Origin of the sequence: Microbacterium sp. Gd 4-13, from assembly GCF_003095395.1 — a bacterium.
In the GTDB taxonomy this organism is placed as follows: domain Bacteria; phylum Actinomycetota; class Actinomycetes; order Actinomycetales; family Microbacteriaceae; genus Microbacterium.
Genome location: NZ_QEIJ01000008.1, coordinates 57672 through 115342, shown reverse-complemented (window position 1 = coordinate 115342; position 57671 = coordinate 57672). Strand labels below are relative to the sequence as shown.

General features: G+C 69.4%; 50 protein-coding genes and 2 tRNA genes (2 of these 52 cut by a window edge). 20 read left to right on the top strand and 32 right to left on the bottom strand.

All coding sequences use genetic code 11. The features are described from left to right. The 7 genes from alr to coaA all read right to left on the bottom strand — a co-directional run. Nucleotides 1-708, bottom strand: partial view of an alanine racemase gene (gene alr, locus DEA06_RS14130; RefSeq protein WP_116648645.1) — the 5' portion only. 417 nt of this gene lie to the left of the window's left edge; the window shows 708 of its 1125 coding nt (coding positions 1-708); its start codon is at nucleotides 706-708; its stop codon lies off the left edge, out of view. Beyond that, nucleotides 705-1070: a holo-ACP synthase gene (locus DEA06_RS14125; protein WP_116648644.1), complete on the bottom strand. Its 366-nt coding sequence runs from the start codon at nucleotides 1068-1070 to the stop codon at nucleotides 705-707. The genes alr and DEA06_RS14125 overlap by 4 nt, the downstream gene beginning before the upstream one ends. A gap of 32 nt (nucleotides 1071-1102) precedes the next feature. Continuing rightward, entirely contained in the window at nucleotides 1103-2953 is a 1851-nt protein-coding gene (gene glmS / locus DEA06_RS14120) for a glutamine--fructose-6-phosphate transaminase (isomerizing) (RefSeq protein WP_116648643.1), read from the bottom strand. Nucleotides 2954-3107: 154 nt separating this feature from the next. Beyond that, a complete protein-coding gene (locus DEA06_RS14115) occupies nucleotides 3108-4262 on the bottom strand; it encodes an HTTM domain-containing protein (protein WP_116648642.1) in 1155 nt (384 codons plus the stop codon). Further along, the gene (locus tag DEA06_RS14110) at nucleotides 4259-5146 is read right to left on the bottom strand and encodes a DUF5819 family protein (RefSeq protein ID WP_133241784.1); all 888 of its coding nucleotides are present in this window, start codon (nucleotides 5144-5146) and stop codon (nucleotides 4259-4261) included. Before DEA06_RS14110 ends, DEA06_RS14115 begins: the two co-directional genes overlap by 4 nt. Before the next feature lie 25 nt (nucleotides 5147-5171). Then, nucleotides 5172-9920, bottom strand: a complete 4749-nt coding sequence (locus tag DEA06_RS14105) for a choice-of-anchor G family protein (protein ID WP_165818026.1) — start codon at nucleotides 9918-9920, stop codon at nucleotides 5172-5174. Nucleotides 9921-10283: 363 nt separating this feature from the next. Then, nucleotides 10284-11237: a type I pantothenate kinase gene (gene coaA, locus DEA06_RS14100; protein WP_116648639.1), complete on the bottom strand. Its 954-nt coding sequence runs from the start codon at nucleotides 11235-11237 to the stop codon at nucleotides 10284-10286. Between the two features lie 74 nt (nucleotides 11238-11311). Between coaA and DEA06_RS14095 the strand changes: the two genes are divergently transcribed. Beyond that, nucleotides 11312-12244: a Ppx/GppA phosphatase family protein gene (locus tag DEA06_RS14095; RefSeq protein WP_116648638.1), complete on the top strand. Its 933-nt coding sequence runs from the start codon at nucleotides 11312-11314 to the stop codon at nucleotides 12242-12244. Nucleotides 12245-12256: 12 nt separating this feature from the next. Here the strand turns inward: DEA06_RS14095 and DEA06_RS14090 are convergent, their stop codons facing one another. Further along, nucleotides 12257-12772, bottom strand: coding sequence for a flavin reductase family protein (locus tag DEA06_RS14090; RefSeq protein ID WP_116648637.1), 516 nt, complete (start codon nucleotides 12770-12772; stop codon nucleotides 12257-12259). Continuing rightward, nucleotides 12769-13311 (bottom strand): NAD(P)H-dependent oxidoreductase, encoded by a 543-nt coding sequence (locus DEA06_RS14085; protein WP_116648682.1) that lies wholly within the window; start codon nucleotides 13309-13311, stop codon nucleotides 12769-12771. Before DEA06_RS14085 ends, DEA06_RS14090 begins: the two co-directional genes overlap by 4 nt. Nucleotides 13312-13773: 462 nt before the next feature. On the opposite strand from DEA06_RS14085, the gene DEA06_RS14080 reads away from it, so the two are divergent. Continuing rightward, nucleotides 13774-14469, top strand: coding sequence for a hypothetical protein (locus DEA06_RS14080; protein WP_116648636.1), 696 nt, complete (start codon nucleotides 13774-13776; stop codon nucleotides 14467-14469). Between the two features lie 72 nt (nucleotides 14470-14541). Here the strand turns inward: DEA06_RS14080 and glmM are convergent, their stop codons facing one another. From glmM to DEA06_RS14060, 4 genes are all read right to left on the bottom strand, one after another. Beyond that, nucleotides 14542-15900, bottom strand: coding sequence for a phosphoglucosamine mutase (gene glmM / locus DEA06_RS14075; protein WP_116648635.1), 1359 nt, complete (start codon nucleotides 15898-15900; stop codon nucleotides 14542-14544). 14 nt (nucleotides 15901-15914) lie between these two features. Next, nucleotides 15915-16385: a 30S ribosomal protein S9 gene (gene rpsI / locus DEA06_RS14070; RefSeq protein WP_183042348.1), complete on the bottom strand. Its 471-nt coding sequence runs from the start codon at nucleotides 16383-16385 to the stop codon at nucleotides 15915-15917. A gap of 27 nt (nucleotides 16386-16412) precedes the next feature. Beyond that, nucleotides 16413-16859 carry a 50S ribosomal protein L13 gene (gene rplM / locus DEA06_RS14065; protein WP_116648633.1) on the bottom strand — a complete coding sequence of 149 codons (447 nt, stop codon included), beginning with the start codon at nucleotides 16857-16859 and terminating at the stop codon, nucleotides 16413-16415. A gap of 350 nt (nucleotides 16860-17209) precedes the next feature. Next, nucleotides 17210-18382, bottom strand: coding sequence for an alcohol dehydrogenase catalytic domain-containing protein (locus DEA06_RS14060; protein WP_116648632.1), 1173 nt, complete (start codon nucleotides 18380-18382; stop codon nucleotides 17210-17212). 146 nt (nucleotides 18383-18528) lie between these two features. Between DEA06_RS14060 and DEA06_RS16620 the strand changes: the two genes are divergently transcribed. Continuing rightward, nucleotides 18529-18690, top strand: coding sequence for a hypothetical protein (locus tag DEA06_RS16620; RefSeq protein ID WP_165818025.1), 162 nt, complete (start codon nucleotides 18529-18531; stop codon nucleotides 18688-18690). Between the two features lie 15 nt (nucleotides 18691-18705). Here the strand turns inward: DEA06_RS16620 and DEA06_RS14055 are convergent, their stop codons facing one another. After that, on the bottom strand, nucleotides 18706-19596 hold the full coding sequence (locus tag DEA06_RS14055; protein ID WP_165818024.1) for an aldo/keto reductase: 891 nt from the start codon (nucleotides 19594-19596) through the stop codon (nucleotides 18706-18708). A 127-nt stretch (nucleotides 19597-19723) separates the two neighbouring features. Here DEA06_RS14055 and DEA06_RS14050 point away from each other — a divergent pair, with 127 nt between their 5' ends. Next, nucleotides 19724-20677 carry a manganese catalase family protein gene (locus DEA06_RS14050; protein WP_116648631.1) on the top strand — a complete coding sequence of 318 codons (954 nt, stop codon included), beginning with the start codon at nucleotides 19724-19726 and terminating at the stop codon, nucleotides 20675-20677. A 70-nt stretch (nucleotides 20678-20747) separates the two neighbouring features. Here the strand turns inward: DEA06_RS14050 and DEA06_RS14045 are convergent, their stop codons facing one another. Next, nucleotides 20748-21083 carry a hypothetical protein gene (locus DEA06_RS14045; RefSeq protein ID WP_116648630.1) on the bottom strand — a complete coding sequence of 112 codons (336 nt, stop codon included), beginning with the start codon at nucleotides 21081-21083 and terminating at the stop codon, nucleotides 20748-20750. Then, complete coding sequence (locus tag DEA06_RS14040; RefSeq protein ID WP_116648629.1) at nucleotides 21083-21436, bottom strand: hypothetical protein; 354 nt, start codon at nucleotides 21434-21436, stop codon at nucleotides 21083-21085. Before DEA06_RS14040 ends, DEA06_RS14045 begins: the two co-directional genes overlap by 1 nt. 100 nt (nucleotides 21437-21536) lie before the next feature. On the opposite strand from DEA06_RS14040, the gene DEA06_RS14035 reads away from it, so the two are divergent. From DEA06_RS14035 to DEA06_RS13985, 11 genes are all read left to right on the top strand, one after another. Further along, nucleotides 21537-22037, top strand: a complete 501-nt coding sequence (locus DEA06_RS14035) for a MarR family transcriptional regulator (protein ID WP_116648628.1) — start codon at nucleotides 21537-21539, stop codon at nucleotides 22035-22037. A 98-nt stretch (nucleotides 22038-22135) separates the two neighbouring features. Beyond that, nucleotides 22136-23473 (top strand): D-alanyl-D-alanine carboxypeptidase, encoded by a 1338-nt coding sequence (locus DEA06_RS14030; protein ID WP_116648627.1) that lies wholly within the window; start codon nucleotides 22136-22138, stop codon nucleotides 23471-23473. A 160-nt stretch (nucleotides 23474-23633) separates the two neighbouring features. Next, entirely contained in the window at nucleotides 23634-24404 is a 771-nt protein-coding gene (locus DEA06_RS14025) for an IclR family transcriptional regulator (protein ID WP_116648626.1), read from the top strand. Between the two features lie 128 nt (nucleotides 24405-24532). Further along, on the top strand, nucleotides 24533-25600 hold the full coding sequence (locus DEA06_RS14020; protein WP_116648625.1) for an amidohydrolase family protein: 1068 nt from the start codon (nucleotides 24533-24535) through the stop codon (nucleotides 25598-25600). Next, entirely contained in the window at nucleotides 25597-26613 is a 1017-nt protein-coding gene (locus tag DEA06_RS14015; RefSeq protein WP_116648624.1) for an ABC transporter substrate-binding protein, read from the top strand. The genes DEA06_RS14020 and DEA06_RS14015 overlap by 4 nt, the downstream gene beginning before the upstream one ends. A 46-nt stretch (nucleotides 26614-26659) precedes the next feature. Continuing rightward, entirely contained in the window at nucleotides 26660-27472 is an 813-nt protein-coding gene (locus tag DEA06_RS14010; RefSeq protein ID WP_116648623.1) for an ABC transporter permease, read from the top strand. Beyond that, nucleotides 27469-28299, top strand: coding sequence for an ABC transporter permease (locus tag DEA06_RS14005; protein ID WP_116648622.1), 831 nt, complete (start codon nucleotides 27469-27471; stop codon nucleotides 28297-28299). The genes DEA06_RS14010 and DEA06_RS14005 overlap by 4 nt, the downstream gene beginning before the upstream one ends. 8 nt (nucleotides 28300-28307) lie before the next feature. Beyond that, a complete protein-coding gene (locus DEA06_RS14000) occupies nucleotides 28308-29114 on the top strand; it encodes an ABC transporter ATP-binding protein (RefSeq protein WP_116648621.1) in 807 nt (268 codons plus the stop codon). A gap of 35 nt (nucleotides 29115-29149) precedes the next feature. After that, nucleotides 29150-30634 (top strand): aldehyde dehydrogenase family protein, encoded by a 1485-nt coding sequence (locus DEA06_RS13995; RefSeq protein WP_165818023.1) that lies wholly within the window; start codon nucleotides 29150-29152, stop codon nucleotides 30632-30634. Then, nucleotides 30631-32424: a thiamine pyrophosphate-requiring protein gene (locus tag DEA06_RS13990; RefSeq protein WP_165818022.1), complete on the top strand. Its 1794-nt coding sequence runs from the start codon at nucleotides 30631-30633 to the stop codon at nucleotides 32422-32424. The genes DEA06_RS13995 and DEA06_RS13990 overlap by 4 nt, the downstream gene beginning before the upstream one ends. Further along, nucleotides 32421-33470, top strand: coding sequence for an amidohydrolase family protein (locus tag DEA06_RS13985; protein ID WP_116648618.1), 1050 nt, complete (start codon nucleotides 32421-32423; stop codon nucleotides 33468-33470). Before DEA06_RS13990 ends, DEA06_RS13985 begins: the two co-directional genes overlap by 4 nt. A 10-nt stretch (nucleotides 33471-33480) precedes the next feature. Here the strand turns inward: DEA06_RS13985 and DEA06_RS13980 are convergent, their stop codons facing one another. Then, complete coding sequence (locus tag DEA06_RS13980; RefSeq protein WP_165818021.1) at nucleotides 33481-34419, bottom strand: helix-turn-helix domain-containing protein; 939 nt, start codon at nucleotides 34417-34419, stop codon at nucleotides 33481-33483. Between the two features lie 305 nt (nucleotides 34420-34724). On the opposite strand from DEA06_RS13980, the gene DEA06_RS13975 reads away from it, so the two are divergent. Further along, nucleotides 34725-36242 (top strand): amidase, encoded by a 1518-nt coding sequence (locus tag DEA06_RS13975; RefSeq protein ID WP_165818020.1) that lies wholly within the window; start codon nucleotides 34725-34727, stop codon nucleotides 36240-36242. 118 nt (nucleotides 36243-36360) lie between these two features. Here the strand turns inward: DEA06_RS13975 and DEA06_RS13970 are convergent, their stop codons facing one another. The 10 genes from DEA06_RS13970 to DEA06_RS13925 all read right to left on the bottom strand — a co-directional run bounded on the left by DEA06_RS13970 (nucleotide 36361) and on the right by DEA06_RS13925 (nucleotide 47418). Next, complete coding sequence (locus DEA06_RS13970; RefSeq protein ID WP_116648615.1) at nucleotides 36361-38943, bottom strand: alpha-L-rhamnosidase; 2583 nt, start codon at nucleotides 38941-38943, stop codon at nucleotides 36361-36363. After that, complete coding sequence (locus DEA06_RS13965; protein ID WP_116648614.1) at nucleotides 38940-39974, bottom strand: NAD(P)-dependent alcohol dehydrogenase; 1035 nt, start codon at nucleotides 39972-39974, stop codon at nucleotides 38940-38942. Before DEA06_RS13965 ends, DEA06_RS13970 begins: the two co-directional genes overlap by 4 nt. Next, complete coding sequence (locus tag DEA06_RS13960; RefSeq protein ID WP_116648613.1) at nucleotides 39971-40876, bottom strand: carbohydrate ABC transporter permease; 906 nt, start codon at nucleotides 40874-40876, stop codon at nucleotides 39971-39973. Before DEA06_RS13960 ends, DEA06_RS13965 begins: the two co-directional genes overlap by 4 nt. Before the next feature lie 4 nt (nucleotides 40877-40880). Next, complete coding sequence (locus tag DEA06_RS13955) at nucleotides 40881-41765, bottom strand: sugar ABC transporter permease (RefSeq protein ID WP_116648612.1); 885 nt, start codon at nucleotides 41763-41765, stop codon at nucleotides 40881-40883. Between the two features lie 75 nt (nucleotides 41766-41840). Further along, a complete protein-coding gene (locus tag DEA06_RS13950) occupies nucleotides 41841-43145 on the bottom strand; it encodes an extracellular solute-binding protein (RefSeq protein ID WP_240606963.1) in 1305 nt (434 codons plus the stop codon). A 104-nt stretch (nucleotides 43146-43249) separates the two neighbouring features. After that, entirely contained in the window at nucleotides 43250-44299 is a 1050-nt protein-coding gene (locus tag DEA06_RS13945; protein WP_205781291.1) for a LacI family DNA-binding transcriptional regulator, read from the bottom strand. Nucleotides 44300-44850: 551 nt separating this feature from the next. Then, a tRNA-Met gene (locus DEA06_RS13940) sits at nucleotides 44851-44927 on the bottom strand. Between the two features lie 34 nt (nucleotides 44928-44961). Further along, nucleotides 44962-45033: transfer RNA gene (locus DEA06_RS13935), tRNA-Thr, on the bottom strand. 64 nt (nucleotides 45034-45097) lie between these two features. Continuing rightward, nucleotides 45098-46372 carry a M23 family metallopeptidase gene (locus tag DEA06_RS13930; protein ID WP_116648609.1) on the bottom strand — a complete coding sequence of 425 codons (1275 nt, stop codon included), beginning with the start codon at nucleotides 46370-46372 and terminating at the stop codon, nucleotides 45098-45100. A 236-nt stretch (nucleotides 46373-46608) separates the two neighbouring features. Beyond that, a complete protein-coding gene (locus DEA06_RS13925) occupies nucleotides 46609-47418 on the bottom strand; it encodes an inositol monophosphatase family protein (protein ID WP_116648608.1) in 810 nt (269 codons plus the stop codon). A gap of 637 nt (nucleotides 47419-48055) precedes the next feature. Between DEA06_RS13925 and DEA06_RS13920 the strand changes: the two genes are divergently transcribed. Next, a complete protein-coding gene (locus tag DEA06_RS13920) occupies nucleotides 48056-49666 on the top strand; it encodes an NAD(P)/FAD-dependent oxidoreductase (protein WP_116648607.1) in 1611 nt (536 codons plus the stop codon). A 76-nt stretch (nucleotides 49667-49742) separates the two neighbouring features. On the opposite strand, the gene DEA06_RS13915 is transcribed toward DEA06_RS13920, so the two are convergent. The 5 genes from DEA06_RS13915 to aztB form a co-directional block, all read right to left on the bottom strand. Further along, on the bottom strand, nucleotides 49743-50726 hold the full coding sequence (locus DEA06_RS13915) for a hypothetical protein (RefSeq protein WP_116648606.1): 984 nt from the start codon (nucleotides 50724-50726) through the stop codon (nucleotides 49743-49745). Nucleotides 50727-51001: 275 nt separating this feature from the next. Further along, nucleotides 51002-52204: a zinc metallochaperone AztD gene (gene aztD / locus DEA06_RS13910; protein ID WP_116648605.1), complete on the bottom strand. Its 1203-nt coding sequence runs from the start codon at nucleotides 52202-52204 to the stop codon at nucleotides 51002-51004. Between the two features lie 32 nt (nucleotides 52205-52236). Then, on the bottom strand, nucleotides 52237-53145 hold the full coding sequence (gene aztC / locus DEA06_RS13905; RefSeq protein WP_116648680.1) for a zinc ABC transporter substrate-binding protein AztC: 909 nt from the start codon (nucleotides 53143-53145) through the stop codon (nucleotides 52237-52239). 2 nt (nucleotides 53146-53147) lie between these two features. Next, the gene (locus tag DEA06_RS13900; protein ID WP_240606962.1) at nucleotides 53148-54389 is read right to left on the bottom strand and encodes an ABC transporter; all 1242 of its coding nucleotides are present in this window, start codon (nucleotides 54387-54389) and stop codon (nucleotides 53148-53150) included. After that, nucleotides 54386-55279, bottom strand: a complete 894-nt coding sequence (gene aztB / locus DEA06_RS13895) for a zinc ABC transporter permease AztB (protein WP_116648604.1) — start codon at nucleotides 55277-55279, stop codon at nucleotides 54386-54388. The genes DEA06_RS13900 and aztB overlap by 4 nt, the downstream gene beginning before the upstream one ends. Nucleotides 55280-55333: 54 nt before the next feature. Here aztB and aztA point away from each other — a divergent pair, with 54 nt between their 5' ends. From aztA to DEA06_RS13880, 3 genes are all read left to right on the top strand, one after another. After that, nucleotides 55334-55978, top strand: a complete 645-nt coding sequence (gene aztA, locus DEA06_RS13890; protein ID WP_116648603.1) for a zinc ABC transporter ATP-binding protein AztA — start codon at nucleotides 55334-55336, stop codon at nucleotides 55976-55978. Between the two features lie 253 nt (nucleotides 55979-56231). Continuing rightward, a complete protein-coding gene (locus tag DEA06_RS13885) occupies nucleotides 56232-57269 on the top strand; it encodes an FUSC family protein (RefSeq protein WP_165818019.1) in 1038 nt (345 codons plus the stop codon). A gap of 34 nt (nucleotides 57270-57303) precedes the next feature. After that, nucleotides 57304-57671 carry the 5' portion of a hypothetical protein gene (locus DEA06_RS13880; RefSeq protein ID WP_116648601.1) on the top strand. 385 nt of this gene lie beyond the right edge of the window, so the window shows 368 of its 753 coding nt (coding positions 1-368); it begins with the start codon at nucleotides 57304-57306; its stop codon lies beyond the right edge, outside the window.

Sequence of the window (57671 nt, the reverse complement as noted above, 5' to 3'; positions counted from 1 at the left end):
CGAGCGGTCGTCGAACGGCGAGAGTCCGTAGATGCCGATGCCGATGCGGACGCACCCCATCCGCGACTCCGGGAGGGCGATGGCGGCGTGGGTCGCGGCGATGTGGCGCAGCGGCGGGTGCAGTCCCGCCGCCGCCGCGAGCACGACGCCCTCCTGGAACGCGGCGAGCGCGGCCCGATCGTCTTCGGGAGACGTGTTCGACAGGTGCGAAAAGAGGCCGACGACGGTCAGCTTGCCGATGCGCTCGAGGCGCGCGGCCTCAGCGAAGACGACGCGGTAGTCGGCGGGGGCGATCCCGTTGCGCGACAGGCCGGTCTCGATCTTGAGGTGCACCGAGACGGGGCGCGACGTGGATGCGGCGGCCGCGACCTGCAGCAGCTGATCGAGCCCGGAGATGCCGAGCTCGATGTCGGCGGCGATCGCGTCGTCGAACGTCTCGCCGGGCGCGTGCAGCCAGGCGAGGATGGGTGCGCGGATCCCCGCGCGGCGCAGGGCCAGCGCCTCCGTGACATCGGCGACACCGATGCGGGTGGCCCCGCCCTGGAGAGCGGCGACCGCAGAGCGGAACGCGCCGTGCCCGTACCCGTCGGCCTTGACGACGGCGATGACCTCGGAATCGGTCAGCCGACGGAGGTGTCGCACGTTGTCGGCGATCGCCTCGACGTCGATGCGCGCCTCGCGCAGGCGCCCGGTGGGGAGTCGGTTCATGCCGCACCCTTCTCTGCTTCGGCCACCACGTAAGCCGTCGCGATTCCCGCGTCGTGGCTCATCGACAGGTGCACGGCGGTGATGCCGCGCTCCGTGAGGACGGCCGCCGTCGACCCTGAGAGACGGAAGAGAGGCCTCCCGGATGCTTCGGAAGCGATCTCGATCTCACTCCAGTGCACGCCGTCGGAGCCGCCCAGAGCCTTGATCAGGGCCTCCTTCGCAGCATAGCGAGCGGCGAGCGACCGGGGCTTCAGCATCCGCTCGTCCGGAGAAAACAACCGCGTGAGCAGCCGAGGGGTGCGCGCGATAGACCTCTCGAACCGCGCGATGTCGACCAGGTCGACGCCGATGCCGACGATCACCGAGTGCTCCTTCTGCGCCCTGCGGGCGGTGCCTATTCGACCGTGACGGACTTCGCGAGGTTGCGCGGCTGGTCGACGTCGAGACCCTTCGCCGTCGCCAGCCCCATCGCGAAGATGTGCAGCGGCACGACGGCGAGCAGCGGCTCGAACAGGGGACCTGCGAGCGGGATGCGCAGAACCTCGTCGGCCTGCGGGAGCACCGCAGCGTCGCCCTCCTCGGCGATCGCGATGACCCGGGCGCCGCGGGCGCTGATCTCCTCGATGCTCGAGATCACCTTGCGGTGCAGCTCGCCCGAGCCGCGCGGCGACGGGACGATCACGAACACGGGCTGACCGGCTTCGATGAGGGCGATCGGGCCGTGCTTCAGCTCACCGGCGGCGAACCCCTCCGCGTGGATATAGGCGAGCTCCTTCAGCTTGAGCGCGCCCTCCATCGCGATGGGGAACCCGACGTGACGACCGAGGAAGAGCACCGAGCGCGTGTCGGCCATCCAGTGCGCGAACTGCTCGATGCGGGGCTGCTCGCGCTCGAGGATCTGCGCGATCTTGCCGGGCACCGACTCGAGCTCGACCACGTGGTCGGCGATCTCGGCGGCCGAGAGCGACCCGCGCAGTCGCGCGACGTGCAGGCCGAAGAGGTAGAGCGCGGTGATCTGCGCGACGAAGGCCTTGGTCGAGGCCACGGCGACCTCGGGACCGGCGTGGGTGTAGACGACCGCGTCGGACTCGCGCGGGATGGTGGCGCCCTGCGTGTTGCAGATCGACAGGGTCTTCGCGCCGCGCTCGCGGGCGTACTTGACCGCCATGAGGGTGTCCATGGTCTCGCCCGACTGGCTGATCGAGACGACGAGGGTGTCGGGTCCGAGCACCGGGTCGCGGTAGCGGAACTCGTGGGCGAGCTCGACGTCGACCGGCACGCGGGTCCACTGCTCGAGCGCGTACTTGCCGACCTGGCCGGCATACGCCGCCGTGCCGCAGGCGATGACGATGACGCGCGAGACGTCGCGGAACAGGTCGTCGAGTCCCTCGAGTTCGGGGATGACCACCGCACCGTCGTGGAGGCGACCGCGCAGCGTGTTGGAGACGGCGTCGGGCTCTTCCGACACCTCCTTGGCCATGAACGACGACCATCCACCCTTTTCGGCCGCCGAGGCGTCCCAGGTCACCTCGAACGGCTCGACCTCGACGGGGGCGCCGTCGAAGTCGGTGACCTCGACGCCCGACGGAGTGATCGCGACGATCTCGTCCTGACCGATGGCCAGGGCGTGACGGGTGTGTTCGACGAAAGCGGCGACGTCGGAGCCGAGGAAGTTCTCGCCGTCGCCCAGACCGATCACCAGCGGCGAGTTGCGGCGCGCGCCGACGACGAGTCCCGGGTGGTCCTGGTGCATCGCGAGGAGCGTGTACGCGCCCTCCAGTCGGGAGACGACGGCACGGAAGGCGGCGACGAGGTCGCCCGTCTTGCGGTACTCCCGACCGATGAGCACGGCTGCGACCTCGGTGTCGGTCTGGCTGAGGAAGGTGTAGCCGTCGCTGACCAGCTCGGCCTTCAGCTCGGAGAAGTTCTCGATGATGCCGTTGTGGATGACGGCGAGCTTGTCGTCGTCGGCCAGGTGCGGGTGCGCGTTGGAGTCGGTCGGTCCACCGTGCGTCGCCCATCGGGTGTGCCCGATACCGGTGGTGCCGTCGCTCAGCGGGTGCTCGACGAGGTCGTCGCGGAGCACGGCGAGCTTGCCCGCGCGCTTGCGCATGCCGAGGCCGCCATCGGCGTCGATCACGGCGACACCCGCCGAGTCGTATCCGCGGTATTCCAGTCGGGCGAGGCCCGCGAGAAGGATGCTCTGACTCTGCCGGGGGCCGACGTATCCGATGATTCCGCACATAGGGATTCATCCTAGGCGCGGCGACCTGTCCGTCGGCTTCGAACGCGCGCCCGCGCGGCGAGCGCGGTGCGGGATCGGGGCGCGTTCTTCCGGTTGGGGCGCGGAATTCCTCGCCCCGAGGCGAGGAACGCGCCCCGAACCGGCCCGCGACAGGTCAGAGGGCGCGACCGTCGGGTATCGGCTGGGGCTCGTGCGTGGGACGCCGTGGCCCTCGAGCCACGCGGGTGCGCCCCCGCGCGGAGCGCCCGCTCCCCCGCCCGGATCCGCCGTCGTCCGCCCATGCGTCGTCGACCACGCGCCTCATGGCTCGACCGACTCGCCGCGCCCCACCCCACGCGCGCGTCCATGAACGATCGCGCACGAGCAGGAGATCCAGCGCGATCATCGTCAGCGAGAAGGGCCAGAGGCCCAAGAGGACGGCGATGCCGAGGTGCATGCCGGTGATGAGCACGAGGGCGACGTAGCGCGTCGGGCGCCAGAGAATCAACACGGGGAAGAGGAGCTGCACCCACAGCGCCGTCCAGGTGGCCAGCATCACGCCGGGGGTGAACTGCCACGCCAGGTCGCTGAGCCCCGGCAGCACACGGAACTGGTCGATGCTGAGCGCGTAGTAGATCGCCGTCCCCTGCAGCCACTCCTCACCGGCCAGTTTCAGCACGGACGAGACGAGATACACCAGAAGGATCTGGTAGACGCAGAGGATCAGCACGGTGTTGTGCGCCCAGTTCGACGCCCACACCGGCACGGCTCGGAGCCACCGCGGGCGGGGCGCCGCCGCACCTCCTCGACGACGCCGCAGCCACGCGTCCACCGAGAAGTGCGAGCTGAGGTCGGCGAAGACCGCGAACAGCAGCACGATCCGCATGAGCGTGTCGCCGCCGTTCGTGAGCAGCGTGCTGTTCGTGGACAACCCGACCCAGAGCAGAAGCAGCACCGGGGTGACCCAGCGCGTCTTCCAGCCGACGAGGAACACCAGCACCAGCACCAGCAGCGCCCCGTAGACAATGTCGAACAGAAGGATGCTGTCCTTGGAGAAGAGCAGACGCAGCGGCTCCCACCACCCGCGGCGACTTGCCTCGGGCTCGACCCACCACGACCCCGGGCCCCACAGGTAGTGCCGGTCGGGGATGCTGGGCACGAGCACCGCCAGCATGGCCGCCGAGAGCAGAATCCGCATCAGCGAGAAGCTGATCGTGGAGTGCTTGCGTTCGGTGAGCCATCGCGAGAGACCGGTCCACAGCAGCGCAGGTCTCGCGATGCGACTCAGACGTGTCGGAGGAGACTGTTGCGGCGTGCGTGTGACGGTCATCGTCCGGTGTACCTCTCCACGACGTCGTCGAAGATGGCGAGCACCTCGGGGTCGACGTCACGCCCGGGCTGACGCCATCCGAAGGTGACGACCGAGGCGTCCGACTGCGGTTCGTCGTCGAACCGGTGCAGGAAGTCGTTGGTGCGCTGTGTCTCGACCCTCCAACGGACGCGTTCCACGTCCTGGTCGAAGTACGCGGAGCCGAACGCGGACGCGAAGCGCACCAGCATGTAGTCGTAACGGAGAAACCGCACCACGGCCGAACGGTTTCCGCTCGCCTCGGCCGCGGCGCTCTCGTCGACGACGTCGGCATCGGTGACCGGCTCGAACTCCTCGTCGCCGCCGGCGGATCCGGCTGCGTCGATCTCGTCGAGCAGCCGGGAGTCCTGGATCGGTGCGAACTCTCCGCCCCCGACCGCTTCGATGAAGGTATCGCGCACCCTCGTCTTCTGCGGGCTCGACAGTGCGTTGTAGCGCGACATGTAGGCCTGCGCCGCGTTGAACGAGCTCTTCGAGATACGAGAAGGAAGAGGGATGCCGCGGGCCGCCGCGAACTCGGTCTCGGTCACGTCGATCCACTCGCTGTGAACGAGCTCCCCGTCCTCCCGCCACTGCACCTGCACCTGGAGCTCGCGATTCGACCGCATGATGTTCGGGGCGAACACGTTCCATTGCTGCGAGAAGTACGGCGCGAAGGTCTGGCGCACGGCAGCCTGGGCCGCTGTCGGCGGCAGGGTGAACGAGGCGCTGACGAACACGTATCCGGCGACGATCGCCAGCGTCAGTGCCGTCGCGACCGCCACGACCGGCCCTCCGCGGGGAGGGGCCGCCGCCGGCGACGGAGTGGTTCCGTCGCCGGCGGCGTTGGTTGCGACGGTGGGCAAGCCCGCCCGAGGCCTACCCACCCCCCTACCTCTCTTCAGCGGTGTTCCGTCGGCGGAGCGTCAGTGCCGCAGCACCGGCGATCAGCATCGCCATTCCGAGACCTCCCAGCGCGAGACCGTTCATCTCTCCACCCGTCGCCGGGAGCGACCCGGGAACGGCCGGGGCCGCCACCACCGTGAACGCGGTGCGCTCACGATCGGTGGGCAGCTCTCCCGATACCGAGCCCCGCACCTCGACGCGGTGTGCACCGAGTTCGAAGGTGGACCCGACCGGGAAGGTGAACCGCACGTTGCCGGCGGCGTCGGCGACCACGGGGGTCAACTCGAACGGTGTCGAGAGGACGGTGGCCGAAACGGTCTCGCCGGGCTGGAACCCGGTTCCGATGACCACCTGAGTGACCCCGGTACCGCGCACGATCCGCGTCTGCGTCACGGCCGCTTCAGGAACCGTGGTCTGGCCACCGTCCGTCGCGTCCGCGTCGGTACCGTCGGCGTCGGCGTCGGCGTCGGCGTCGGCGTCGGCGTCTGCACCGTCGGCATCGGTATCCGCGTCTGCGTCAGCGCCATCCGCATCCGCGTCGGCGTCTGCGTCTGCGTCTGCGTCTCCGTCTGCGTCTGCGTCCATGCCGTCAGCATCCGCATCCGCGTCCGCATCTGCGTCCACGCCATCAGCATCCGCATCTGCATCTGCGTCCACGCCATCAGCATCCGCATCCGCGTCGGCGTCCGCGTCCGCGTCCACGCCATCAGCATCCGCGTCCGCATCTGCGTCTGCGTCCACACCGTCAGCATCCGCGTCAGCGTCCGCGTCAGCATCCACGCCGTCAGCGTCCATGCCGTCAGCATCCATGCCGTCAGCGTCCACACCGTCGGCATCCATGCCATCGGCATCCGCATCAGCATCCACGCCGTCAGCGTCCATGCCGTCAGCGTCCACGCCGTCAGCATCCGCGTCAGCGTCCGCGTCAGCATCCACGCCGTCAGCGTCCATGCCGTCAGCGTCCATGCCGTCAGCATCCACACCGTCGGCATCCATGCCATCGGCGTCCATGCCGTCAGCATCCACACCGTCGGCATCCATGCCATCGGCGTCCACACCGTCGGCGTCCATACCGTCGGCGTCCACACCGTCGGCGTCCACACCGTCGGCATCCATACCGTCAGCGTCGGCGTCGATCGCGTCGACCGCTCCCTCGGCGACGACCGAGAAGTCGACCTCGGCCTTCGAGTCGTCCACGTCCTGCGTGGCAACGACGGTGTAGTCACCGACCTCGACATCGTCGAACGTGACGGTCCAGGTGCCGTTCTCGAGCACGACCGCGACCTCTTCGAGATCGGTGCCCTCGAGCGCGACGGTGACCGTCGCTCCCGGCTGCCCGGTTCCGGTGACCACGACGTCCGTCGTGTCGTCGACACCGTCGACGGTGAACTCCTCACCGGGATCGGGCGACGTGATGGTGACGTCGTCCGCGGCCTCGACCGAGACGGTCACCGTCGTCGACGACCCATCGTCCTGGGTCGCGGTGATGACCTGCTCGCCCTCGGGGACGTTCGGCACATCGACCGTCCACGTGCCGTCTTCTCCCACCTCGGTGTCCACCGGGTCGAGACCCGGGATCGTCACGGTGACGGTGGAGCCGGGGTTGCCCGTTCCTGTCACGGTGATGGTGGTGGTATCGCCCGCGTCCGGCACCAGGATCACGTCGCCGTCATCCGGATCGATGATCGTCACGTCGGCGCGGTCGTCGATCTCGAAGGTCACCGTGTCGGTCGACCCGTCGATGTCCTGTGTCGCGGTGACCGTGTATTCGCCGAGCCCGAGAGCCGGCAGTGTCGCCGTCCATACCCCTTGCTCGTTCACGGTCGCGGTCTGCGTCGGGATGTCGCCGGTGAGGGTGATGACCGCACCCGGCTGCCCGATGCCCGAGACCTCGACGACCGCCGTGTCGGCCGGTCCGTCGACGAGGATCGTCTCGCCGTCCGCCGGCTCCTCGATCACCACGTCGTCGGCCTCCTCGATCGAGAAGTCCACGCTGTCGGTCGATCCATCGACGTCCTGGGTCGCGACCGCGGTATGTCCGCCCTCGCCCACGTCGTCGAAGAGGACACTCCAGTTGCCGTCGCCATCGACCTCGTCGGTGAGAGACTCGCCACCGTCGAGGACGACGGTGATGGTCGCCCCCGGCTGTCCGGTTCCCGAGACGAGCACGTCGGTGGTGTCACCCGCGTCGGGCACCACGATCACCTGGCCGGGGGTCGGCGTGGCGATGGCCACGTCGTCTTCGGGCGCGATCGCGAACGAGGTCGTGTCGGTCGATCCGTCGCTCTGGGTCGCCGTGGCGGTGTAGTCGCCCACGGGGAGATTCGGGAAGGTCACCGACCACGTTCCGTCTGCCAGCACGGTCACCGCTGCGGGCGTCGCCTGATCGGGGATGGTCACGGTGACCGTCTCGCCGGGCTGGCCCGTACCCGAGACCGTCACGTCGATGGTGTCGCCGTCGTCGTCCACGAAGATGCTCGTGCCGTCGACCGGAGCGAGGATCGTCACGTCGATGGCCGCGATGACCTCGAACGTCACCGAATCGGTCGAGTCGTCGACATCCTGCACGGCGGTCGCGGTGTACTCGGCGACAGGAAGGTCTTCGAAGACCACCTCCCACTCGCCGTCCTGGTCGACCTCGGCCGTCTCCGTTCCGATACCGGGGATCGTCACCTCGATCGACGCTCCCGGGGCACCGATGCCCGACACGGTCACGTCGGTCACGTCACCGGGGCCGTCGACGACGAACTCCGCGCCGTCGACCGGCTGCTGGATCTGCACGTCGGCCGCTTCGACGACGGAGAAGTCGACCGTGTCGGTCGAGCCGTCGATCTCTTGGGTGGCGGTGGCGGTGTAAGCCCCGACCGGGAGGCCTTCGAAGGTCACCGTCCAGGTGCCGTCCGGACCCACGGTGACGGGCTCGCTGTCGCCGTTGCTGAGCTCGACCTCGACGATGGAGTCGACCGCGCCGGTGCCCAAGACGACCACGTCGGTCGTGTCGAGGGGGCCGGCGACGGAAAACTGGTCTCCGTCGACCGGAGCGGTGATGACGACGTCGGGAGCCGCAGCCACCGAGAAGGAGACGGATGCGACGGAACCGTCGACGTCCTGCGTCGCCGTAGCGGTGTAGGTGCCGACCGGCAGGTCGGGGAAGGTCGCCGTCCAGACGCCGTCGACGACGTCGGCGGGCTGCGTCGTCTGGCCGGGGATCGCGACGCTGATGGTCGCGCCGTCCGCTCCCGTACCCGTGACGGTCACGTCCGCCGTGTCGTCCGCGTCGGGAACCGTGAAGACCTGACCGGGGGTGGGCGCGGTGATCGTGACGTCGGGGTTGGCGTCGATCGCGTTCGGGCCGACCGTGGCATTCGCGAGGTCGATCGTGAGCACGCCGCCGCCGGCCGCCGGCAGCACCGTCAGGATCAGCGCGGTGATGGAGTACTCGCCCGCCGCCTCCGACTGGTTGTTCGCCGTCAGGCTGATGACTCCGGGGAGGACGAGATCGATCACCTCGAGCAGCACGTCGTTGACGGGTTGGAGCGCTGCGGTGGCCACTCCTGCGACGGAGTCGATGACGGCGTCCAGTGGCGCGGTGAGAACGCCGACCACAGCGCCGATCAGCCCCGGGGCGGGTACGGGAAGACCGAGCAGGGTGATGCCGGCCGTGCTGCCGTCGGCGAGGGCGCCGACCGTCGTGTTCACCGCGAGCGCGTCCAGCGTGCCGAGGAAGCCGAGATCGATGTCGACGCCGCCGGTGACGGTCAAGCCGCGGATCGCCTCCACGAGGGTCTGGGTGACGTCGGCGAGCGTGCCGTCGATCGCATCCAAGACCGCTTCCTCGATGTACTGGACGGTTGCGCCGCTGAGGATCTCCTGCCCGACACCCAGGTTGTTGAGATCGACGATCTGCTCGAGATCGATCGAGATGACCCCGGTCGAGAGGTTGACGACCACCCCGGGGTAGTCGGGGCTCGTGATCGGGCCGGTCAACAGGCTCGAGACGGCGCCGGTGAGGCTCGCGGTATTGACCGTGAGGTCCGAAGAGAGAGCGAACCCGGCAACCCCGTTCACGAGATCGTTGATCGTGGCCTGCAGCCCGTCGACGGTCGTCTGCACCGGCGTAATGGCCGAGTTGACGGTGCCCGCGAGGCCGGAGACGGTGTTGCTCTGGAGCGTGAGCGTCGTGTCGGCGATCGTGTAGTCGCGGGTGACGCCCGTGGCGCCGACGAGCTCGGCCTGGGCCGACACGACGCCGACGGACAGGTCGACGTCGGCGACATCGTTGACGAGCGCGGGCGGCAGCCCCAGCGCACCGGCCGCTGCGGTCAGGTCGAGCGTCAGGGGCCCGGGAGGCGAGCCTGGCACCGGGCCGGCGCCGACGACACCGTCGGAGCCGACGGCGCCGGACGAACCGTATGACGAACCGTCCGAGTCGGCGCTGGCGTACTGCCCGAGAACACCCGCGTCGGCGAAGCTGATCGGGATCTGGATCCCGCCCTCCGCCGTCACGTTCACCACGCCCAGGGCACCGAGATCGAGCGTGTTGACGTCGACCACCTCGGGAGGCGTGCCGTCGTTGCTCGCCTGCGCGCCTTCGAGGTTGACCAGAGCGTCGAGATCGATGAGGTCGAGGATCGAGCCGCCGAGGAAGGTGCCGCTGGCGTTCGACGAATCGCCCGGCGCGGCCTGCGCCGCGGTGGCTCCACCGAACACGGCCAGCGCGCTGACGCCGACCATCGCGGTCGCCCGCAGAGCGAGGCTCCGAGTGCGGGCGCGGACTTTCTGCCTGATTTTGGGGACGCGTGTGCGATCGAGACTCATGTGTGCTGCTCCCGGCTCCGGTCGTCATCGACGGTCTCCGCGCATCTGTGTGGGCGAGCGCGCGGCGTTAGCCCCGAACGTAGGTGAAGCTGTGAGCGACCTGAACAGCAGCCGGGGCAGGCCCGTAGGTAATCCCGAGTCCCGGTACTACTGAGGCGCGCCGCATCCGTCATCCCCGTAGTGACTACTGGGTCGCGGCGAAATCCCGCGGGCGCGCGGGCTCTCGACGGGCGTTGCAGCCTCGCGCGCGCCGCTGTCTGTCGAGCGGATGCTGCGCCGTCAGACCTTGCGCAGAAGCACGCGCTCGACCGAGTGGTCGGCCGATTTCTGCAGCACCAGGGTCGCCCGATGACGAGTCGGCAGAACGTTCTCCTCCAGGTTGGGGAGGTTGATCTCGTTCCAGTACTTCAGGGCCGTCTGCACGGCCTCGTCATCGCTGAGTTCGGCGAAGACACGGAAATAGGACGTGGGATCGGCGAAAGCTCCCTGACGCAGTGCGAGGAACCGGCTGACGTACCAGGCTTCGATGTCGGCCGCCTGCGCGTCGACGTAGATGGAGAAGTCGAACAGGTCGCTCACGGCCACCTCGTTCGGGGAGGGCGGCGGCTGCAGCACGTTCAGCCCCTCCACGATGACCACATCGGGTCGGTTCACCGTCACGTGCGCGTCGGGCATGATGTCGTACCGCATGTGCGAGTAGAACGGCGCCTGCACCACGGGATCGCCGCTCTTGACGCGACGGACGAAGTCGACGAGGGAGCGGCGGTCGTACGACTCGGGGAACCCCTTTCGGTGCATGATGCCGCGGCGCTCGAGCTCATCGTTGGAGTAGAGGAAGCCGTCGGTGGTGACGAGCTCCACCCGCGGCGTGTCCGACCATCGGCTCATGAGCTCGCGCAGCAGGCGCGCGATCGTGGACTTGCCGACGGCGACCGAGCCGGCGACGCCGATGACGAAGGGGGTGGTGGCATCGGGCTCGCCGAGGAAGTCGCTCGTCGCCGCGCCGAGCCGTCGGGTGGCGGTGGCGTAGAGGCTGAGCAGTCGGCTGAGGGGCAGGTACACCTCGCGCACCTCGCGCAGGTCGAGCCGGTCTCCGATTCCGCGCAGCTGCACGACCTCGGTCTCGGTGAGCGGCTGCGGCATGCCGGCGGCCATCCGTGCCCACTCGGCGCGGGCGATGTCGCGATACGGGCTCAGCGACGGCGCGGGTGCAGCGGTCTCGGCGGCGGACACCCTCCGACCCTACCTCCGGCCGGCCGGCCGACGCGCTGCGCGGCGAGCCGACGCGGCGCCGGTAAGGTCGGAGGGTGCGTCTCGGGGTTCTCGACATCGGTTCGAACACCGTCCATCTGCTCGTCGCGACGGCCCGGGCCGGAGGGCGCCCGACCGCTCGGACGAGCGACCGCACGGTCCTGCGCCTGATGCGATACCTCACTCCCGACGGCGCGATCTCCGAAGAGGGCGTGAGCGCCCTCGTCGAAGCCGTGACCCGGGCACGTCTTCGCGCCGAGACCGAGGGCGTCGACGAGCTGCTGGCCACGGCGACCTCCGCCGTCCGCGACGCCGTCAACGGCGCCGAGGTGATCGCGCGCATCGAGGCCGCGCTGGGACAGCCTCTGCAGGTGCTCGGCGGCGAGACCGAGGCGCGCTTCACCTTCCTCGCCGTGCGTCGGTGGTTCGGGTGGTCGGCCGGTCAGATCCTGCTCTTCGACATCGGCGGAGGCTCGCTCGAGATCGCCGGCGGCGCCGACGAGCTGCCCGACCTCGCGGAGTCCGTCGCCCTGGGCGCCGGGCGGATGACGGTGCAGTTCCTCCCCGACGACCCGCCTCGCGACGGCGAGATCGAGGCGCTGCGCAACCACGCCGCATCCGTCCTGGCCCCCGTCGCCGAGAGGTTCGCCGCACTCCCCCGCCCCGACCATGTCGTCGGCTCGTCGAAGGCCATCCGTTCGCTCGCGAAGCTCGCCGGATTCCCCGTGCCGGGCTGGTCGGGCATCGAACGCATGGTGCTGCCGCGCACGGCGCTGAAGGACTGGATCCCCCGTCTCGCGCGCATCCCCGCCGAGGCGCGCCAAGAGCTTCCCGGGATCACCCCCGACCGCACGTTCCAGATCGTCGCCGGCGCGGTCGTGCTGCACCAGGCGATGAAGGCCATGGACGTCGACGAGCTCGAGGTGTCGCCCTGGGCGCTTCGAGAGGGAGTGCTGCTGCGCTACATCGAATCGCTCGCCCAGGGCTGAGCGAAACCGGTCTCAGCTGGCGAGGCCGCGCAGATGCCGGTACGCGCCCTTGAAGTACAGCAGGGGCTCGTGCCGATGCCATTCGGCGGGGCTCGTCTCGACCACCCGGCCGATCACGATGAGGTGATCGCCGGCCTCGTGCTCGGCCCAGATCTCGCAGTCCAGCCACATCGACGAGTCGTCGATGACCGGGTTGCCCGCGGCGGTCGGACGCCACGAGACCCCGGCCCACTTGTCAGTCCCCTTGCGCGCGAACTGCGACGAGATCCCGTGCTGGTGGTCGGAGAGCACGTTGACGGCGAAGGCGCCCGTCTCGCGGATGCGCGGGTAGGTGGTGGACGTCTTCATGACGCTGAAGGACACCAGAGGCGGGTCCATCGAGACGCTGTAGAACGACTGGCAGGTGAAGCCGATGGGTCCGGCGTCGTCGATCCCGCTGATGATCGTGACGCCCGACGCGAAGTGCCCGAGCGTGTCGCGGAGAGTCCGCTGATCGATGGCGGCGGACGGATGCGGCGAAATCGTCATCGTGCCACCTCCTCCTTCCGAGATGCCGACGTCGCGAGAGCGGCGACGCGGCCGAAATTGGATCGGTACTCCTCGGCGGCGGCCTCCACCAGCTCGTCGAGCCGGTCCATCTGGCTCGAGACGAAGTAGAAGCCCCGGCCGGGAACGACGGCTCCGAGCTCGGCGAGGAGCGGAGCGAACGTGTACGTCGGCCCCATCGAGTGGGTCTGGTCGGCCCCCGTCAGGACGGGAATCGCCACGACGCCGCGAAGGCCGTTGGCCGGGTAGCGGTCGAGGAACGACTTCAACAGGCCCGTGAAGGTGGCCTTGTAGGTGGGAGACGCGAACACGACGAGGTCGCTCTCGGCGACCAGGGTGTTCAGCCGCGCGAGCTCGTCGCTCGGCCACGCGAAGATCTCGGCCTGGTGATCGACGAGGTCGATCACCGTCAGGTCGAACGACCCGGGCTCGAGCAGGCGGTCCACCAGGGTGGTCGCCACTTTCAGTGTTCTGGACTGCGGCTTCGGGTTGCCCACGACCACCGCTACTTTTACCGTCATTCGAATCTCGCACTTCCGCCGGAGGAACAGGAAAGGAGACGACGAGAAGATCGAAGCCGAGGACCATGCGGACTCGACGACGTCGACGTCTCTCACATTCCACCGAGATCTTTTGGCCCGGTGGCCCACAACGGCTTACGTTGCCCCTCCACTATAAGCACGTCGGGGCGACGACGGGCGAGACGCGAAACACGACGTCATCCTCGGGTCTCTCGGGCGCACCCGCACGTGCCCGGGAGTCGCGTCTTCCGCGAGCTTCCCGGGCACGCGGTGCGAACACCGACGCCCCCCCGGTGCGATGCGATTTCGTGTGCGGAGCACGGTGCGCATCCCGTCGGTAGTCTCGACGATATGGGAGAGAGCGCGACAAGACAAGACTCAGGACTCACAGTCCAGAACTGGCGCTCCCGACGTCTCCCCCGGGCCGAGCTCCGGTCGCGCGTGCTTCGCGCGGGGAGCGCGATGCTGTCGGAGGGCGGCGTCACGGTGAGCCTCCATCACCTCAACATGGAGGAACTCATCCGGCAGGTCGGGGTGCCTCGCAGCTCTGCTTTCGCCGCATTCGGCGGCAAAGAAGAGTTGCTCACGAGTCTGATGGTGCAGCTGCTGAGCGAGAGCGACGGATCGGAGGGGATCTTCGAAGCCACGCTCGATGTCGTCGAGCGCACCATCGCCGAGCACGGGCATCGGATGCTGCGCCCCGACGGGTCGCGTGACCGCGACGGATCGTATGCGGTGCTCCGTGAGACGGTCCGGCTGACACTGCGTCAGAACGTCGAGGACACCGCGGGTTCTGCCCGCTGGCAGACCTGCCAGGCCCTGGCCGCGACGCTTCCGAGCCTCCCCCCGGGGCGTAGAGAGCGCGTCGCGGAGGCCCTGCGCGAGTCGGACCGCGCCTTCCGCGAGACGATGACCGAGTTCTACGCCGACGCGTGCGAGCGCCTCGGTCGCCAGACGCGACCCGGGGTGCACTGGCAGCACCTCGCCACCGCGGGAGGTGCGATCGTCGAGGGTATCGTCACGCACCGCCGGATGGGCGCTCCGTCGGCGTCGGAGGTCCTCATCGCGCCGGGTATGGATGGCGAGCCCGTCGAGTGGACGCTGGCCGCTCTCGCCTACTTGGCCATGATCGAGGGGCTCACCGAGCCGGTCGACTAGCGACAGGCGCCGAAACGCGCAGAACCGCCGGAGCCCGACGGTCGTCGGGTGCCGGCGGATCTGGTGCGGGACTCAGAGAGCCAGTCGGTCGCTGACGACGGCCGCGAGACGGTCGGCGTACTCGCGAGCGGACTTCTCGTCGGCGGCCTCGACCATCACGCGCACGAGCGGTTCGGTGCCCGAGGCGCGCAGCAGCACGCGCCCGGTGTCGCCGAGTTCGGCGCGCACCTCTTCGACCGAGCGCTGCAGCTCCTCATCCGTAGCCACGCGGGTGCGATCGACACCGCGGACATTCACGAGCACCTGCGGATACACGGTCATGATCGACGCGAGCTCCGCCATCGTCTTGTTCTGACGCGCCATCTCGGCCACGATGTGCAGGCCGGTCAGCAGACCGTCACCGGTCGTCGCGTGCTCGCTCATGATGACGTGTCCCGACTGCTCGCCTCCGAGCGAGTACGACCCCTCGGTCATCGCCTCGAGGACGTAGCGGTCGCCCACCGCGGTCTGCAAGACGCGGATGCCGTGATCCTCCATCGCGCGGTGGAGGCCGAGGTTGCTCATGACCGTCGCGACGAGCGTGTCGGATGCGAGGACGCCGCGTTCTTTCATCGAGACCGCGAGGATCGCCATGAGTTGATCGCCGTCGATGTGCTTGCCCTGCGCGTCGACGGCGAGGCAGCGGTCGGCGTCGCCGTCGTGCGCGATGCCGACGTCGGCGCCGAGGCGCACGACGGTCTCAGCGAGGTGGTCGAGGTAGGTCGAGCCGACGCCGTCGTTGATGTTCAAGCCGTCGGGGTCGGCACCGATCACTGTCACCGTCGCGCCGGCATCCTTGAACGTCTCGGGCGAGACCCCCGAGGCCGCTCCGTGCGCACAGTCGAGCACGACGTGGATGCCGTCGAGCCTGTGCGGAAGCGAACCGAGCAGGTGCACGACGTAGCGGTCTTCCGCGTCGGCGAAGACGCGGATACGGCCCACACCCGCACCTGTGGGCTGCAGCTTCTCGGCGTCGAGCGCGGCCTCGATGCGCTGCTCGACGAGATCGGGGAGCTTCACTCCCCCGCGCGCGAAGATCTTGATGCCGTTGTCGGGCGCAGGGTTGTGCGACGCCGAGACCATGACGCCGAAGTCGGCATCGATGTCGGCGATGAGGTAGGCGGCAGCCGGTGTCGGAAGCACACCGGCGTCGAGGACGTCGACACCTGACGATGCGAGGCCGGCCGCCACGGCGGCGGAGAGGAACTCCCCCGAGACCCGCGGATCGCGTGCGACCACGGCGGTGAGCCGGCGGCCTTCGGCGCGGCGCGCCTCGGCAGAACGGCCCTGGCCCAGGACGACGGCAGTCGCCTGGGCCAGGTGAAGTGCGAGATCGGCGGTGAGGGGGCCGTTGGCCAGCCCCCGCACCCCGTCCGTGCCGAACAGCGGCATACGGGCAGCCGGACTCAGCGCTTCGAGTACTGAGGCGCCTTACGGGCCTTCTTGAGACCAGCCTTCTTGCGCTCCTTGACGCGAGCGTCGCGCGACAGGAAGCCGGCCTTCTTCAGAGCCGGGCGGTTGTTCTCGAGGTCGATCTCGTTCAGCGAGCGAGCGATGCCCAGACGCACGGCACCGGCCTGGCCCGAGGGGCCACCGCCGGAGACGCGCACGATGACGTCGTAGGCGTCGGTGAGGTTCAGCACCGTGAACGGGTCGTTGATCAGCTGCTGGTGGAGCTTGTTCGGGAAGTAATCCTCGAACGAGCGGCCGTTGACCGTGATCGTTCCCGATCCGGGCACGATGCGCACGCGGGCGATGGCCTGCTTGCGGCGACCGACGGCCGCGCCGGGGACGGAGAGCACGGGGCGCGGGGCCTCGGCTGCCGCCTGGTCGAGCGGCGTCTCGGTGGAGTAGTTGGTGGGGTCGATGTCCGACACGATAGTTATCCTCTAAGTCTCTCGCGCCTACTGGGCGACCTGGTCGAAGGTGTAGGTCTTGGGCTGCTGTGCACCGTGGGGGTGCTCGGCGCCGCGGTAGACCTTGAGCTTGCGGAGCTGCTGCGCACCCAGGCTGTTCTTGGGGAGCATGCCGCGGATGGCCTTCTCGACCGCGCGCTCGGGGTTCTTCTCGATCAGCTCGCCGTAGGTGACGGACTTGAGGCCGCCCGGGTAGCCGGAGTGGCGGTACGCCTTCTTCTTCTCGAGCTTCTGGCCGGTCAGGGCGACCTTCTCGGCGTTGATGACGATGACGAAGTCGCCGGCGTCCATGTGGTTGGCGAAGGTGGCCTTGTGCTTGCCGCGGAGGAGGACCGCCGCGTGCGAGGCAAGACGACCGAGCACGACGTCGGTCGCGTCGATGACAAGCCACTCGCGCTGGATTTCGCCAGCCTTGGGGGTAAATGTGCGCGTCACAGTGATACTGCTTTCTGGATCGAACGGAGGAGTTCGTGAATCCCGCTCCGGTGGTCGTTGCCTCGCGCGAAAACGCGGGGAACAGGCCGGTGGAGGGCTCACGTTCGCAGTGACCTCCGACAGGCGGAGGCACCAAAGGGACAGACTACGGCATTCGTCCGCAGCATCCAAACCTCATCGGCACACGCGACGTCACTGCGGTCCGTCTCGGAGCGTGCCGCGTTCCTCACCCTCGGTCGCGGGCTCTGCTCCCCCGCCCTCCGCGCCCGCGTCCGGCTGGCGCGGCGCGAGGGGCGGCAGGTGCGCGATCTCGATGGGCCGCGTCGAGCTGCTGCGCGCCCACCGCCCGGTCAGGGCTTCACCACCACCTTGATGCATCCGTCCTCCTTCTTCTGGAAGACCTCGTACATGTGGGGCGCGTCGTCGAGCCCCACCGTGTGCGTCACGAGATCGGCCGTACCGAGCGGGTCGGCCGGGTCTTCGACGAGCGGGAGCAGGGTATCGACCCACCGCTTGACGTTGCACTGACCCATCTTGAGGGTGAGCTGCTTGTCGAACATCGTCTTCATCGGCATGACGTCGGCATCACCGGCGTACACCCCGCTGATCGAGACCGTTCCGCCGCGTCGAGCGAGATCGATCGCCGAGTGCAGCGCGGCGAGCCGGTCGAGACCGGCGTTGTCCATGAGCGGCTGCGCGATGGCGTCGGGAAGCAGCGCCGTCGCCTTCTGGAACGCCGAGACCATCGCATTGCCGTGCGCTTCCATTCCGACGGCATCCACGACGCCATCGGCGCCACGGCCCTCGGTGGCCTCGCTCACCAAGGCCGCGATGTCGTCGGGCTCGGCGACCTGCGCGCCGTACTTCTCGGCCAGCGCGCGGCGCTCGGCGACGGGGTCGGACGCGATGACGCGATAGCCGAGGTGCGCGCCGATGCGCGCGACGAACTGGCCGACCGGGCCGAGGCCGACGACCGCGAGCGTTCCGCCGTCGGGCACCTGGGCGTACTGCACGCCCTGCCAGGCCGTCGGCAGGATGTCGCTCAAGAACAGGTATCGCTCGTCGGGGAGGTCGCCGCCGACGACGACCGAGTTGTAGTCGGCGAGAGGAACGCGCAACAGCTCCGCCTGCCCGCCGGGCACCTGGCCGTACAGCTTGGTGAACCCGAAGAGCGAGGCCCCGCTGCCGTACTCGGTGACCTGCGTCGTCTCGCACTGCGACTGCAGACCGTGGCGGCACATGAAGCACTCGCCGCACGAGATGTTGAACGGCACGACGACGCGGTCACCGACCTTGAGCTTCGTCACGGCGGTCCCGACCTCGACGACGACGCCCATCGGCTCATGACCGAGGATGTCGCCCTTGTCGAGGAACGGGCCGAACAGCTCGTAGAGGTGCAGGTCCGATCCGCAGATGGCCGATGAGGTGATCTTCACGATCGCATCGGTGGGGTGTTCGATCCGAGGATCCGGAACGTCGACGACGGCGAGGTCGCGACGCCCCTGCCACGTGAGAGCCTTCATGTCAGGGCACATCCATTCGTTGGGGGGTGTGTCTTCACCCTCCGCCGGGGCACACGAAGCCCCCAGGGGGTTGACAGCCCGCGCCGTGTCGGGAACACCCGGCCGCTCACGCGGCTGAGGTGCACGACCCGAGAGAAGGAAGCACGATGACCGAGAGCACCTCGCCCGCCGGCGACGACGAGCGCCCATCCGGGCCCGACGCCGAACCGCCGGAAGCGCCCGCGACCTCGCCCATCCCCCTGGACGAGGACGAGATCCGCGAGCGCGCCGATCAGACCGACGACGACGCCACCGACAGCCTCATCTGACGGCAGACGCCGCGGTCAGGCGTCGATACCCACCGAGAACGAGCAGCGCGCGACCTCTTCGTCGCTCAGCACGAGGTCGGCCGCCGCGGCGGAGTCGACGATCGATGCGGCGCGGCGCGCACCGGGGATCGGGATGACCGTCTCGCCGAGAGAGAGCTCCCAGGCGAGCACCACTCGCTGCGGGCTGACATCGTGGGCACGCGCGACCTCGGCGAAGGCGGAGAACCGGTCGCCGACGCGGCGTGCGCCGCCGCCCGTTCCGCCCAGCGGGCTCCACGGCAGGAAGGCGATGCCGTTATCGGAGCAGTGGCGCAGCTCGTCGATGCTCCCGGGATGCCGCGGCGAGAACTCGTTCTGCACGCTCGCGAGCCCTCCCTCCCCGAGCACGTCCTGTGCGATCTCGATCTCCTCGACGCTGGCGTTCGAGATGCCGATCGCGCCGATGAGTCCTTCGTCGCGCAGCGTCGCGAGGTTCTCGATGATGCGGGCGTAGACGAGCGACCGGTCGGGCCGGTGGTACTGGTACAACTCGATCGTGTCGACGCCGAGGTTCTGCAGCGACGCCTCGACGGCGGAGCGCAAGTAGTCGAGGGAACCGTTGCGCCCCCACCGCTCGCCGTCCGAGCGGGTGATCCCGCCCTTCGTGGTGAGGAAGACTCCGGATGCGTCGCCCGCCCACGTGCGGACGGCCTCGGCGACGACGCGCTCGTTGTGCCCCATCTCGTTCCAGGCCGGCGCGTAGATGTCTGCGGTGTCGATCAGCGTGACGCCGGCGTCGAGAGCGGCATGCACGGTGGCCACGGCCTCATCGGGGGTGGGGTACACGTCGTCGTTGTTCATCGAGAGCGGCATCGCGCCCAGACCGATGGCCGAGACCTCGCGTCGCGCCAGCATCCGTGTCTTCATCGCACTCTCCTTCATCGCCCGATCGGCCCGTTGACAGTAGTCGACCACAGGGGGGCTCGGCTAGGCGGCTGAACGATCCGGGAAAGAAGCGGATCGTTGGCTTCCTCCCCCTGCGAAAGGAAACATCGTGTACTTCCACCTCCAGCGCCTGATCAATCCCATCGAGCAGGATGAGCCCGACCCCGCCGCAGCGAACGCGCTGCAGGAGGGCCTGGGCGGTCAGTTCGGCGAGATGCGCACCATGATGCAGTACCTCTTCCAGAGCATCAACTTCCGCGGACCGTCGGGGAAGCCCTACAAGGACCTCATCCAGGGCATCGGCACAGAGGAGATCTCGCACGTCGAGCTCATCGGCACCACGATCTCCCGGCTGCTCGACGGCTCACCGCAGTACAACGGTAAGAAGTCCGACCCGGTGGACAAGCCCGGGGCTGCCGGGGCGACGCCGTTGAACATCGCACTCGACCACGGCAACATCCATCACTACCTCGTGGGGGCGCAGGGTGCCCTCCCCGTCGACTCCGCCGGGAACCCCTGGAGCGGAAGCTACGTCTACAACTCCGGCAACCTCGTGCTCGACCTGCTCTACAACCTCATGCTGGAGTCGACCGGGCGTCTGCAGAAGTGCCGGATGTACGAGATGACCGACAACAAGACCGCCCGCTCGACGATCTCGTATCTGATCGTGCGAGACCAGGCTCACGAGAACGCCTACGCGAAGGCCCTCGAGACGCTGGGGGTCAACTGGCGCACCTCGCTGCCGATCCCGAAGACGAACGCCGAGCAGTTCCCCGAGGTCAAACGCCTCGTCGACCTCGGGTTGCAGAGCAAGCAGTACTCGTTCGATCTGGGCGATCAGTCCGAGGCCGGCAAGATCTTCCAAGGCATGTCGCCGTCGAATGACGGCACCGACCTGGATGCGTCGCAGCAGGCTCCCGAGGGAGCCCCTCTGGAGATCGCCCCGGAGCGCCCGGAGGAGTTCTCTCCCGGCGCCGACAAGGAACTGCGCGACCTCATCGAGGCGACCGCCGCGATGGAGATGGCCGACATCGACATCACGTTCGGGGCGATGAAGAGCTGACCCCGACGACACGAGACCCGGTCGCCCTGGTGAGGGAGACCGGGTCTCGTGTCGCGTGACCTGAGGGGGATCAGAGGATAGGTGCGAGAACTCCTGCGGTGAGCGCGAGGCCGGCGGCGATCGATCCGGCGCCTGTGGCGACGCCCAGCATGACGTGGCGCGCGAGTCTGTCTCGACGCACATTGGCGGGGTGGTCGGTCGTCAGCAGCGAGGCCTTCGCGTCGGCGAGCGTTCGAAACCGGCCCACAGCCGTGGAGTGGCCGTCGAAGGCCACGAAGGTGCCGTCGGCGTTCGTGTCGACGTACCCGACGAACTCACCGTCCCGCGCGCCGACGTGGAAGTCGGGCTCCACCTCCGACCACCGCAGGGCGGCGAAGCTGCGCAGGGAAGGAGCGACGGTGGTCATCAGGCCGCCCGCACGACGGCGCGAGGCCGGTCGGCGGCGATCTGAGCGGCCGGCACCTCGATGCTCGTGTCGATCGTCAGACCACCCGAGGAGTTGGCGGCAGTCGCGAGCTCTGTGAGGAAGGAGGGATCCAGTGCCTCGGGCTCGGCGGAGGAGAAGACGAAACGCAGGGGGATGGAGGGCTGGATCCAGACGGTGGACCGTGCGCCGACGGAGTCGTCGGGGTGCTGCCACGACAGGGTGAAGCTCTCGCTGCGACGCAGCTTTGTCGCCAGGACGACCTTCACGTGCGCCAGGAGTCTGTCCGGCATCTCGATCGGATCGGCGCTGTTGCCGTAATAAAGCTTCGCCATGACTGACCCTTCTCCCTGATATCTCGCCCTGCTTGTTGCTCGCTGATTACGTTACTAGTTAGGCTAGCAATTAGGCAAAGCCGATTTCGAGGATGGTTCCATGACGCTGAACGACACGGGCGCCTTCTGGTACTCGAGTGAGGAGCAGGTCGCGCGTGGTCGCCGCCTGCTTCACGCGCTTCGGCTCTATCAGGCGGCCGAAGTAGCGATGCGACGGCGTACGCGCGCGGCGATGTCGATGGGCGAGAACGAACTCGCGGCCCTGCGGTTCATCATCAGACGCCACACGCAGGGGCGCGCGGCGACCCCGACCGACGTAGCGAAGTACTTAGGCGTATCCACGGCGTCTACGACAGCTCTTATCGACAGGCTGGAGTCGTCGGGCTACATCACCCGCCGTCCGCACCCGACCGACCGCCGCAGTGTGACGATCGCGGCGACGGAAAGCGCCGACGACGCGGTGCGGGCGACGCTGGGCGACATGCACGAGCGGATGATGCGCGCAACCCGCGAGGTCGGTGAACCCGAGGCCGAGGCGATCGTCGCCTTCCTGGAGCGGATGACCGACGCCGTCGATCAGGTCTCGGCCGAGCCCCACTGACCCGAGCAGCCCGCACTCGCCCTCGGCGATGATCCGCGCCTCCCCCTCGCCGCCGACGTGGTGCATGATCGAAGCAGCGTGACGGACGGGGGCCCGCGATGACCACGCCGCCAGACGGACTGGTCGGACTCGACGAGCTGTGGAACCGTGATCCCGCCGCCTCCGAGCACGACATCGACCCGCAGCGCAGACGCAGGCGCCGACGGTGGGGCCTGGTCGCCGCGCTCACCGTTCTCGTGATCGTGATCGGCACGCCGACGGCGTACGTCGGCTGGGCGCTGAACGCTCCGGTGGCGTCGCCGACGGTGACCTCGCAGACGCCGACCGCCTCCGCCGGGTCGGCCGCCGCGATCCAGCTCTTTCGCGACGGCGCGGCAGCCATCAGCGTCTCAGGGGCCGAGGAGTACCTCGGTCCTGACACCGGCGGCGTGTGGTTGACCAGCGGCATGGACGACGTTCGACCGATGGCGAGCATCAGCAAGCTCGTCACCGCGCTCGTCGTGCTCGACGCGTGGCCCCTCGACGGCGCCGACGACGTCGGGCCTACCCTCACCTTCGACGAGGCCGACAACGACCTCTACGACGAGTACTACGTTCGCGGTGCGACGATCGCGGCGATGCCGACCGGCAGCGAGATGTCGTTGCGCGACGCCCTCGCGACGATGCTGATCCCCTCGGCGAGCAACTACGCCGAGGTCGTGTCGACGTGGGCGTTCGGATCGCAGGGCGCGTTCGTCGGCGCCGCACGACGATGGCTCGCCGCGAACGGCCTCGACCGCACGACCCTCGTCGAACCCACCGGCCTCGACCGCCGCAACACGAGCACGCCGACCGACCTGCTCGCTCTCGGCAAGATCGCGGCGGCGAACCCCGTCATCGCCCGGATCGCGGCGACCCCGTCGATGACTCTGGGCGGAGCGGGCACCGTCCACAACACGAACGGGCTGCTCGGAACCGCCGGGATCACCGGTCTCAAGACAGGCAACCTCGGCGAGGGCACCTACAACCTCCTGTACACGGCGAGCCTCGACGTCGGGGCCGCTGCGCCGCTCAGCGTCACGGGCGTCGCCCTCGGCGGCTACTCCAGCGCGGCGATCAACGAGAGCGTGGTCGCGACGCTCGAGAGCCTTCGCAAGGGGTTCCACACCGTGCCGGTCGCCACGGCCGGCGAGCAGGTCGGCTCGCTCACCACGGCGTGGGGATCATCGGCGCGGATGGTCATCGCCGAGGACGCCGCGATCTTCACGTGGTCGGACACACCGATCACCGTGACGATGGACACCACGGCGCCCATCACCTACGAGGACGGCGAGGTCGTCGGCACCGTCACGTGGACCGCCGGGCCGCAGACCGCCACCGCACCCGTGACGATCCAGGGCGAGATCGAACCCCCGAGCGAGTGGTGGCGTCTGACGCACCCCGACCAGCTCGGCTGAGCGCAGCGAGCGGGGTCCCACACCGTCGCGCCGGGTGGACTGGTATCATCCTCCGACCCGTACGCCACCGCCCTCGTGGGCGACAGCCTGACCGCGCGATCACCGACGACCGTGGACCCCCGACCGGCTCTCGCAGATCGATGATGAGACGAGCACGACGATGACGTTAGAGCGCACCCCCGGACCGCGCCATCCCGTCGGCGCCGTCGATCACGCCCTGCAGCTGCTCCTTCTTCTGCGCGACTCCCCCGACCTGCGCGTCACCGAAGCCGCTCGCCGGCTCGGGGTGGCAGCGTCGACAGCGCACCGCATTCTGAGCACCCTCGAGCACCGTGGATTCGTGACGCAGGACCGCATCACGCGCGCCTATCGCGTCGGACCGGAGCTGATCGAACTGGGCTTCTCGAGCACCCGGGCCATCGACCTTCGAGAAGTGAGCGAACCGCACCTCGCCCGTCTCACCGCGCAGCTCGGCGAGACCGTCAATCTGCTGGTGCTGCAGGGCGCGTCGGTGAGGTTCGTGGCGGGATTCGAAGCCGACCAGCGGGTGCGCACGCACGTGCTCACGGGGACGCTCCTCCCCGCCTACGCGACGTCGGGCGGGAAGCTGCTGCTCGCGGAGCTTCCGAAGGAGACCCTGCGAGAGCTGTACCCGCGGGGCCTGCGGCGATTCACCCCGCGCACCCGCACCTTCACGCAGTTGCTGGACGAACTGGCCGTGATTTTGATGCGCGGATACGCGGTGAACCAAGAAGAGAGCGTGTCAGGGCTCAGCGCCGTCGCCGTTCCGCTGCGCGATCGCGGGGGCGCCACGATCGCCGCAGTGGCGATGTCGGCGCCGAGCCCGCGTCTGCCTGCCCGCCGCGTCCGCGAGATGGTCATCGCGCTCCGTGGGTGCGCCGCCGGCATCCGGTCCGACCTCACCCGGTGATGCCGCGTGCCCGGTGATTCCGCATCACGGAATCCGCGGGCCTTCTGCCTTTACCAGCCCCGGCGAGGTTGCTTAGCTCGCTGACTATCCCGGTGCACCGACGCACGGGGAAGAAAAGGACCGATTCGATGAAGATCGATGCCTTCTGCCACGTGCTGCCGGCCGCCTATGCCGAGCGGTTGTTCGCGATCTCCGACAGCGCGGTGGCTCGGAACATTCAGAAACGGGTCAGCGGAGTCCCCGCACTCTTCGACATGGACGAGCGCTTCCGCGTCATGGACATGTTCGGCAGCGACTACCGACAGATCATCAACACCGCCGCGCCGCCGCTCGATGATCTCGGCCCGCGAGTGCGGACGGCGGAGCTGGCCCGGATCGCCAATGACGGGATGGCCGAGCTGGTCGCCGACAACCCCGATCGTTTCGAGGGGTTCTGCGCGGCGGTCGCGCTCGACGACGTCGACAACGCCATCGCCGAGGCCGAGCGCGCCTTCGACGAACTCGGGGCCGTCGGCGTGCAGATCTACACACACGTGCACGGCGGTCCGATGGACCAGGAACGCTTCTTCCCGTTCTACGAGGCGATCGCCCGACGCGGCGACAAGATGATCCAGGTGCACCCCTGCCGCGACGCGAGCTGGTCGGACTACAAGACCGAGGAGCGCTCGAAGTTCGAGATCTGGTGGACGCTCGGCTGGGAGTACGACCTGTCCGCCTTCATGTCGCGATTGGTTTTCTCCGGGGTCTTCGACCGGCTGCCCGACATCAAGATCCTCATCCACCACGGCGGGGCGATGATCCCCCACTTCGCCGGACGGGTCGGGCCGGGATGGGACCAGCTCGGGGCCCGTACGCCCGCCAACCAGGCGGCCGACATCGAGGGCTACCCCCTGACGCTTCGGCCCATCGAGTACTTCAAGAAGTTCTACGTCGACACCGCCTACTTCGGCGCCGGCGACTCGATGCGCACGGCGATCAAGTTCTTCGGGGTCGATCACACGCTCTTCGGTTCCGACACCCCGTTCGACCCGGAGAAGGGCCCCGGGTACATCCGCGACACCATCGCGAACCTCCAGGACATGGACATCCTCGACGACGCGGATCGCGAACGGATCTATCACGGCAACGTCACCGCCCTTCTCCGACTGGGCGACGCTTCTCACCCCCGCACCTACGGATCGAAGGTTTCCTCATGAGCAGACCCACCGCACGAAAGTTCGCCGCCGCCGCCATCGGGCTCATCGCCGCCGCATCCCTCGTCGCCTGCTCCGCAGGGGCGCAGCCGGGATCCGGCGAGGAGTCGGGCGCCCCGGAGAAGGCCACGCTCACCGTCGCGATCAACCCGTCGACGCAGTTCGCGCCGCTGTACTACGGCATCCAGGAGGGCATCTTCGCCGAGCACGGGCTCGAACTGGAGATCACACCCCAGACCGACATCGCCGCGATCGTCTCGGGCCTCGCGAGCGGTACGTACGACGTCGGCTTCGCCACGGTCGTGCACGTGGTGACGGCCAACGCGAACGGCATCCCCATCCGGGCGATCACCTCCATCGAGGGCCAGATCCAGCCCGACGACGACGGCACGCTGACGATCGCGGCGCCGGGTTCCGGGATCACCGACTTCGCCGACCTCGAGGGGAAGCGGGTCGCCACCATCGGACTCTCCTCGCACAACACGCTGACCATGTGGGAGCTCGCCGACCGCGCGGGCGCCGACACGTCGAGCATCGAGCTCGTGCAGCTGCCGTTCGGGCAGATGGCGGCGGCGCTCGAGAACGGAGACGTCGACGCCGCCATCATGCAGTGGCCCTTCGCCGCCGAGGCCCTCGCGGCCGGCGGCGTCGAGCTCGGGTACAACAACCGCGAGCTCTTCGTCGATACGGCCACGACGTTGTTCAACACGTCGCAGGGTTTCATCGACCAGAACCCGCGCACTGTCCGCGCCTTCGCCGATGCGATGACCGAGTCCATGCTCGGCGCGACGGAAGATCCGGATGCGGCGAAAGCCGCTCTCGTCGACGGCCTCGGTATCACGGCCGAGCAGGCCGAAGGTGCCCGCTGGAACGTCGGCGGCGACCCGGCGCTGAACCTGACCGCGTTCGAGACCGCACGCGACCTCCTGGTGAAGTTCAGCACCGACCAGTCGGCGCAGGCGGCGCTGGAGGCCCTGGACGTCAGCACGGTGGTCTGGCCCGGCGCTGTCGAGTGATCCGCGATTCCTGCAGGCGATCACGCACCGAGGAGAGGAGAGGCAGATGCGCAAGAACCCGCATGCATGGCTGAACTGGGCACTGCCCGTCGTCACCGTCGGCATCGTGCTGCTGTTCTGGCAGGCCGTCACCGTCGGGGGCGTGGTCAGTCCCGCGCAGTTCCCGACGATGTCGAGCACGATGGCGGCTCTCGGGTCGGAGCTCGCGTCGGGGCGGGTGTGGCCCGCGATCGGCGCGACGCTCATCGGCTGGGTGATCGGCATGCTGATCACGATCGGTCTCGGGCTGATCATCGGCACGGCGCTCGCCTTCAACGGGTTCGCGCAGCGCAGCGCGGCGCCCGTGATCGAGATCTTCAAGGCGATCCCCGCCATCGCGATCCTGCCGCTGGTGATCCTGGTGGCGGGGTCGACCCTTCCGATGAAGGTGTTCCTCGTGTGCTTCGCGGCGTTCTGGCCCTTCCTCATCCAGGTCATCTACGGGGTGCGGTCGATGGATCCGATCGTGCTCGACACCGCGAAGGCGCTCGGGATCCGCGGACCCCGACGGTTCCTCGCCATCAGCATCCCCAGTGCCGCCCCGTACCTCGTGACCGGTATGCGCATCGCGTCGGCGCAGGCGCTCATCCTCTGCATCGTGGCGGAGATCGTCGGCGGGGCGGCGGGGATCGGCAGGAACATCCTGCTCGCCCAGAACTCGGGCGTGGTCGCCTACCCCACCATGTACGCGTACATCATCGTGGCCGGGGTGCTGGGCATCGCTCTGACGGGCGCGTTCTTCCTCCTCGAGAAACGCGTCATGCATTGGCACGAGTCCCAGCGGAACATCCGCGCGTCGAACAAGGTGGGTGCGGCATGACCAGGATGACGACGAGCGTCGTACCGACGGTTCGCCCGCGGCGCACGAACAACGGATGGCGACGGGTGGGCCAGGCGCTGACCCCCGTGTGGCTCCCCCTGCTGCTGATCGCCGCGTGGTGGATCGCGACGGCGAACTCCACCTCGCCGTTCTTCCCCCCGCTCAGCGCCATCCTCGCCGACACGTGGAACCAGTGGGTGGTCTTCGGCGCGTGGACGAACGCGGTCGTGAGCCTGCGGAACCTCCTGATCGGCTACCTGTTCGGCACCCTGCTGGGCATCATCGGCGGGTCTCTGATGTGGCGCCTGAAGTACCTCCGGGTGGCGGCGAACCCGCTGATCTACTTCCTCTACGTGCTGCCGGCGCCGGCGCTGCTGCCCGCCATGATCGCCATCTTCGGCATCGGTGACGCGCGGCAGGTCGCCCTCATCGCGCTGGGTTCGATCTGGCCCACCCTGCTGAACACCCTCGACGGCATGCGCGGGGTCGACACCGTCAAGCTCGACACGGCGAAGGCGCTTCGCCTCGGCGGCTGGCGCACGTACTTCCGGCTCGTCCTCCCGGGCGCGGGACCACAGATCGCCGCGGGGCTCCGTGCCAGCCTGACGGTGGGCATCGTGCTGATGGTCGTCAGCGAGATGGTCGCCGCCAACTCCGGCATCGGCTTCTTCATCCTGCAGGCTCAGGCCGAGTTCGCCATCAAGAAGATGTGGACCGGCATCCTCGTGCTCGCGTTGATCGGAACGAGCCTCAACTTCCTGTTCGTCTTCATCGAGAGGCGTGCGCTGCGCTGGTACTACCGGTCGCGCGCGCTCGGTTCTTCCTAAGGAGCACCATGACCATCGCACCAGCGCTTCCCACGGCCACCGAGACGGTGCTCGCCGTCGACAACCTCCGCAAGATCTACGACGAGGGCACCGATCACGCCAACATGGCGATCGACTCGGTGTCGTTCGAGGTCGACAAGGGCGAGTTCGTCTGCATCGTCGGCCCCAGCGGTGCCGGCAAGACCACGCTCCTGCGCTGCATCTCCGGCCTCGCCTCCCCCAGTTCGGGTGCCGTGAGCTTCGAGGGGCGCACCCTGACCGAGGTGCCCGAGCAGCTCGGTCTGGTCTTCCAGGACTACAGCAGGTCGCTCTACCCCTGGTTCACCAACGGGGAGAACATCGCGTTGCCGCTCGCCGCACGCGGTGTCGCGCGCTCCGAGCGCGCGGCGCGTGTGACCGCGACGCTCGAGAGCGTCGGACTCGGCCATGTCGAGAAGAAGTACCCGTGGGAGCTCTCCGGCGGCATGCAGCAGCGCGTCGCCATCGCGCGGGCACTGTCGTACCGCCCCGAGCTGCTGCTGATGGACGAGCCCTTCGCCTCCGTCGACGCGCAGACGAGGTTCGACCTGGAAGACCTCATCCTCAAGGTGCGCCGCGAGCTCGGCATCACCGTCGTGCTCGTGACCCACGACATCGACGAGGCGATCTACCTCAGCGATCGCATCGTCGTGCTCTCGAAGAACCCGAGCGTGGTGCGGGAGGTCGTCGACGTGAAGCTGGGGGCGGAGCGCTCCCAGGTCGACACGCGAGCGAGCCGCCCGTTCCTCGATCTGCGCAGCCATCTGCTGTCGCTCGTCATGCCGGCGAGCTCCTGATGCGGGGTCACACGAAGAGCGAGGAAGAGACGACCATGATCCACACGACGACCCAGGATGCTGTGCAGGGCCACCTGATCGGCGGCATCGCGACGTACGGGGCGGCGACCTTCGAGGTGCGCAACCCGGGGCGGGCGTCGGACCTGGTGGGGGTCGTCGCAGACGGAACGGCGGAGGATGCCGCGCGGGCGGTCGACGCCGCAGTCGCGGCGGCACCCGGATGGGCGGCGACGACGGTCGCGGATCGCGTCGAGCGGCTCCGCCGCATCGCCGACGCCGTGGACGCCCACGCCGACCGGCTCATCGATCTCGCCACGCGCGAGAACGGCAGCATCGTCTCGACCATCCGGCGCGAGGTCGCCGCATCCGCCGGCTCCTTCCGCGACGTGGCCGACTACCTCGAAGACGCCGTGGCGTCGAAGACGATCGGCGACCCTCGCACCGACGAGTTCGTGCGCGTCGAACGTCGCCCATACGGGGTCGTCGCGTGCGTCGTGCCGTGGAACGCGCCCGTGCTGCTCACGGCCAACAAACTCGCCCCGGCGATCGCGGCGGGAAACGCCGTCGTGCTCAAGCCGTCACCGTTCGCTCCGCTGGCCGTCTCGCTTCTCGCGACCCTGGCCGCGGCAGAGCTCCCCGAGGGCGTCATCGCCATCGTCAACGGCGACGCCCCGGTGGTGCGGGCCCTCGTCGACGACCGACGCGTACGCAAGATCTCGTTCACCGGCGGCGGGGCCACCGCGAGACACATCATGCGCCAGGCGGCGGACTCGCTGCTTCCCGTGCATTTCGAACTGGGCGGCAACGACCCGGCGATCGTGCTCGCCGACGCCGATCTCCCCCTCGCCGCGGAACGCATCGCGCAGTCCGCCTACCGGCGGGCCGGGCAGGTGTGCTTCGCCACCAAGCGCGTGTACGTGCAGCGCGAGGTCGCCGAGGAGTTCGAACGGCTGCTCGTCGCTCGGGTGTCGGCCATGACCGTCGGCGACGCCCAGGACGAGCGCTCCGACATGGGGCCGGTGAACAACCCGGGGCAGTTCGCCCGGGTGAGCGAGCTGCTGGAGCGCACGCGTGCGGCGGGGCGCGACGTGCGCGTGCTCGGCTCGCCGCTGGACCCCTCCACCTGGGATGAGGGGAACTTCCTCCTGCCCGCGCTCGTGCTGGACGCCCAGCAGGGCGACGAGATCGTGCGCGAGGAGCAGTTCGGACCGATCCTCCCGGTGGTCGTCTGCGATACCGAGGAGCAGGCCATCGACTTCGCGAACGACACGGAGTACGGCTTGTGCTCATCGGTCTGGTCGACGTCGCGCGAGCACGCTCTCGCCGTCGCCGCCCGGATCGAGGCGGGGGTGACGTTCGTCAACAGTGCGATGTTCTCGCACACCGGGACGCGAGAGATCCCGATGGGCGGATGGAAGCAGAGCGGCATCGGGTGGGAGGGATCCCCTCACGGAATCGACGAGTACCTGCAGTTCCACAGCGTCGATGTGCAGCCGATCCCCGTCGCGGCCGCCTCATGACGCCGCAGACGAGCACGGCCGGCGCGCTCATCGTCGATGCGCTGCGCGCCGCGGGTGTGACGCACCTGTTCGCGAACTTCGGCAGCGACCACCCCGCGATCATCGAGGCGCTGGCGCAGGACCGGGAGAACGGGATCGACACGCCCGTCGTCATCCTGTGTCCCCACGAGTACAGCGCGCTGAGCGCGGCGCACGGGTACGCGCTCGTCACCGGTGAGCCGCAGGCCGTCTTCGTGCACACCGACGTCGGCACGGCGAACCTGGGTGGCGCCGTGCACAACGCCGCGAGGTCGCGAGTGCCGGTGTTCGTGTTCGCCGGGTTGACCCCCTACACCCTCGAAGGGGAGCTCCCCGGCAGCCGGAACTCCTTCGTCAACCACCTGCAGGACGTGGCCGATCAGCACGGGATCGTCCGGCCCTACGTCAAGTGGAGCTACGACATCCGCACCGCGGCGAACACCGGCCAGATCGTGCACCGCGCGCTGCAGATCGCCCGGAGCGCCCCCGCCGGCCCGGTGTATGTGACCGCCGCTCGCGAGGCGCTGGCCGACCGCGCCCTCCCGGCGCCCATCGATGCCGCGAGGTGGGCACCCGTCGCCCCGAACCCCGCATCCGAGGATGCGGCGGACGAGATCTTCGCGGCGCTGGCCGCGGCGACCGCACCGGTGATCATCACGACCTACCTCGGTCGCGATCGAGGGTCCGTCGCCGCGCTCGTCGACCTGGCCGAGAGGCTCGGCATCGTCGTCGTCGAACACAACGCGGAGGTGCTCAGCTTCCCCCGGCAGCATCCGCTCCACGGCGGCGACGACCCCCACCTGCTCCTGGGCGAGGCCGACGTGATCCTCGCGATCGACACCGACGTGCCCTGGGTCGACGCGATCGGTCGCCCGCGCCCGGACGCCCGGGTGTTCGTGGTCAACGAAGACCCGCTGCAGGAGTCACTGCCCCTCTGGTACGTGCCCGCCGAGCGGTTCGTCGGGGCCGACAGCGGGCTCGTTCTGCGACAGCTGCTCGATCGCTGTCCGCCGTCACCCGACGAAGCCGCAGAGCTCCGCGCCGCCCGCGGCGCCGATGTCGGCCGAGGCATACGCGAGGCATGGGACGACGAGGCCGACGCCGACCGGGACGCCCGGAGGCTGACCGCCGCAACCGTCGCCCGCGCACTCCACGACCTGCTCGACGACGAGGCGATCGTCGTCAACGAAGCCATCTCCGCGGCGCCCGCCGTGTGGAAGCACCTGCCCCGCGAGCTGCCCGGAACGCTGTACGGCAACCGCGGTACGTCGCTCGGCTGGTCGGGGGGCGGAGCGCTCGGGGTGAAGCTCGCCGCGCCCGATCGCACGGTGGTGAGCATCGTCGGAGACGGCACCTTCTTCTTCAGCGCGCCGTCGTCGACCTACTGGATCGCCCGCCACTACGGTCTGCCGGTACTCACCGTCGTGCTCGACAACGGCGGGTGGAACGCGACGAAACGCAATCTGGAACGCCTGCACCCGGACGGGGTCGCCGCCCGGACGGACCGGCTGTGGGTGAACCTGCAGCAGAGCGCCGACTTCGGCGGTGTCGCCGCGGCGGCAGGCGATGCCTGGAGCGGGCTCGTCACCGACATCTCGGAACTCGACGCGGTGCTCCGCACGGGCCTTGCGAAGACCTCCGAGGGCATCTCGGCGGTCGTGACGGTGCGCATGCACGCGATCTCCGACCAAGCATCCGAGCCGACGACGACTCACGAGAACACGACACCGGGCGCCGACACCTCGCCGCTCGGGGAAGGGCACACGACGTGACCGACGACAACCGCCGAACCCACCTGCGCATCGCGACCGAGGAGGCCTGGGCACCCCCCGAGCTCATCTCCCTCTACCGCCGGCATCTGTCGGAGCGCACGATCGACGACATCGGATTCTCGAGCCTGATGGGGTATTTCCTGGGGTCGACGCATCCGCAGCCGCAGGCGGTCGTGGCGCGGCTGCAGAGCGCGGCCGAAGAACGGATCGCCGACATGGACGCTACGGGAATCGACCACCAGGTGCTCGCCCTCACCGCACCAGGCACCCAGGTGCTCGATGCGCGGGAAGGCATCGACATCGCCCGTCTCAGCAACGACCGCCTGTCGACACTGAGCCGAGAGCACCCCACCCGGTTCTCCGCGCTCGCGGCGGTCTCGTTCGAAGACGTGGATGCGGCGGTGATCGAGCTGAGGCGCGCGGTGACCGAGCTGGGCCTGAAAGGGCTGATCCTCAACGACCACATCCGCGGCTCGTACATCGACCATCCCCGCTTCGCTCCGCTGCTCTCCGAGCTGGAGTCACTGGACGTGCCGCTGTACCTGCACCCGAACACACCGCCCGACAGCATGATCGCGCCCTATCGAGAGGCGGGGCTGGACGGCGCCGTCCACGGATTCGGTGCGAGCGCGGGTCTGCACCTGCTGCGGATCATCACCTCGGGCGTGCTCGACCGCCACCCCGGTCTCCGCGTGGTCGTCGGGCACCTCGGCGAGGGACTCCCGTTCTGGCTGCACCGGATCGACCACATGCACGCCAAGCAGGTCGCCTCGGGGAGGTACGAGAGCATCACACCGCTCCGCCAGGCGCCGTCGGCGTACTTCTCGAACCAGATCTGGCTGACCACGTCGGGAATGCCCTGGGCGCCGGCGATCATGTTCACGCGCGAGGTCATCGGCGCCGACCGCGTGATGTACGCGATGGACTACCCCTACCAGTACGACGCCGCAGAGGTGGACGCGCAGGAAGCCCTGCCGATCAGCGACGACGAGAAGGCGGACTTCTTCGAACGGACCGCGCGAAAGGTGTTCTCTCTCGACTTCTGACGCCGCCGCTCTAGGTGCTGGTCGCGCGACGTGCGGGGGGTTCTCGTCGCCACGTCGACGGACTGTGACCGAACTGTCGGCGGAAGGCCCGGGCGAAGGTCGCCGCGTCACCGAACCCCGATCGGATGGCGATATCGACGAGGGTCGAGCGCGGGTGGTCGTGAAGGAGCTGGGCCGCGTGCTGAAGCCGCCGGGCGCGGATAGCGGCCGCGGGCGTCTCTCTCCTCCTCGCGAACACGTTGTAGACATTCCGGACCGAGACGTGGTGAGCATCGGCGAGCGCGGCCACGTCGAGGTCGTGGCGCTCGAAGTGCGCATCGATGTACCGGATCATGCGCTCATACTCCGACGCTCGGGGTGCCTCCATGCGGGAGGACAGGAGTGAGCTCAGGAGCGAACCGATCAGTTCGATCGCAAGGTCCCCGCTCGCACTCGCCACATCGCGTGACGCGGCGGCGCCTCGTTTCCACAGCGCACGCATGTACGCCTGGACGAGCACGGATTGCGGGTGGTCCCCCGGTATGGGGGTTGCCGACAGTCGCGCGATCGTCCGATCGTCGACGCCCAGACGGCGTCGGCTCATGCGCAGTGTCAGCTGACGCTGGTTGCCCGCCGAGTGATCGAACGAGTACGCGCACGAGGGGTCGAACAACGCCAGCGATCCGGGCGTCAGGTGAACGTCGCGGCCGTTCTGCGCGAGCACACCCGACGACCTGCGCTGCAGGACGAACAACACGTCCTCGTGCGGATCCGCCGCCGCGGACTTCTCGGAGCGATCCACGATCAGTCCGGTCGTCGACAGGTCGTGCATGGACACGTCCTCGCTCAGAACGGTCTGCGCGAACGTCGCGCGGAAGCGCTCTTCGGTAGGGGTGAACGACAGCGCGACGATGCGCTCGCTGGCGATCTGGTGCCAGGCGTCGACGGTCTGGACTCGGATCTGGCGCACGCTGAGAGTTTCGCCCATGGCTGTTTCGCCGTGATGTCGCGGATGTCCCGGGCGTGTATCCGGACGGCAGCCGGCGAGAACCGCAGCATCCGATTCGTGCAGACAGCGTCATGTGGGCTGCAGGAATCGTCATCCGCCGCCGCACCGTCGCTCCCTAACGTGGTCCGCACGCCGCTCGTCGGCGAGCAGGGTCCACCGGACGCCAGACCTCGGACGAGCGAAAGAGGGAGCGGAGAAGAATGAACAAGACGAAGTCTCAGCAGAGACGCTTGAGGATCGTGCTGTGTGCGCTGGGATGCGGGAGCATGGCGATTCTCGCCGGCTGCACCGCGGCACAGACGACCGACCCGGCGATGTCGACGGAGGAGGTCGTGGCGTACATCACGACCGAGCCCACGATCGTCGAGATCCAGGCAGCGCTCGAGAAGGGTGAGGTGACGAGCGAGCAGCTCGTCGGCGCCTATCTCGATCGGATCGACGCGTACGACGACGAAGGCCCCGCGCTCAACGCCATGGTGTACGTGAACTCGGATGCCGTCGACACGGCGGCGTCTCTGGACGAGGAACGTCGTGAGTCCGGTTCACGAGGACCGCTGTTCGGCATCCCGGTCATCCTCAAGGACAACATCGACACGGCCGACATGCCCACGAGCGTCGGGTCGGTAGCGCTGGGCGGGTCGACGCCGGATGAGGACGCCTTCATCGTCACGCAGCTCCGGGATGCCGGGGCGATCATTCTCGGCAAGGCGAACCTCCAGGAGTTCGCGTACGGGTTCGCCACCACGAGCTCCTTCGGCGGTCAGACATTGAACCCGTACGACCTGTCCAAGAACCCGTCCGGTTCCAGTGGCGGAAGCGCGGTGGCCGTTGCGGCCAACTTCGCACCACTGGCGTTCGGTACGGATACCGGCGGCTCCATTCGAGTGCCGGCGTCGGCGACATCGAGCGTCGGCATCCGTCCGACCAAGGGCTTGATCGGTCGGTCGGGGATCGCGCCGGTCTCGACGAGCCTCGACACCGTCGGCCCGATGGCGACCTCGGTGAGCGACATCGCCAGCGCGCTCGATCTCATCGCCGGTGTCGACGACCCGGATGACCCGGTCGCCCTCGGCTCCGACGCGACGCGCCCGGATTCCTATCTCGACGCACTCGACCCCGACGCTCTCGACGGCGCTCGCATCGTCGTCCTGGACGACGCGTTCGGCGAATCGCCGGAAGCGGAGGAGGTCAACGAGGTCATGGCGCGGATGGAGGCCGACCTCGTCGCGGCGGGAGCCGTTGTGTCGCACATCTCCGAGCTCGGCTTCACATCGGAGTCCGCCATGCAGAACGACTGGGAGATGGAAGCGGCATTCGACGCGTATCTGCAGGACTACGGGCCTGACCAGGAGGGCGTCACGTTCGCGGAGATGACCCGCAACGGCGGCATCGTCACCGACGTGAGCGCCTCTCTCCAGGCGCTCGTGGGCGGGCCCGACACGACCGACCCCTCTTACGAGCGGGAGGTCGTTCAGCCGACGACGGCGTTCATCGACGCGTTCTCCGCCTTCATGGAGGACAACGACATCGACGCTCTCCTCTACCCGAGCGCCAAGGAGGCGCCCTCGGCCCTCGGCGTCTCGAACTGGGGCGCCGTCAATGCCTTCCTCGCCTCATCCGCGGGGGCACCGGCGATCAGCTTCCCGGCGGGCTTCACGAGCGAGGGCCTCCCCGTCGGTGCGGAGTTGGTCGGCAAGCAGTTCGATGAGGCGACCATCATCGGCCTCGCGTACGCCTACGAGGCCGCACACCCCCAGAGGGTGCGCCCCAGCACGACACCGTAGTGCCCGACAGGGTTCCCGGCGATTCGCGAACGAACGAGTCGCCGGGAACCCGACCACCTCGAACGCTCCGCCTGACGTGTTCGTCTGAACGGGCGGGCGGCACCGGCCGCCCTCCCGTTCAGACGCGCGTGGCCACTGCCGCCGAGAACGCGTGAGATCCCGACTCGAGGTGCCGGATGACGTCGCCTTCGAGATCGAGCACCGCGGTGGCCCCCGTGGGAACGGTGACGTTCACGCTGATCGTCGCGTCTTGCACCACCCACTCGATCGACGCGCGGCCGTAGGGCGTCTCGTGCTCCGCCTTCGCGGACGTCAGACCACCACCGGGACGCGGACGGAACAGGATCGAGCGATACGCCGGCTCGAGCGGACCGATCCCCGCCACGGTGCGGTGCAGCCAGTCGGCGACGGCGCCGAGCGCGTAGTGGTTGAACGACGTCATCCCGCCCGGGTTGACCCTGCCGTTCGGCATGAGGCTGTCCCACCGCTCCCAGATCGTCGTCCCCCCGCTGAGCACGGTGTAGAGCCACGACGGGCATTCGCGCTCGAGGAGCAGGTCGTACGCGACATCGGTGTGGCCCGAGCGGGTGAGCGCGTCCGTGACGACCGGCGTTCCGGCGAAGCCCGTGGAGACCCGGTTGCCGCTCTTGCGCACGAGGTGCGCGAGCCGCGCGCCCCACCGGTCGCGCTCGGCGTCGTCGGCGTAGAGGTGGAACTCGATCGCCAACGCGTACGCGGTTTGCGCGTCGCTCGTGAGCATTCCCTCGGCGTTCACGTATTCCGCGCGGAAGGCCGCCTTCACCTGCGCGGACAGGTCGGCGTACCGGGCCGCTTCGTCGTCCTTGCCGAGCACGCCCGCTGTCTTCGCGAGATGCTCGGACGACCACGCGAAGTAGGCGGTAGCCACCAGGTAGCGGTCCGTCTTGGCGTCGGCGGGGTCGTTCGGCGGAGCGTCCGGGTCGAGCCAGTCACCGAGTTGGAAGCCGGTGTTCCACAGACGAGAGGGGCCGGCGAGCTTCTCGACGAGGTCGATCCACGCCGAGCCGCTGGCATATTGATCGGCGAGCACCTTCGCGTCGCCGAACCGCTGGTAGAGGGTCCACGGGGTGAGAACGGCCGCGTCGCCCCACACGGCGCCGGGGCGGATCGGCGTCCACTCGGGACCACCGGGGATCACCGGGACGTACCAGGGCACGGTGCCGTCGGGGAGCTGTTCCGCTTCGACGTCGCGAAGCCAGGAGCTGAGCATGCCGGAGCAGTCGTAGAGGAACGAGGCGGCGGGTGCGAAGACCTGCAGGTCGCCCGTCCAGCCGAGGCGCTCGTCGCGCTGCGGGCAGTCGGTGGGGATGTCGACGAAGTTGCCCCTCATCGACCAGACGATGTTCTCGTGCAGGCGGTTCACGAGGGGATCGGATGATTCGAACCATCCTGTCCGCTCCATGTCGGTGTGGTAGGCCCGCGCGACGACATCGCCGGGGGCGATCTCACCCTCCCAGCCGCTGACCTCGGCATAGCGGAAACCGTGGATGGTGAACTTCGGTTCCCACGTCGCCTCGCCGCCGCCGTGCGTGTAGACGTCGGTGGAGGTGGCGCGACGAAGGGGCCGGGTGTAGAGCTCGCCGTCCTGGAGTACTTCGGCGTGGCGCAGGGTGATGCGGCGCCCCGGGTCGCCGGCGACGCGGATCTGCAGTCGTCCGGCGATGTTCTGTCCGAAGTCCAACAGCAGCGCGCCGCTCGCGGTCGGCGTGACGCTGAGGGGGAGGAACTCCTCCGTGCAGCGCACGGGCGGGCCCTCGGGCGCGACGAGCAGCGTCGCGTCATGCGTGGCGACGCGGACCGCGACCGCATCGTCGGAGCGGAAACCTGCCCGCGCCCAGTCGGCGTGATCCGCTCGAGCGTCGTATTCCTCGCCCTCGTACAGCCCGGAAGTGAGGATCGGGCTGCGCTGAGCGGTCCACTCGCCATCGGACGTCACGATCTGACGTGTGCCGTCGGCAAGGGTGATCTCGAGCTGCGCGATGAGCCCGATCTCCGACCCGTACCAGTTCGGATAGCCGCTGTGGAATCCGATCCGTCCGCGGAACCATCCGTCCGCCAGCCACGCGCCGATCGCGTTGTCTCCGGCGTGAAGCAAGTGGGTCACGTCATAGGTGTAGTACCGGAGGCGGGAGCCGTACACCGTCCACCCGGGGGCGAGAGCGTCGTTTCCGACCCGTTCGCCGTTGATCGCCGCTTCGTAGAGGCCGTGGGCGGTCGCGTACAGCCGCGCCGAGACGACGTCGTCGGCGATGTGGAAGTCGCGCCGCATCCGTGGCGGTCGCCGGAGGGCTTCCGGGTCGTCCGACCACGGCGCTTCGATGAGCGCGGCTTCCCAATCGGAGCTGTGCAGGAGCCCCGCTTCGACAGCGGCCGACTCGGACCACGGCGACGCGACTCCGTCGGCACCGGTGACACGGATGCGGACCTCGACACGCTCGCGTGACCGCAGCGGAGCCCCCGGCCACTCCACCAGCACCGAGTCAGGGTTCGAGACGCGGGTCACGGTGATGTCCTCGTCGGAACGCCGCGTTTCGATCTCGTACCCGGCCTGCCGCCACCCTGCCGGCGCGGACGTCTTCCATGAGATGCGGGGCCGCGGGTTGCCGATGCCCAAGGCACCGGGCAGATGGTCGAAGGTCGGGGCGGTGACGAGAACGGTCATGCGGAAGGACTCTCCTGAGCCTGGGGTCGAACAATGGATTTGAGCGCGAGCGGATCTCGGGAGGAGGCCATCAGCGCGTCATCGACGTGGTCGAGGTCGTGCACGCTGGTGACGAGTCGTGTCAGCTGCACACGACCGCTCGCGGCCAGATGGATGGCGGCCGGATAGACGTTGGCGTACCGGAACGTGCCCGTGATCTGGAGCTCGCGCGACTGGATGACGTCGAGAGGCACCGCGACCGACGCACTCGCGGCCATGCCCACCAGAACGGCACGCCCCGCCGGGGCGAGGGCACGGATCCCGGAATCGATGGCGGATGCCGCCCCCGAGCACTCGATGAGCACGTCGTAACGGTCCGCGTCCGACGGCGTCGACGCGTTCACCGTTCGATCCGCACCCAGCTCGGATGCGAGAGCGAGCCGATCATCCGAGATGTCGGTGACGGTGACCACGGCGCCCGAGCTGCGAGCCACCTGGAGCACCAGAAGGCCGATCGGCCCCGCGCCGGTCACCAGTACCCGGTCGCCGAGTGAGACGCGGCCGGCTCGGTTCGCCCACACCGCGACGGAGAGCGGTTCTATGAGTGCCGCCTCGTCGTCGGTGAGGGAATCGGGCACGGCGTGCGCGAACGCGTCTTGCGTGATCACGTGGGTCGCGAATGCGCCGTCGACGGGTGGCGTCGCGAAGAACCGCACGAAAGGGCAGAGGTTGTACCGACCGGCCGAGCACTGGTCGCACTCCCGGCACGGGATGCCCGGTTCGATGGCGACGCGGGTTCCGACCCGCGAGGGATCGACTCCGGCTCCTACCTCGGTGATGGTGCCGGATGCTTCGTGCCCGAGAACGAGCGGGTCGGTCACCACGGTGTCTCCGATGCGACCGTCCCGGTACCAGTGCACGTCGGATCCGCAGACGCCGACGGACGCGACGCGGACGAGCACCTCTCCGCGATCGAGGGGCCGAAGCATCCGGTCCTCGATCGAGGTCGTCTCGACCCCCGTCATGATCGCGACGCGGGTGGCCGGGGTCATCCCTTCACCGCGCCGCTGGCCAGTCCCGCCATGATGCGCTGGTTCAGGACGAGGTAGATCGCGAGGATGCCGAACACGTTGATGCAGATCGCGGCGAAGAGCGGTCCGTACTGTGTCGCACCGAACTGTCCGGTGAAGTTGAGCAATCCGACCTGCACGGTGCGCAGGCTGCTCGAGTTCGTGAAGGTCAGGGCGATCAGCAGGTCGTTCCAGATGAAGAAGAACTGCACGAGCGCGACGGTGAAGATGGCGTTGCGTGCCATCGGGAGCGCAATCGAGAAGAACGCGCGGATGACCGATGCGCCATCGAGGGTCGCCGCTTCGAAGACTTCGCGCGGGATGGCTCGGAAGTAGGTGGCCATCATGAACACCGTCAGCGGCAGCCCCGTCGCGGTGTAGGTGATGATCAGCGGCCACAGGGTGCCGGTCAGGCCGGCCTGGAAGTAGACGGAGAACAGTGGCAGCAGGATCATCTGGCCCGGCACCATGATTCCGGCCAGGAAGATCAGGAGGATGGCCCCTCGTCCGCGGAACACCATCACCTCGAGCACGAATCCGGCTGCGATTCCCAGCAGGAGCATGAGGAAGAGCGAGGGGAAGACGGCAATGACGCTGTTCAGCAGGTATTGCCCGAGGTTGCCGGTGGTCCAGGCCTCGACATAGTTGTCGAAATTGAGCGAGGACGGCAGCGACAGAGTCGGTGCGTTGAGGAACTCGTCCTGGGTCTTGAACGAGTTCACGAGCAGCCACAGCAGGGGCAGCACCATGATCGCCACGAGGACGACGATGACGATGTTGCCGGGGAGCCGGCGGAGGAAGCGTCGCGAGCGGGACCCTCCGCGGATGGCCCGGTCACGGGGCGGGCGGCTGTTCGGAGTGGTTGTAAGAGTGATCGTCGCCATGGTCCTAGCCCTTCGTCAGGTCGCGACGCGAGGAGCGGAAGATGAACACGGTGACCAGGAGGCAGAGGATCGTCAGTACCAACGCGATCGACGCTCCGTACCCGTACTCGCCGTAGCTGAACGAGGTGGAGTACATGTACAGCGTGAGCGGCGTCGTGGCCGTACCCGGACCGCCGTTGGTCAGTGCGACGATCGAGTCGAAGACCTTCAGGGTGCCGTTGATCGAGAAGATCAGCGACGAGAGCAGCACCGGGAGCGAAAGCGGCAGCACGATGGAGCGAATGACCCGCCAGGTGCTGGCGCCGTCGATGCGTGCCGACTCGAGGATGTCATCGGGGATGTCGAGAAGCCCGGTGTAGAGCAGGACCGCGTAGAAGCCCATCGACCTCCACAGGTCCATGATGACGAGGACGGCGAATGCCGAGCCGGCACTTCCGAACCAGTCGACGGATTCGACTCCGAAGACGTTGAGGAGGAGGTTGACCGGACCCGTCTGAGGAGCGACCTCGAACATCTTCTGGAACAGCAGCGCGACAGCCACCGTCGGTACGACCACCGGGAAGAAGACGAGGGTGCGAACGACCGACCCCCGGTTCTTCAGGATGAAGACGTAGAAGAGAGAGAGAAGGTAGCCGAGGGCGACCTGGCCGACGGTGATGACCAGTGCGTACTGGATGGTGAAGCGCAGCGCGTCGGCGACCCGCGGGTCGGTGAACAACCGGGCGAGGTTGTCGAGGCCGACGAAGGTGAAGCCGGAGATGGCGTTGCCATCGAAGAGGGTGTAACCGAGCGACCAGAACACCGGGACCAGCATGACCAGGGTGTAGACCAACAGGGCCGGGCCCAGCAGCGTCACGATGGCGCGCCGGTCCCCGAGGATGTTTTGCATTGCGGGAGTTCTTTCTGCTCGCGGTGCGGGATGCGGGGTGGGGCGCGGCGATCCGCTGCCCCACCCCGCCGCGTGTCAGCTGCCGAGGTCCGTCTGGACGAGGTTCATGAAGTCTTCGGCCGAGATGGCACCGGTCACCAGCTGCGCCGCATTCTTCTGGCTGGTCTCGGTCGCCTTGGAGTTGAACAGCGCCTCGAACCACAGCACCGACTGGTCGGTGTCGGCGATCTGGTCCTGCACGACCTGCGTGAGCTCGTCGACCTCGACGTCACCGTTGACCTTGAACCCCGAGATGGTGCTCGCTTCGCTGAGCGAGGCGGCTCCGTAGTTGTTCGCGATGCACGTGAGCCAGTCACCGACCTGGTCGTTGTAGGCCTTCGCACTGAACGTCATCGGGAGCCCGACGTTCGCGGGGGTCTGGCTCGCGTCTCCCGCGCCGCCATCGACGGCGGGGAAGGGCATGAAGCCGATGTTCTCGGAGCCGATCTGGTTGCGCTCCTCGTTGGCGAAGTCGCCCAGCGCCCAGCTGCCCATGTAGAACATCGCGGCGTTGCCGGTGAGGAACGTGTTGAAAGCCGTGTCGTAGTCGATGGATCCGACGCCCTGGCCGAAGTATCCGTCCGCGCCCAGGTCGGCGACCGCCTGCGCCGCGGCGACGTACTCCGGGTCGGTCAGCTGAGCGTCGCCGTCTGCCACCTTCTGCAGCGCGTCCGGTCCGAGGTCACGGAAGATGTAGCCGCTGATGAGGCGGGTGATGGGCCACCCCTGCTCACCGGAGGCGGAGAAGGGCTGCACACCGGCACCGTTGAGCTCCGCGGCGGCAGCGGTGAGTTCGTCCCACGTCGCGGGGACGTCGATACCGTTGTCGGCCAAGATCTGCTTGTTGTACCAGATCCCCTCGATGTTGTACTGGTAAGGGAGCACGTTGAACCCGCCGTACAGCGCCTCGATCGTCGAGACCGCCGCCGGCTCCACCTGGTCGATGACGCCCAGGTCGGTCAGCGTCTTTTCGAAGTCGAGCACCTGTCCGCCGGCGGCGAGTTCCTTCGTGAGCGCGGGGGCGTTGCCGGCTGCGTACTGCGCGGGGAGGGCGTTCTGGCCGGCCAGGAGCTGCAGTCGCTGGTCGAGCTGCGTCTGCGGGACGGTCTCCACCGTGAGCGGGAGGGCCTCGTTCTCTGCCGAGCAGGCGTTCTCGCTCAGGTTCGTCAGCAGATCCGGGATGGTGGTGTTCTCGGTGTTGACGAGGAAGCCGAACTGGGTGGCGTCCGCTCCCCCGGTGCCGCCGCCGCCGGCGCAGGCGGTGAGCGCGAGAGCGGTCACGGCTCCCGTTGCGATGAAGGCCACCCGTCGGGTCGAGCGGCGTGCGAATGCTGTGGTCACAGTTCCTCCTTGAAAGGGCCACGCTCCGAACATTGAAGCGTTTCAATTGGAGAGTATGGATGCCGCGACCCTGCCCTGTCAAGACAGAATTGAAGCGCTTCAGTTTAGCGTTGCACCACGGCGCTGCGACCGACCGTGCTCTCCCGCGCGACGATGGCCGGCTCCAGCATCACGGTCTGGTGGACATGCTCGTCGCGGGACGTCGAGATCTCGTCGATGAGGAGACGCAAGCCTTCGCGCCCCATCTCGAGTCCACGCATCTGCACCGAGGTGAGGGAGATCGTGCCGCCCCAGGCCGCCGAGTTGTGGTCGCATCCCATCACGGCGATGTCGGAGGGAACCGCGACGCCGGCCCCGTTGAAGACTTGGATGATCGCCATCCCGAGCAGATCGGTGACGGCGATGACGCCGTCCGGTCGATCCGCCGGGGGGCGCCCGATGATGGCCCGACCCACCTCGGCGCCACTGGGCGGGTCGAGGGTCTCGGTGGGGATCTCCTCGAGCGTCACCCGCCCGCCCGCCTCCTCGACCGCGCGTCGCGCGCCCGCGCGCCTCAGGTGCACGGGCTGGAGATTGTCCCGCCCGCCGATGAAGGCCAACCTGGTACGTCCGAGGCTGATGAGATGCTGCGCGGCGAGGTAGCCGACGAGCTCGTTGTCGACGAGGACCCGGCACGTGTCGTCGTCGCCGTCGTCGTAGTTCAACACCACGACGGGCCGGCCGTGCCGCCGAACGCGGTCGATCGATGCCCGCGAATCCTGCATCGGCGCGAGAAGTATGCCGGCGACGCGCGACCCGTCGAAGAAGCTGAGGCTTGCGTCCTGCGACTCGAGTTTGTTGTCGCTGTTCGCGATCATCACGTTCAGGCCGGTCTCCTCAGCGAAGTTCTGCGCGCCGCGAGCGATGTCGACGAAGAGCGAGTTGCTGATGTCGATGACGGAGAGCCCGATCGTTCGAGATCGGCCGCCCGCGAGGTCGCGGGCGTTGGTGTTGCGCACGAAGCCGAGTTCGTCGATGACGTCCCGTACGCGCTGAACCGTTTCGGGGCTGACCTTCTCGGGATAGTTGAGGACGTTGGAGACGGTGCCGAGTGCGACGCCGGCGCGGCGCGCGACGTCGGTCATACTCGGCGGTCGAAGCCGTGGCATCGTCATGAGCCGAATGTACCCTCCGCGTTGGCGTGGCCGGGGTGACGCCGGAGCCACGCGGCACGGTCGTCGATACCCTCTCGAACCCGAGAATACCGTTCGCAACGCCCGAGACTGAAGCGCTTCAACGCGCGCGACTCTCGGATGGCGGCGAGGAATGTGCGAGAAGGCGAGAAAATCACACGGCACCGGATGAACATCCGATGCCGGTGAGGCTGAACGCTCCCGACCCGCTGGGAACGAGCGACGACCCACCACGAGAGAGGAAGTCATCATGCGTGCAGATGAGCAAGGAGCAGATTCGCGATTCGACGGGGCATCCGACAGCGATGCATCGCCGTTGCTGCTCGACTTCCGCTGGACACCGTCAGATCGATGCTCCCGGGACGACGCTTCGCAGAAGTCATCTAGACGAGGACACGACGCACCGAGCGCAAGCCACGGCCGCGGCCACGACAGGAGGCAAAACAAAAACGGCACCGGATCGATCTCCAGTGCCGTTGAGACGGGACGCCCCGACCGTTATCTTCAGGTCGTTCGTTCGAGTAAAACCAACTTGGTAGCGGGAGCGGGGCTTGAACCCGCGACCTCACGATTATGAGTCGTGCGCTCTCACCAACTGAGCTACCCCGCCGCACAGCATCCGGTGGAGTGACATGGATGCTTCGAGCCCCGAGACAGGTTTGAACTGTCGACCCCTTCCTTACCATGGAAGTGCTCTACCACTGAGCTATCGGGGCGTACCCAGCGATGCTGGGCAACTAGAAGAGAATACCAGAGCCGCGGCATCCTCAAGAAATCGAGTCAGCCTCCGGCGTGCTCCCGGAGCCACGGGATCGGGTCGATGGCGGTCGTGCCGCCCGCGAGGATCTCGAAGTGCGTGTGCGCGCCGAACGAACGGCCCGTGTTGCCGGTGTTGCCGACGACGGTTCCGACGGTGACCTTCTCGCCCGCCGAGACCTTCAGCGACCCGTACTGCATGTGGGCGTAGCGGCTCGAGACGAGTTCGCCGTCGATGATGTGATCGATCACGACCGTGACGCCGTACGCGCCGCCCGACTCGGTCGCGATCCGCACCGTGCCGTCGGCGATCGCCTGCACCGGTGAGCCGGCGCCCGGCACGAAGTCGGCACCCTCGTGCATCTTGCCCGAGCGCATGCCGAAGCCGTAGGTGATCGGCACGCCCACCGAGAACGGCCACTGGATGGCCGCCGTCGGGTCATTGACGAAGAAGTCGGAGAAGTTCGTGATGCCCGAGTCGGCGGCGATCTTCGCCATCGACGCCGCCTCATACCCGTCGGTGCGCTCCAGCGAACCGGCCTGCACGTCGGCGGGGGCGACATAGGCCTGGATCTCGCCCGGCTCGCGCGCAAGGTCCGAGGCGACGAGGAGGTTCGCGCTGGTGGACGACGAGCCTTGGGCCGCGGCGACCGCCCCGACCGGGGTCGTCATGCCGACGGCCATGAGCCCGACGACGCCGAAGACGCCGATCGAGAAAGAGGCGGTCGCGACGCGCTTGAACGACAGGAGCCCCTGGCGACGTGCGGGCACATGCGGGGCCTCGGCGGGAACGTCATCGGCGAGAGCCTCGGCGGCGACCTGCACGGGAGTCTCGCCGGTGAAGGCGAACAGACGGGCAGCGGCCTCGAACTCGTCGAGCGCCTCCTGCGCCTGGGCCTCGGCGGCGGCCTCTGCCGAGGCGATGTCGGCGGCGAGGGCTTCATCGGCGGCGAGCGCTTCATCGGCTGCGGCGGCGGCGAAGGCGATGGGGCCGTTCGACGCGTCGCCCGGCGTCAGCAGCTCGAAGACCGCGGGGGTCTCACGAGGGGGCCGCACGCGTGAGCGACGCGATGCGGCGGGCAAGACGATCGGTGACGTCGGCAGCAGCGTGGGCGTCGGCGCGACCGTGACGGCGACGACGGCCTCCGAGGCGGGAACGGGTGCGGCGGGAGCCTCGGCGGCGCGGGCCACACGGCGGCGCGCGGGGGCGAGAGGGGCGGATGCGGCGGGTCGGGGCTCGATCGCGGTCTCAGCCGCGGGCGAACCCTGGGCGAGGCGACGCAGCTCGGCTCGCGTCAACTGCCGCGGCTCGGCGGCGGCGGGCGCCGCGGAGGGGCGAGTCGACCGTCGCGTGCGAGCGGGCTCGACTTCGGGGGTTTCGGACAACGCGCAGAGTGCTCTCGGGTCGTGTCGCAGGCGCGACGGAATCGGGCTTTTCGGGGCGTCTCCGCCGTTCGGGCGACGAAGATAACGATCGGGTAAACACTACATCGGACGCCCTGGGAATGCCATGTGGGCGACCCCGGCCGACGGGCTCAGTAGTCGATCAGGGCGTCGAGCCGTGGGAAAAGCCCTGGTCCGGCGACGATCGTCATTTCTCGCCCCGGAACACCGCCCGGACTCCCCGCCACCACGGCACCGGCCTCGGTGGCGAGCAGTGCGGCCGCGGCGTGGTCCCAGGGCTGGAGTCCGCGCTCGTAATAGCCGTCCAGACGCCCCGCGGCGACGTAGGCAATGTCGAGCGAGGCGGCACCGATGCGGCGGATGTCGCGCGCGATCGGCATGATGCGCGCCTGCTGTTCGAGCGCCGCTGCGTGGGTGGCGGGGTCGTAGCCGAAACCGGTCGCCAGCAGTGCCCCGGCCGGGCCGACCTCGTCGTTGACGTGGAGTCGGTGCTCTCCCAGCCAGGCGCCGCCCCCGCGGGAAGCGCGGAAGAGTTCTCCAACGACCGGGTTGTAGACGACGCCGGCAAGGGCGGTCCAGGTCGCCGTGTCGGGCTCCCCGTCGCCGTCCGCCACCTCGACGGCGGCGATGCTGACGGCCCAGGCCGGGATGCCGTAGGCGTAGTTCACGGTGCCGTCGATCGGATCGACGACCCAGGTGATCCCCGTGCTGCCCCGCCCCGCGCCGCCTTCCTCGCCGAAGAAGCCGTCATCCGGGCGCGCGGCGGCGATCCGGTCGCGCACGAGCGTCTCAACCTCCCGGTCGGCCTCGGTGACGATGTCGGCGAGCGCCGACTTGGTCGCCGCGATCGTGACGCCCTCGGTGCGGCGCCGGTGCGCCAGCTCCCCCGCTTCGAGGGCGATGTCGACGGCCAGGCTCAGCAGCTCGCTCGGAGAGGTCATGCCTCCACGCTACTGCGGCGCGCAGCATCCGTCCTCGTTCCTCCCTCCCTGCGACCCGCCCGATCCCCTCCCACCCTCGGCCGTCCCCCCGGGCCCTGCCGCCCCAGCCCCCGCCCCGACCCCGGCCGGTCCCCTCCTCCCGGGCCTCAGCCCCCGCCCGGCGCACTCCCCCCGGGCCCCCGGACCCCCGGGCCTCCGGACCCCCGGGGCCCTGCCGCCCTAGCCCGCGCCCCGGCCCCCGGCCCGAACTCAGGATGAGCAGACCCGCCGCGGGGTCACACCCCCGAGATGCCGCGGGCCCTTCGCCGCGCCGCGCGATCCATCCTGAGTTGGAGCAGCACGACCCGGCGGTACCGCCGGAACCGAGGTAACAACACCCCCGGACCGCGTCAGCCCGGGCCTGGCGACCTGAGGCCTGCGCGGTCGCGGGCGCGCTGCACGAACTCAGGATCAGCCGATCGTCCCGGAGTTCCGACCGCGGAATGGCGGGCATCGCGGGGGCGGAGCGCGCATCCATCCTGAGTACGGTCGAGAAGCGCGCGAGCAGCGCGGGTCGGAGCCGCCCCGCGCCGCCTGCACGACCGACGGGCGCCTCGCAAGCCGTGGACCGACGCGGCACGGTGGGTACCGTGGAGGCATGAGCCGCGCACCCTTCGCCCGCACGCACGACGTGGTCATCGTCGGAGGGGGCCACAATGCGCTCGTCGCCGCCGCGTACCTGGCACGGGCGGGGCGCAGCGTCGTCGTGCTCGAGCGCCTCGGTGCCGTCGGCGGAGCGGCGGTGTCGGAGCGCCCGTGGGCGGGCGTGGATGCGTCGCTGTCGCGCTACTCGTACCTCGTGAGCCTGCTCCCCCGCCGCATCATCGATGACCTCGGCCTGCGCATCGACCTGCGGCGCCGACGGTTCTCGTCGTACACGCCCGACCCGGCCGACCCGGGCCGCGGCATCCTCGTCGACACGGCGGATGCGGCGGCCACCGAGGCCTCGTTCGCCCGCACCGTGGGCGACCCCGACGAGGCCGCCCGCTACGCGGCGTTCACGTCGCGGATGGGGCCGCTGGCGCGCGCGGTGTTTCCGTCGATGACCGAACCCCTCACCACGGCGACGGCCATGCGCGAGCGGCTGGGTGACGACGCCCTGTGGACCGACGTCGTCGAGCGTCCGTTGGGCACCGTGCTGCGGCGCTCGCTCGAGTCGAACCTCGCCCGCGGCATTGCCCTCACCGACGGGCTCATCGGCACCTTCGCGTCGGCCGACGATCCCTCCCTCGACCAGAACCGATGCTTCCTGTACCACGTGATCGGGGGCGGCACGGGCGACTGGGACGTACCCGTCGGCGGCATGGGACGCGTCTCGGCCGAGCTCGAACGCGCCGCGCGCGAGGCCGGCGCCGAGGTGCGGGTGAACGCCGACGTGACCTCGGTGACCCCCGACGGCGAGGTGCACGTCGACGGCCGCGATCCCGAGGTTCTGCGCGGACGCCTCGTGCTCAGCGGCGTCGGGCGCGACGTGCTCGAACGCCTGCTGGCCGCGGGCGCCGCCGCCCACGTCACTCCCCCGCCGACTCCCGCACCCCCGGTCGCCGAGGGGGCGCAGGTCAAGGTGAACATGCTGCTGCGGCGACTTCCTCGGCTGCACGACGCGACGGTCGCCCCCGAGGCGGCGTTCGCCGGCACGTTCCACGTGAACGAGACGATGACCCAGCTCGACACGGCCTACGCCCAGGCCGTGGCCGGTCGCGTACCGTCACCGCTTCCGGCCGAGATCTACTGCCACTCCCTCACCGACCCTTCGATCCTCGGCCCCGACCTGCGCGCCGAGGGCGCTCAGACCCTGACCCTGTTCGGACTGCAGGTTCCGCACCGACTGGTCGAGGGAACGGATGCCGCGGCGAGCCGCGCCGCGCTGCTGGCCGCAGCGCAGCGCTCGCTCGATTCGGTGCTGGCCGAGCCGATCGCCGACGTCGTCTACGAGGCGCCCGACGGCAGCCCGTGCATCGAGGCGCGCACGACCGCTGACCTCGAACGGTCGCTCGGAATGGTCGGGGGCGACATCTTCCACGGCCCGCTCTCGTGGCCGTGGGCCGACGACGGCGCCGATCTCGACCGCCCGGCAGCCCGCTGGGGCGTCGAGAGCGGACACGAACGTGTACTGCTGTGCGGGTCATCGGCCCGTCGCGGCGGCGCGGTGAGCGGCGTCGGCGGTCACAACGCGGCGATGGCCGCCCTGGAGCTGCTGGGCGCCTGACGCCCACACGCGAGGTGCCCCGTTCCGGACCTCCCGATCAGCGGTGGGCCCGGAACGGGGTAACGGTCGACGGCGTTCAGCTCGGGGGCATCGGGGGCGGCGGCGGGAAGCCCTGGTAGCCGGCCGGCGGGGCGGGCGGCTGAGGAGCCTCCTTCTGCTCGACCGGCGGATGCTGCGGCGCGGGCTGGCTCGGCTGGCCGGTGTAGTACGCGTTCCAGTCGGGCGAGCCGTCGAGCAGCACCGGGAGCGGGGTGACCCCGTCGGCGTAGGTCGGCCACGGCTGCGCCGCAGGCTGCGCGGGGTGCGCGTACCCCGGGGTCTGCTGCTGCGGGTAGCCGGGGGCGTACCCGGGCGCCTGCGCGACCGGCGCGTACCCCGACGCGTCGGGCACCGGCCGCTCGCGCTTGGGGGCGAACAGCGCGTTCACGAGCGGCACCAGCGCGGTGCCGACGGCAGCGAGGATCGTCACGGCGACGACGATGCGCCAGTAGAGGTCGTGGAAGTCGATGAACTCGTGGAAGGTGAGCGGCAGCACGAGCAGCACCGCGAGGACGGCGACGAGGCCGATGGTGACGAAACCGGTGGCGCGGGTGAAGGCGGTGCGGTTGCGCGCCATCGCCTTGGCGAACAGCCGGACGTGGAGCACGGCGAGCTGCAGCACGAGGATGATCGCGAGGAACGACACGAAGCGCCCGAAGCCGCCCGTATAGTCGAAGGGGTCGACGGGCATCCAGATGAGGAATGCTCCGAGTAGCAGCGTCACGACCCAGACGACCATGCTCGTCAGGGCGAACCAGTCGGGGCGGCGCGGGGCGAGATGCGTCTCGAGGATCGCCACGCCGGCGAACGCGGCGAGCAGCAGGATCGTGAGGAACGCCCGGCCGATCAACCCGTTCTCGGGGCCGACGAGCACCCAGATGACGCAGACGACGGCCGCGGCGATGAGCGCGAAGATCGCCACCCATATCGCCCAGCGCAGAAGCTGTGGGCGCGGTGCGCCGTGGTCGGCCGCTGGAGCGGGCTGCCCCGAGTACGGGGACGGTGAGTGGGGAGCGGTCATGGTGTCCTCCTCCGCGAGGGAATCGCTCCCATCCTGTCACGCGCCTCGTTCCGCGACCGGTGCCGCACGGCATCCGTGAAGTCCGGCGCGCGAACGCCGCCTGGGGAGGAGACGACGCGCCGTCGCTTCGCGCTCAGAACCCAGGAAGGAACGGCTGCGACAACGCGCACGCCGACCGCCGACCGCGTTCCTTCCTGGATTCTGGGCACCACGGGCTCCGAACGGCCGGGAGCGACGCGCCGCTCGCGACGGGGATGCCCCCGGCCGAAGGGGCGTCAGCCCGCGGCCACCGCGATCTCGTTCGGCGTCACCGCGAGCTCGCCCGTCGCGACGATCTCGCCGGTGGTGAGATCGACCGCGTGCACGGCGTTCTCGGCGGGCTCCGTCACGTAGGCGATGTCGCCCGCGACCACGATCGCCGGGTGCGCGTCCTGCCACTCGACCGGGCTCTCCCAGGGCTCGACGACAGGGAACGCGTCGATGATCTCGCCGGTGGCGGGGTCGAGCACGTGGATCGATCCGTCGGCCGACAGGATGTAGGCGAGGTCGCCGGGGCCGCGCGCGACGTCGCGGAAGGTGTACTCGACGCCCTCGGGTAGGTCGACGACCTCGTAGGTGCCGGCGTCGGTGTCGATCAGCGTCACCGCGTGCAGCAGGTATCCCTCCGCGTCGGGGTCGTTCTTGTAGTCGCCGACGACGAGCGGGCTCGTCTCGCTGACGTACGCATTGCCCATCCGGCCGTACGGCTGGTCGGGCGCGGTGAGCTTCGTGATCTCGCCGTCGCGGTACAGCAGCGCGCCGTCCTCGCAGCCGAAGACCACGGCCTCGTTCACCGCGGTGCCCTCGCCGTGCACGCCCGGGCAGTCGGCGCTCTCGGCCACGGTGGCGCCCGACGCATCCTTCGCGATGATCCCGGTGCGCCCGTCGGCGTTCCCGACCGTGGTGAGGAACGTGCCGTCCTCCAGCACGAGCGACACACCGTGGTGCGCGTCGACGCCCGCGATCGTCTCGACCTCGGGAAGGGCGTCGGATGCTGCGAGCTCGGCGGTGTCGAACACGGTCGTGTCGCTCGTCCCGTCGGCGTACAGGATCGTCTTGCCGCCGTGGCGCACGACGTGACCGGGCTTGTCTGCCGCGAACACCCGGTCGGTCAGCTCGGCCTGATCGGTCGAACCCGCACCGGTGTCGAGCACCTGGAAGCCCTCGCTCATCGTGACCATCACGTGCCGGCCGTCGCCGGCCGGGTTCAGGCGGGTGAACTCCTCGCTGGTGAGATCGGCGACGGTCTCGAGGGTGTCACCGTCGAGAACGAGGATGCCGCCCTCGTACGCGACGGCGACGCGCGCGCCCGCCTCGGGGGTAGCGCTGGAGGCCGCGCCGGGGCCGCTCGCGGTCGGCGTCGAGCAGGCCGCCAGCGTCACGGCGGCGCCGAGCGCGACGGCCGTCAGGCCGATTCTTCGTGCGGTGGGGAGGTGCATGGATGCTTCTCTTTCTCTCGGTGTGCGGATTCTCAGGGCGAGAGTCCGCCGGCGATGCGCTGCGTGTTGACGCGCATCATGGTCAGGTAGTCGGGGGCGGCGCCCTCCGGCTCGGTGAGCGATTCGGTGAAGAGCTCGACGACGTCGACGTGCACGTCGGCCTCGCTCGCGAGGGCCTGCACCAGCCGGTCGGGCGACGACGATTCCGCGAAGATGGCGGGCACGCCGGTCTGCTCGACGGCCTTGACCAGGTCGGCGAGGTCGGACGCACTGGGCGCGGCCAGCGTCGTGCCGCCGGGGATCACGGCCCCGATCACGGCGAAGTCGAACCGATCGGCGAGGTAGCCGAACACGTGGTGATTGGTCACCAGCGCCCGCCGCTCGTCGGGGATCGCCGCGAACGCCTCCGTCATCTCGGCGTCGAGCTGCTCGAGCTGCGCCCGGTACGCCTCGGCGCGCACGGCGAGGGCCGCCGCATCCATCCCGTCGATCTGGGCGAGCGCGGGTTCGAGGGCGTCGACGACGTCGATCATGCGGGCGGGGTCGGTCCAGAAGTGCGAGTCGGGCGTGCCGTGCGCGTCGGCTCCGGCGTAGGCGAGCACGTCGATCGCGTCGCCGGCGACGAAGGTCGGCACACCGTCGGCGGCGGCCGCATCGAGGTGCTGCTGCAGCCCCTCCTCGAGCCCGAGGCCGTTCGAGACGACGAGGTCGGCCGAGCGCACACGGGCTGCCTCCTGCGCCGAGATCTCGAACGAGTGCGGGTCGGCGTTCGGCTTCATCAGGGTGAGCACCTCGCCCTGGTCCCCGACGAGTTCGCCGACGACGTCGCCGAGGATGTTCGTCGACACCACGACGAGCGGCCGGTCTGCGCCGCCGCCCGGCGCGCACGCGGAGAGGACGGCCAGCAGGGCGACGGCGGCGAGCGCGCCCATCCGACGCACGGTCATCGCCCCGTCTCCGCGACGAACGCCGGGGCCGAGGCCGTCTCGAACGTGCGGGCGAGGCGCGCGCCGTCGGCGAAGTCGATCTCGAACATCCGGTGCTCGGACGGCGCGCTGAGGTAGGCGCGCTGCTGGTCGGCGATCAGCACGGGCGCGGCCCCCGTCGAGAGCGAGTCGGCGACGAGGGGTTCGGTCGCGGCGAGCTGTGCGCCCGTCGCGGCCTCGAGCACCAGCATCCGTCCGTCCTTGGCGAGCGCGAGCACGTGCCCGTCGGCGTCGTCGACCGCGGTCACCGCGGCGAGCGGCGCGGGTGCGGGCAGCAGCGTCCACTCGCGCGCGCGGGTGTCGAGCAGCCAGACGGCGCTGTCGCCGGCGAGCGCGGCGACGGTCGGCCGCCCCTCGCGGTTCGCGAACGCCTCGGCGCGGGGCGCGGTCGTTCCCTGCGGGTAGGGGATGCGTTCGATCGCCACCCCGCCCGTGGCGGCGGTGGCGAGAAGCGCGCCGTCGCCGCATCCGACCACCGCGCCGACGCGGGTCGTGATGGCGCCCCGGGGGTCGACGCACGCCGCACTCTCACCGGTGGGCGCGCCGTCGGCCGACCGCACGGCGACCTCGCCACCCCGCGCCACGAGGGCGAACGAGCCGACCGGCACCACGAGACCGCCGTCGTCGTCGCGGAACCGCTCGACGACCTCGCCCTTCGACAACGCCTCGGTGTCGAGCAGCACCGACTCGCCCGAGCCCGCGAAGAACAGGCCCGTGCCGCCGGTCGTCGACGAGTTCGTCGTGGCGACGGTGACCGGCCCCTCCCCCTCGACGGTACCGAGCAGGCGAGGTTCGGCGCGGTAGTAGTGGAAGTGATCGACGTGGTCCCAGGTCCACACGCCGCTGTCGACGATCTGCACCCCGTCGGCCGTCTCGACGAACAGGTATCGCCCGTCGGTCGTCATGCCGACCGGCGGCGCGGTGGAGCCGAGGTCGGTGACGCTCTCGTCGAGCAGGTCGAGGTGGCGCACGGCACCGTCGGCATCGACGGAGGTGAGCCCGAGGGCGGGCTCCGCGAGCTCGACGGCGCCGGCGATCTCGCCGTGGCCGTCGCCGGCCTCGGTCGAGGCCGGTTTCCCGGGCGCGGCGCCCGCGCAGGAGGCGAGGGCGAGAGAGCCGACGAGGGCGAGGGCGAGGGGAACGATGCGGGAGCGCACGGGGTCCTTTCGGGAGGGGATGACGGATGCGGCGCCGATCACGCGAGCGCACCCGTCCGGTGGGCGTCGACTCCGGCTCGACGCGGGCGGGCACCCCGCGAGCGCATCGCGTCGACGGCGGCACGAGCGGCGCCCGACAGCGCCGCGAACGCGATGGCGGCGGCGGCGATCGAGGCGCCCGCCGCCGTGGCTGCGTGCCACGACACGAGCAACCCCGCGAACACGGCGACGACCCCGAGGGCGGCGGCGAGCAGCATCCGCGTGGGGATGCGCGTGGTCCACGGACTCGCGGCGACGGCGGGGGCCAGCAGCAAACCGACGACGAGCAGCGACCCGACAGCCTGGTACGAGGCGACGACGGCGAGGGTGACGAGCCCGACGAGCACCGCCTGAGCGAGGCGGGGGCGCAGCCCCAGCACCGCGGCGACCCGGGGGTCGAGCGCGAGGGCGACGAGAGAACGATGGAACGCCGCGGCGACGATCAAGCCGACGACGGTCGCGCCGGCCAGCAGCGCCAGGTCGACCGGTGCGATCGCGAGGATGTCGCCGAAGAGGATCGACGTCGCATCGGTGGCGAAGCTGCCCGAGTGCGAGATGACGATCACTCCGAGCGCGAGCATGGCGACGAAGAGCAGGCCGATGCTCGTGTCGTACGACAGTTTCCCGCGGCGCTGGACGGCGGCGATGCCGAGACTCATCGCGACAGCGCTGAGAGCCCCGCCCACGAGCACGGGGGCCCCGAGCACGGTCGCGAGGGCCACGCCGGGAAGCATGCCGTGGGCGAGCGCCTCACCGAGGAAGGCCATGCCGCGCACGATCACCCACGTGCCGACGATGCCGCAGAGGATCGCGACGAGGGCTCCGCCGGCGAAGGCGCGCTGCACGAAGTCGAGGGCGAAGGGCGCGAGGAGCGCGTCGGTCGGAACAGTCACGAGTCACGACCGTAGCTTTATTGAGAACGATTCTCAAACTCATATGATGGGCGAATGCCTCTCCTCCCCACGCTCACCGAGCACGTCGCCCGACTGCGCGCCGTGCACGTCGTCTTCGGCGGCCGCGAAGCCCTCTGCCACGTCGACCTCGACATCGCCCCCGGCGCGATCACGGCGATCGCGGGGCCGAACGGCGCCGGCAAATCCACGCTGATCGAGGTTCTCGCGGGCACCCGCCCGCCGTCGTCCGGCGAGCGCGCCGTTCGGGGCACCATGGCTTTCGTCCCGCAGCGCACGACGGCGTCCGACCGCCTGCCGGTATCGGTGCGCGACGTCGTCGCGGTGGGCACCTGGGGTGCGCTCGGCCCCTGGCGCAGACCGGATGCGGCGGCCCGCGCGGCCATCGACGAAGCCCTGCGGCGGCTCGCGATCGAGGGCCTGTCGCAGCATCCGTTCGCCTCGCTCTCGGGAGGGCAGCGCCAGCGGGCGCTGCTCGCGCAGGGCCTCGCCCGCGGCGCCGACCTGGTGCTGCTCGACGAGCCGACCACCGGGCTCGACGCCGAAAGCGGCACGCTCATCCGGGCTGCCATGCGCTCGGAGGCCGACCGCGGCGCGGCAGTGGTGTGCGTCTCGCACGACCCGGCGGTGCTCGCCGCGGCCGACCGGGTGGTGCGCCTCGACGCCGGTCGCATCGTGTGACCGCACCTAGCGGTTTCCGGGCACCACCGCAACGGCCGCCGTGCGCCCTCGCGCACCCCGCACAATCGCAGCATGCACTTCGCGGACCTGCCCACCGAACCGATCGATATCGCCGAACTCATCGCCTCCGAACAACCGCGCTGAGTTCGCCCCCTCACGAAGACCCTCGACCATGAGCCGGGGGTCTTCGTCGTTTCCTGGCGAGTGGGAGCGCACCGCCCGGTCGCGCGAGGCCCGCGCCTAGGCTGGGTCGGTGAAAGACTCCCGAGGACGCGTGTGGACCGGCGTCCTCCGTGTCGCACCCCATCAGGGCGACCACCGAGCCGCTCTCCGCGCGGCGGTCAGCATCGCCGTGCCCCTCGTCGTGCTGTGGGGTATCGGGCGAGTCGATCTCAGCATCTACGCGAGCTTCGGAGCCTTCGCCTCGCTCTACGGCCGCCACGATCCGTTCCGCGACCGCATTCGCATGCAGGCGGGCGCCGGCGCCATGATGATCGCGGCGATGCTCTGCGGAACGGCCCTGTCGGTGATCGGCGCACCCGCCGTCGTCAGCGTCGTCGTCGTCGCCGCGATCGCCTCGGGGGTGACGCTGCTCAGCTACGCGCTGAGATGGCACCCACCGGGCGCCCTGTTCCCGGTGTTCGCCACCGGCGCCTGCGCCACCATTCCCGCCACCGCGTCGTCGTTCCTCTCGGTGCTGGGGGTCGCCTCACTCAGCGTGCTGTTCTCCCTCGCGGTCACCTCGACCGTTGCGCTCGCCCTTCGCCGCGCACCCGTCACGGGCGGGAGGGAACGCCAGACCGTGGGCGCGGTCGCGTGGGAGATGACGCTCACCGTCGGCATCGCCACGCTCGCGGCCGGGATCGCCGCGCTCCTCATCGTGGGGTCGCACTGGTACTGGGCGATGGTCGGCGCCGTCGCCGCCGTGAGCGGGGCCCGCACGTCGGCGCGTGTGATCCGCGGCATCCAGCGCCTGCTCGGAACACTGCTCGGAGTTCTCGTCGCCGCCGCCGTCCTCGGTCTCGCGCTGCCCCCACTCGCGGTGATCGCGATCGTGGTGCTGCTGCAGACCGCGGCCGAGCTGTTCATCGGTCGCAACTACGGAATCGCGATGGTGTTCGTGACCCCGCTGGCCCTGCTCATGGTGTCGCTCGCGTCGCCGACGCCCGCCGACGTGCTCCTTCGCGACCGTGTGGTCGACACGATCATCGGCGTCGCGATCGGAACGGTGGTCGCCGTGGCCTCGGCGGCACTCCGCCGGGCGCACGGGAGCAGCACCCGGCCCGCTTGACGCCGAGCCCGGCCCGGGGCAGGTTGGGGAGACCATGCGCACTCCCCTCCTCGCCGCGACCTGCGTCGTCGCTCTCGCGGTCTCGCTCGCCGGGTGCACGGTTCCGGCCCAGGTGAGGCCGACGGCGAGTGCGTCTCCGGTCGCCACGGCGCCCGAGCCCGAGGTGACGCAGGATGCGGCTCCCGCCGTCATCACGAGCTACGCGGCCCTGCCGTGGCAGGCGTTCAACGCGCTGCCGTCTCAGGACCGACTGCAGTACGTCGACTACCGCATCGACAGCAGCCGGGACGAGCACGCGCAAGTGCTCGGAGCGGGGCGACCGGGCTTCGTCGCACCGTCGGCGAGCAGCAACCCGCAGCAGATCGTCGACCACTTCGTCTATGTGCTCGACGAGGCGGACTA

What these genes read in the sequence shown, in the direction of transcription:
- glmS (WP_116648643.1), bottom strand. Translation starts at nt 2,953, where the DNA reads ATGTGCGGAATCATCGGATACGTCGGCCCCCGGCAGAGTCAGAGCATC.
- DEA06_RS14115 (WP_116648642.1), bottom strand. Translation starts at nt 4,262, where the DNA reads ATGACCGTCACACGCACGCCGCAACAGTCTCCTCCGACACGTCTGAGT.
- DEA06_RS14105 (WP_165818026.1), bottom strand. Translation starts at nt 9,920, where the DNA reads ATGGTCGGCGTCAGCGCGCTGGCCGTGTTCGGTGGAGCCACCGCGGCG.
- DEA06_RS14090 (WP_116648637.1), bottom strand. Translation starts at nt 12,772, where the DNA reads ATGACGATTTCGCCGCATCCGTCCGCCGCCATCGATCAGCGGACTCTC.
- DEA06_RS14085 (WP_116648682.1), bottom strand. Translation starts at nt 13,311, where the DNA reads ATGACGGTAAAAGTAGCGGTGGTCGTGGGCAACCCGAAGCCGCAGTCC.
- DEA06_RS14080 (WP_116648636.1), top strand. Translation starts at nt 13,774, where the DNA reads ATGCTGTCGGAGGGCGGCGTCACGGTGAGCCTCCATCACCTCAACATG.
- glmM (WP_116648635.1), bottom strand. Translation starts at nt 15,900, where the DNA reads ATGCCGCTGTTCGGCACGGACGGGGTGCGGGGGCTGGCCAACGGCCCC.
- DEA06_RS14060 (WP_116648632.1), bottom strand. Translation starts at nt 18,382, where the DNA reads ATGAAGGCTCTCACGTGGCAGGGGCGTCGCGACCTCGCCGTCGTCGAC.
- DEA06_RS16620 (WP_165818025.1), top strand. Translation starts at nt 18,529, where the DNA reads ATGACCGAGAGCACCTCGCCCGCCGGCGACGACGAGCGCCCATCCGGG.
- DEA06_RS14055 (WP_165818024.1), bottom strand. Translation starts at nt 19,596, where the DNA reads ATGAAGACACGGATGCTGGCGCGACGCGAGGTCTCGGCCATCGGTCTG.
- DEA06_RS14045 (WP_116648630.1), bottom strand. Translation starts at nt 21,083, where the DNA reads ATGACCACCGTCGCTCCTTCCCTGCGCAGCTTCGCCGCCCTGCGGTGG.
- DEA06_RS14040 (WP_116648629.1), bottom strand. Translation starts at nt 21,436, where the DNA reads ATGGCGAAGCTTTATTACGGCAACAGCGCCGATCCGATCGAGATGCCG.
- DEA06_RS14035 (WP_116648628.1), top strand. Translation starts at nt 21,537, where the DNA reads ATGACGCTGAACGACACGGGCGCCTTCTGGTACTCGAGTGAGGAGCAG.
- DEA06_RS14030 (WP_116648627.1), top strand. Translation starts at nt 22,136, where the DNA reads ATGACCACGCCGCCAGACGGACTGGTCGGACTCGACGAGCTGTGGAAC.
- DEA06_RS14025 (WP_116648626.1), top strand. Translation starts at nt 23,634, where the DNA reads ATGACGTTAGAGCGCACCCCCGGACCGCGCCATCCCGTCGGCGCCGTC.
- DEA06_RS14020 (WP_116648625.1), top strand. Translation starts at nt 24,533, where the DNA reads ATGAAGATCGATGCCTTCTGCCACGTGCTGCCGGCCGCCTATGCCGAG.
- DEA06_RS14015 (WP_116648624.1), top strand. Translation starts at nt 25,597, where the DNA reads ATGAGCAGACCCACCGCACGAAAGTTCGCCGCCGCCGCCATCGGGCTC.
- DEA06_RS14010 (WP_116648623.1), top strand. Translation starts at nt 26,660, where the DNA reads ATGCGCAAGAACCCGCATGCATGGCTGAACTGGGCACTGCCCGTCGTC.
- DEA06_RS14005 (WP_116648622.1), top strand. Translation starts at nt 27,469, where the DNA reads ATGACCAGGATGACGACGAGCGTCGTACCGACGGTTCGCCCGCGGCGC.
- DEA06_RS14000 (WP_116648621.1), top strand. Translation starts at nt 28,308, where the DNA reads ATGACCATCGCACCAGCGCTTCCCACGGCCACCGAGACGGTGCTCGCC.
- DEA06_RS13995 (WP_165818023.1), top strand. Translation starts at nt 29,150, where the DNA reads ATGATCCACACGACGACCCAGGATGCTGTGCAGGGCCACCTGATCGGC.
- DEA06_RS13990 (WP_165818022.1), top strand. Translation starts at nt 30,631, where the DNA reads ATGACGCCGCAGACGAGCACGGCCGGCGCGCTCATCGTCGATGCGCTG.
- DEA06_RS13975 (WP_165818020.1), top strand. Translation starts at nt 34,725, where the DNA reads ATGGCGATTCTCGCCGGCTGCACCGCGGCACAGACGACCGACCCGGCG.
- DEA06_RS13970 (WP_116648615.1), bottom strand. Translation starts at nt 38,943, where the DNA reads ATGACCGTTCTCGTCACCGCCCCGACCTTCGACCATCTGCCCGGTGCC.
- DEA06_RS13965 (WP_116648614.1), bottom strand. Translation starts at nt 39,974, where the DNA reads ATGACCCCGGCCACCCGCGTCGCGATCATGACGGGGGTCGAGACGACC.
- DEA06_RS13960 (WP_116648613.1), bottom strand. Translation starts at nt 40,876, where the DNA reads ATGGCGACGATCACTCTTACAACCACTCCGAACAGCCGCCCGCCCCGT.
- DEA06_RS13955 (WP_116648612.1), bottom strand. Translation starts at nt 41,765, where the DNA reads ATGCAAAACATCCTCGGGGACCGGCGCGCCATCGTGACGCTGCTGGGC.
- DEA06_RS13945 (WP_205781291.1), bottom strand. Translation starts at nt 44,299, where the DNA reads ATGACGATGCCACGGCTTCGACCGCCGAGTATGACCGACGTCGCGCGC.
- DEA06_RS13925 (WP_116648608.1), bottom strand. Translation starts at nt 47,418, where the DNA reads ATGACCTCTCCGAGCGAGCTGCTGAGCCTGGCCGTCGACATCGCCCTC.
- DEA06_RS13920 (WP_116648607.1), top strand. Translation starts at nt 48,056, where the DNA reads ATGAGCCGCGCACCCTTCGCCCGCACGCACGACGTGGTCATCGTCGGA.
- DEA06_RS13915 (WP_116648606.1), bottom strand. Translation starts at nt 50,726, where the DNA reads ATGACCGCTCCCCACTCACCGTCCCCGTACTCGGGGCAGCCCGCTCCA.
- aztD (WP_116648605.1), bottom strand. Translation starts at nt 52,204, where the DNA reads ATGCACCTCCCCACCGCACGAAGAATCGGCCTGACGGCCGTCGCGCTC.
- aztA (WP_116648603.1), top strand. Translation starts at nt 55,334, where the DNA reads ATGCCTCTCCTCCCCACGCTCACCGAGCACGTCGCCCGACTGCGCGCC.